Source organism: Pseudomonas sp. IT-347P, assembly GCF_949768005.1.
GTDB lineage: Bacteria > Pseudomonadota > Gammaproteobacteria > Pseudomonadales > Pseudomonadaceae > Aquipseudomonas.
In genome coordinates this window covers 344,943-402,613 of record NZ_CATKPQ010000022.1, presented here as the reverse complement: position 1 = coordinate 402,613, position 57,671 = coordinate 344,943, and the positions used below count along the sequence as shown (strand labels likewise).

Annotated in this window: 49 protein-coding genes and 1 riboswitch (2 of these 50 cut by a window edge); of the genes, 16 read left to right on the top strand and 33 right to left on the bottom strand. The window is 60.4% G+C overall.

The genetic code is table 11. The annotated features are described in order from the left end of the window. From ACM6IV_RS10490 to ACM6IV_RS10450, 9 genes are all read right to left on the bottom strand, one after another. Positions 1-1,098, bottom strand: the 5' portion of a protein-coding gene (locus ACM6IV_RS10490; protein ID WP_414869899.1) for a TonB-dependent siderophore receptor. The gene continues 1,317 nt to the left of window position 1, outside the view; 1,098 of the gene's 2,415 nt are visible here — the first part of the coding sequence; the start codon lies at positions 1,096-1,098; its stop codon lies beyond the left edge, outside the window. Between the two features lie 95 nt (positions 1,099-1,193). Continuing rightward, the gene (locus ACM6IV_RS10485; protein ID WP_414869898.1) at positions 1,194-2,171 is read right to left on the bottom strand and encodes a FecR domain-containing protein; all 978 of its coding nucleotides are present in this window, start codon (positions 2,169-2,171) and stop codon (positions 1,194-1,196) included. Then, entirely contained in the window at positions 2,172-2,687 is a 516-nt protein-coding gene (locus ACM6IV_RS10480) for a sigma-70 family RNA polymerase sigma factor (protein WP_414869897.1), read from the bottom strand. It abuts the gene before it with no gap. A gap of 85 nt (positions 2,688-2,772) precedes the next feature. Beyond that, positions 2,773-3,957, bottom strand: coding sequence for an aminotransferase class V-fold PLP-dependent enzyme (locus ACM6IV_RS10475; RefSeq protein ID WP_414869896.1), 1,185 nt, complete (start codon positions 3,955-3,957; stop codon positions 2,773-2,775). Between the two features lie 16 nt (positions 3,958-3,973). Next, positions 3,974-5,215, bottom strand: coding sequence for an MFS transporter (locus ACM6IV_RS10470; RefSeq protein WP_414869895.1), 1,242 nt, complete (start codon positions 5,213-5,215; stop codon positions 3,974-3,976). Between the two features lie 13 nt (positions 5,216-5,228). After that, a complete protein-coding gene (locus ACM6IV_RS10465) occupies positions 5,229-7,079 on the bottom strand; it encodes an IucA/IucC family protein (RefSeq protein ID WP_414869894.1) in 1,851 nt (616 codons plus the stop codon). 36 nt (positions 7,080-7,115) lie between these two features. Continuing rightward, complete coding sequence (locus tag ACM6IV_RS10460; protein WP_414869893.1) at positions 7,116-8,276, bottom strand: NAD/NADP octopine/nopaline dehydrogenase family protein; 1,161 nt, start codon at positions 8,274-8,276, stop codon at positions 7,116-7,118. Between the two features lie 28 nt (positions 8,277-8,304). Continuing rightward, entirely contained in the window at positions 8,305-9,348 is a 1,044-nt protein-coding gene (locus ACM6IV_RS10455; protein WP_414869892.1) for a PLP-dependent cysteine synthase family protein, read from the bottom strand. A gap of 13 nt (positions 9,349-9,361) precedes the next feature. Further along, positions 9,362-10,756 (bottom strand): Y4yA family PLP-dependent enzyme, encoded by a 1,395-nt coding sequence (locus ACM6IV_RS10450; RefSeq protein WP_414869891.1) that lies wholly within the window; start codon positions 10,754-10,756, stop codon positions 9,362-9,364. Between the two features lie 613 nt (positions 10,757-11,369). Between ACM6IV_RS10450 and ACM6IV_RS10445 the strand changes: the two genes are divergently transcribed. The 4 genes from ACM6IV_RS10445 (at position 11,370) to ACM6IV_RS10430 (ending at position 15,440) form a co-directional block, all read left to right on the top strand. Next, positions 11,370-12,260, top strand: coding sequence for an HpcH/HpaI aldolase/citrate lyase family protein (locus ACM6IV_RS10445; RefSeq protein ID WP_414869890.1), 891 nt, complete (start codon positions 11,370-11,372; stop codon positions 12,258-12,260). Between the two features lie 26 nt (positions 12,261-12,286). After that, positions 12,287-12,688 carry a ParB N-terminal domain-containing protein gene (locus ACM6IV_RS10440; RefSeq protein ID WP_414869889.1) on the top strand — a complete coding sequence of 134 codons (402 nt, stop codon included), beginning with the start codon at positions 12,287-12,289 and terminating at the stop codon, positions 12,686-12,688. Positions 12,689-12,799: 111 nt separating this feature from the next. Further along, positions 12,800-15,013: a TonB-dependent receptor gene (locus ACM6IV_RS10435; RefSeq protein WP_414869888.1), complete on the top strand. Its 2,214-nt coding sequence runs from the start codon at positions 12,800-12,802 to the stop codon at positions 15,011-15,013. Between the two features lie 46 nt (positions 15,014-15,059). Next, positions 15,060-15,440, top strand: coding sequence for a fe2+ zn2+ uptake regulation protein (locus ACM6IV_RS10430; RefSeq protein ID WP_414869887.1), 381 nt, complete (start codon positions 15,060-15,062; stop codon positions 15,438-15,440). 55 nt (positions 15,441-15,495) lie between these two features. Here the strand turns inward: ACM6IV_RS10430 and ACM6IV_RS10425 are convergent, their stop codons facing one another. After that, entirely contained in the window at positions 15,496-16,101 is a 606-nt protein-coding gene (locus ACM6IV_RS10425) for a LuxR C-terminal-related transcriptional regulator (RefSeq protein WP_414869886.1), read from the bottom strand. 114 nt (positions 16,102-16,215) lie between these two features. On the opposite strand from ACM6IV_RS10425, the gene ACM6IV_RS10420 reads away from it, so the two are divergent. Then, positions 16,216-17,844, top strand: coding sequence for a hybrid sensor histidine kinase/response regulator (locus ACM6IV_RS10420; RefSeq protein WP_414869885.1), 1,629 nt, complete (start codon positions 16,216-16,218; stop codon positions 17,842-17,844). Positions 17,845-17,946: 102 nt separating this feature from the next. Here ACM6IV_RS10420 and yecR read toward each other — a convergent pair whose 3' ends face one another. The 5 genes from yecR to ACM6IV_RS10395 form a co-directional block, all read right to left on the bottom strand. Continuing rightward, positions 17,947-18,255 carry a YecR family lipoprotein gene (gene yecR, locus ACM6IV_RS10415; protein ID WP_414869884.1) on the bottom strand — a complete coding sequence of 103 codons (309 nt, stop codon included), beginning with the start codon at positions 18,253-18,255 and terminating at the stop codon, positions 17,947-17,949. A gap of 33 nt (positions 18,256-18,288) precedes the next feature. After that, entirely contained in the window at positions 18,289-18,603 is a 315-nt protein-coding gene (locus ACM6IV_RS10410) for a hypothetical protein (RefSeq protein ID WP_414869883.1), read from the bottom strand. A gap of 193 nt (positions 18,604-18,796) precedes the next feature. Further along, complete coding sequence (locus tag ACM6IV_RS10405; RefSeq protein ID WP_414869882.1) at positions 18,797-19,171, bottom strand: hypothetical protein; 375 nt, start codon at positions 19,169-19,171, stop codon at positions 18,797-18,799. Between the two features lie 552 nt (positions 19,172-19,723). After that, positions 19,724-20,896 carry a cystathionine gamma-synthase gene (locus ACM6IV_RS10400; protein ID WP_414869881.1) on the bottom strand — a complete coding sequence of 391 codons (1,173 nt, stop codon included), beginning with the start codon at positions 20,894-20,896 and terminating at the stop codon, positions 19,724-19,726. After that, the gene (locus ACM6IV_RS10395) at positions 20,893-22,269 is read right to left on the bottom strand and encodes a pyridoxal-phosphate dependent enzyme (protein WP_414869880.1); all 1,377 of its coding nucleotides are present in this window, start codon (positions 22,267-22,269) and stop codon (positions 20,893-20,895) included. The genes ACM6IV_RS10400 and ACM6IV_RS10395 overlap by 4 nt, the downstream gene beginning before the upstream one ends. Before the next feature lie 423 nt (positions 22,270-22,692). Here ACM6IV_RS10395 and metE point away from each other — a divergent pair, with 423 nt between their 5' ends. Together metE and ACM6IV_RS10385 are read left to right on the top strand one after the other, a co-directional pair. Next, positions 22,693-24,981 carry a 5-methyltetrahydropteroyltriglutamate--homocysteine S-methyltransferase gene (gene metE / locus ACM6IV_RS10390; RefSeq protein WP_414870253.1) on the top strand — a complete coding sequence of 763 codons (2,289 nt, stop codon included), beginning with the start codon at positions 22,693-22,695 and terminating at the stop codon, positions 24,979-24,981. 216 nt (positions 24,982-25,197) lie between these two features. Then, on the top strand, positions 25,198-25,749 hold the full coding sequence (locus ACM6IV_RS10385; protein ID WP_414869879.1) for a GNAT family N-acetyltransferase: 552 nt from the start codon (positions 25,198-25,200) through the stop codon (positions 25,747-25,749). Here ACM6IV_RS10385 and ACM6IV_RS10380 read toward each other — a convergent pair. From ACM6IV_RS10380 to ACM6IV_RS10370, 3 genes are read right to left on the bottom strand one after another with little or no spacing between them, the layout of a single operon-like run. After that, positions 25,688-26,452, bottom strand: a complete 765-nt coding sequence (locus ACM6IV_RS10380; protein ID WP_414869878.1) for an ABC transporter ATP-binding protein — start codon at positions 26,450-26,452, stop codon at positions 25,688-25,690. The genes ACM6IV_RS10385 and ACM6IV_RS10380 overlap by 62 nt on opposite strands. Continuing rightward, on the bottom strand, positions 26,449-27,453 hold the full coding sequence (locus tag ACM6IV_RS10375) for a FecCD family ABC transporter permease (protein WP_414870252.1): 1,005 nt from the start codon (positions 27,451-27,453) through the stop codon (positions 26,449-26,451). The genes ACM6IV_RS10380 and ACM6IV_RS10375 overlap by 4 nt, the downstream gene beginning before the upstream one ends. Positions 27,454-27,461: 8 nt before the next feature. Continuing rightward, on the bottom strand, positions 27,462-28,475 hold the full coding sequence (locus ACM6IV_RS10370; RefSeq protein WP_414869877.1) for an ABC transporter substrate-binding protein: 1,014 nt from the start codon (positions 28,473-28,475) through the stop codon (positions 27,462-27,464). 143 nt (positions 28,476-28,618) lie between these two features. Next, positions 28,619-28,813: riboswitch (cobalamin riboswitch) on the bottom strand. Positions 28,814-29,048: 235 nt separating this feature from the next. Here ACM6IV_RS10370 and ACM6IV_RS10365 point away from each other — a divergent pair. Together ACM6IV_RS10365 and map are read left to right on the top strand one after the other, a co-directional pair. Further along, the gene (locus tag ACM6IV_RS10365) at positions 29,049-29,276 is read left to right on the top strand and encodes a ParD-like family protein (RefSeq protein ID WP_007918027.1); all 228 of its coding nucleotides are present in this window, start codon (positions 29,049-29,051) and stop codon (positions 29,274-29,276) included. Next, complete coding sequence (gene map / locus ACM6IV_RS10360) at positions 29,273-30,064, top strand: type I methionyl aminopeptidase (RefSeq protein WP_414869876.1); 792 nt, start codon at positions 29,273-29,275, stop codon at positions 30,062-30,064. Before ACM6IV_RS10365 ends, map begins: the two co-directional genes overlap by 4 nt. A 201-nt stretch (positions 30,065-30,265) precedes the next feature. Here map and ACM6IV_RS10355 read toward each other — a convergent pair whose 3' ends face one another. From ACM6IV_RS10355 to ribBA, 5 genes are all read right to left on the bottom strand, one after another. Next, entirely contained in the window at positions 30,266-31,420 is a 1,155-nt protein-coding gene (locus tag ACM6IV_RS10355) for an ABC transporter ATP-binding protein (RefSeq protein WP_414869875.1), read from the bottom strand. A 17-nt stretch (positions 31,421-31,437) separates the two neighbouring features. Next, the gene (locus ACM6IV_RS10350) at positions 31,438-32,247 is read right to left on the bottom strand and encodes an ABC transporter permease (RefSeq protein WP_414869874.1); all 810 of its coding nucleotides are present in this window, start codon (positions 32,245-32,247) and stop codon (positions 31,438-31,440) included. 6 nt (positions 32,248-32,253) lie between these two features. After that, on the bottom strand, positions 32,254-33,201 hold the full coding sequence (locus ACM6IV_RS10345; protein ID WP_174244503.1) for an ABC transporter permease: 948 nt from the start codon (positions 33,199-33,201) through the stop codon (positions 32,254-32,256). Next, entirely contained in the window at positions 33,198-34,223 is a 1,026-nt protein-coding gene (locus ACM6IV_RS10340) for an ABC transporter substrate-binding protein (protein ID WP_414869873.1), read from the bottom strand. Before ACM6IV_RS10340 ends, ACM6IV_RS10345 begins: the two co-directional genes overlap by 4 nt. Positions 34,224-34,705: 482 nt before the next feature. Next, positions 34,706-35,815 carry a bifunctional 3,4-dihydroxy-2-butanone-4-phosphate synthase/GTP cyclohydrolase II gene (ribBA, locus tag ACM6IV_RS10335; protein ID WP_016775017.1) on the bottom strand — a complete coding sequence of 370 codons (1,110 nt, stop codon included), beginning with the start codon at positions 35,813-35,815 and terminating at the stop codon, positions 34,706-34,708. A 68-nt stretch (positions 35,816-35,883) separates the two neighbouring features. Here ribBA and ACM6IV_RS10330 point away from each other — a divergent pair, with 68 nt between their 5' ends. After that, complete coding sequence (locus ACM6IV_RS10330) at positions 35,884-36,180, top strand: DUF1330 domain-containing protein (protein ID WP_414869872.1); 297 nt, start codon at positions 35,884-35,886, stop codon at positions 36,178-36,180. Positions 36,181-36,303: 123 nt separating this feature from the next. Here ACM6IV_RS10330 and ACM6IV_RS10325 read toward each other — a convergent pair whose 3' ends face one another. The 7 genes from ACM6IV_RS10325 to ACM6IV_RS10295 all read right to left on the bottom strand — a co-directional run bounded on the left by ACM6IV_RS10325 (position 36,304) and on the right by ACM6IV_RS10295 (position 41,637). Continuing rightward, positions 36,304-36,867, bottom strand: coding sequence for an NUDIX hydrolase (locus ACM6IV_RS10325; protein ID WP_414869871.1), 564 nt, complete (start codon positions 36,865-36,867; stop codon positions 36,304-36,306). Between the two features lies 1 nt (position 36,868). Beyond that, a complete protein-coding gene (locus tag ACM6IV_RS10320; protein ID WP_414869870.1) occupies positions 36,869-37,621 on the bottom strand; it encodes a GntR family transcriptional regulator in 753 nt (250 codons plus the stop codon). Between the two features lie 42 nt (positions 37,622-37,663). Continuing rightward, positions 37,664-38,068 (bottom strand): carboxymuconolactone decarboxylase family protein, encoded by a 405-nt coding sequence (locus tag ACM6IV_RS10315; protein WP_401042678.1) that lies wholly within the window; start codon positions 38,066-38,068, stop codon positions 37,664-37,666. Between the two features lie 137 nt (positions 38,069-38,205). After that, positions 38,206-38,691: a flavin reductase family protein gene (locus ACM6IV_RS10310; RefSeq protein ID WP_414869869.1), complete on the bottom strand. Its 486-nt coding sequence runs from the start codon at positions 38,689-38,691 to the stop codon at positions 38,206-38,208. A gap of 12 nt (positions 38,692-38,703) precedes the next feature. Continuing rightward, entirely contained in the window at positions 38,704-40,185 is a 1,482-nt protein-coding gene (locus tag ACM6IV_RS10305) for an aldehyde dehydrogenase (protein ID WP_414869868.1), read from the bottom strand. After that, on the bottom strand, positions 40,182-41,015 hold the full coding sequence (locus ACM6IV_RS10300; protein WP_414869867.1) for an alpha/beta fold hydrolase: 834 nt from the start codon (positions 41,013-41,015) through the stop codon (positions 40,182-40,184). The genes ACM6IV_RS10305 and ACM6IV_RS10300 overlap by 4 nt, the downstream gene beginning before the upstream one ends. A 31-nt stretch (positions 41,016-41,046) precedes the next feature. After that, complete coding sequence (locus tag ACM6IV_RS10295) at positions 41,047-41,637, bottom strand: amino acid synthesis family protein (protein WP_007917992.1); 591 nt, start codon at positions 41,635-41,637, stop codon at positions 41,047-41,049. Between the two features lie 449 nt (positions 41,638-42,086). Here ACM6IV_RS10295 and ACM6IV_RS10290 point away from each other — a divergent pair, with 449 nt between their 5' ends. Then, positions 42,087-43,130 (top strand): WD40/YVTN/BNR-like repeat-containing protein, encoded by a 1,044-nt coding sequence (locus tag ACM6IV_RS10290; RefSeq protein WP_414869866.1) that lies wholly within the window; start codon positions 42,087-42,089, stop codon positions 43,128-43,130. Further along, positions 43,127-45,511 carry an efflux RND transporter permease subunit gene (locus ACM6IV_RS10285; RefSeq protein ID WP_414869865.1) on the top strand — a complete coding sequence of 795 codons (2,385 nt, stop codon included), beginning with the start codon at positions 43,127-43,129 and terminating at the stop codon, positions 45,509-45,511. Before ACM6IV_RS10290 ends, ACM6IV_RS10285 begins: the two co-directional genes overlap by 4 nt. A gap of 63 nt (positions 45,512-45,574) precedes the next feature. Here ACM6IV_RS10285 and ACM6IV_RS10280 read toward each other — a convergent pair whose 3' ends face one another. The 3 genes from ACM6IV_RS10280 to ACM6IV_RS10270 form a co-directional block, all read right to left on the bottom strand. Further along, positions 45,575-50,269: a dermonecrotic toxin domain-containing protein gene (locus tag ACM6IV_RS10280; protein ID WP_414869864.1), complete on the bottom strand. Its 4,695-nt coding sequence runs from the start codon at positions 50,267-50,269 to the stop codon at positions 45,575-45,577. Positions 50,270-50,389: 120 nt separating this feature from the next. Continuing rightward, positions 50,390-51,109: a FadR/GntR family transcriptional regulator gene (locus ACM6IV_RS10275; RefSeq protein ID WP_093437799.1), complete on the bottom strand. Its 720-nt coding sequence runs from the start codon at positions 51,107-51,109 to the stop codon at positions 50,390-50,392. 187 nt (positions 51,110-51,296) lie between these two features. After that, the gene (locus ACM6IV_RS10270; RefSeq protein WP_108226767.1) at positions 51,297-53,033 is read right to left on the bottom strand and encodes an IlvD/Edd family dehydratase; all 1,737 of its coding nucleotides are present in this window, start codon (positions 53,031-53,033) and stop codon (positions 51,297-51,299) included. A 193-nt stretch (positions 53,034-53,226) separates the two neighbouring features. On the opposite strand from ACM6IV_RS10270, the gene ACM6IV_RS10265 reads away from it, so the two are divergent. From ACM6IV_RS10265 to ACM6IV_RS10250, 4 genes are all read left to right on the top strand, one after another. Further along, entirely contained in the window at positions 53,227-54,549 is a 1,323-nt protein-coding gene (locus ACM6IV_RS10265; RefSeq protein ID WP_414869863.1) for an MFS transporter, read from the top strand. Positions 54,550-54,703: 154 nt separating this feature from the next. Continuing rightward, complete coding sequence (gene araD1, locus ACM6IV_RS10260) at positions 54,704-55,696, top strand: AraD1 family protein (protein ID WP_414869862.1); 993 nt, start codon at positions 54,704-54,706, stop codon at positions 55,694-55,696. A 9-nt stretch (positions 55,697-55,705) separates the two neighbouring features. Further along, on the top strand, positions 55,706-57,286 hold the full coding sequence (locus ACM6IV_RS10255; RefSeq protein ID WP_414869861.1) for an aldehyde dehydrogenase (NADP(+)): 1,581 nt from the start codon (positions 55,706-55,708) through the stop codon (positions 57,284-57,286). Between the two features lie 167 nt (positions 57,287-57,453). After that, on the top strand, positions 57,454-57,671 hold the 5' portion of the coding sequence (locus tag ACM6IV_RS10250) for a DUF5629 family protein (RefSeq protein WP_414869860.1). Its footprint extends 94 nt past the window's final position; only the first 218 of its 312 coding nucleotides appear in the window; its start codon is at positions 57,454-57,456; its stop codon lies off the right edge, out of view.

Below are 57,671 nucleotides of genomic sequence, written 5' to 3'. Positions count from 1 at the left end.
AAACGGCCGTGAAGCGGCGTCGAAGCTTTCTTTCTGGCTGAGCCAGTCGAAGGTCGTGCGCAGGCGTTCGCCTTGATAGTCGAGGGAGATCGCGCCGATATCGACCTGCCGCGATTGATCGTCAATCGCGGTATCACCCAGTTGTGTGCTGCCGTTGAGGCGCACACCGAAGCGGCGTTCGTCGCCGAAGCGTCGACTGACGTCGAGGTGTCCACCGAGCTGTGAATCCATGGCGTAACTGGCGGTGAAACGAGTCAAGTCTTCTTCAAGGGCGCGTTTGGGCACCACATTGATCACACCGCCGACCGCGCTGTTCGGGGACATGCCATAGAGCAGGGCGCCGGGGCCCTTGACCAGTTCGATGCGCTCCGCGTACTCGGTAAACACCCGATAATTGGGGGCGACACCGTACACGCCATCGAAGGCCAGCTCACCGAGATTGCCTTCGCCAACGGGGAAGCCGCGGATGAAAAATGAATCGACAATCCCACCGGTCTGGCCGGTAGCGCGCACCGATGAATCACGTTCCAGTACATCGCCGACGGTAACCGCCTGTTGGTCCTTGATCAGTGTCGAGGTGTAAGTGCTGACACTGAATGGCGCGTCCATCACATCGGTATTGCCAAGCATGCCCAGGCGTCCGCCGTTGGCGACCTGACCACCGGCATACACCTGTGGCAAGGCATCGGTGCGTTTGTCGGTGCCGATGATTGCGGTTTCATCCAGCGTTATCCGGCGCTGCGCCAGGGTGTAGCTGCCATCGCTGCGCAACACCATGTCGAGACCACTGCCGGCCAGCAAGCGATTGACCGCCTGCTGGCTCGAGTATCTGCCGTTCAGCGCCGGACTGTTCAGGCCCTCGGTCAGCGACGGCTCGAACGACAGGGCAATGCCCGCCTCCACGGCAAAACTCGACAGCCTCGCACCCAGTGGTCCGGCAGGAATGTTGTAGGCACGCACCGCCACCGTGTCCAGCTGCACAGGCACCACGGCCAGGGCAGACGGGCAAACGGCACCGATCAGGACAAGGCTTAGCAACGCACTGCGAACAGCTGGTTTGAACTGACGATCCGGGCGCAGGAGGCGTGCAGCGAGCATGGATGAATGAGCCTATGAACAGGACGGAAAGATGCTTCTCCCCATTAGCCAGCCGAGACCGGAAAAAGTATCACCCCGGGGTGATTATTTTTTCCTCAGGCCGGGGAGAGCATGACCCAGTAGCCATTGAGGTGGCCGCTGACGAGAATCGGGTAGGTTTGCGCCAGCATGTTCAAGGCACGCTGGCTGTCGCTGATCGGGTAGGCGCCGGAAATGCGCAGATCGGCGATGGCCGGATCAAGGCGTATGAAACCGCGGCGATAGCGCGTGAGTTCGTCGACGAAGTCGGCCAGGCGCATCTTGTCGGCCATCAGCATGCCTTGGGTCCAGGCGCCGGTATAGCGCTCGGCAGCGCTGAGCTGGCCAAAGGTGTCGGAGGAGAAGTCCGTGCGTTGACCGGCGTTTACGATCAGCGCAGCGCTCTGGCGATTGTCCGCCAGTTCGACTTTTACCGCGCCTTGCAGCACCGCGAGGTGCGTGCGCGGCTGACGTTCGCGCACGGTGAAGCGCGTGCCGAGCGCCTGCATGCGGCCCTGTCGGGTGCTGACCATGAACGGTCGGGCCAGCGGCGCAATGTCCACTGCGGTCTGAACCAGGATTTCCCCTTCGCGCAGGTGGATGAGACGTTGATTGGCGTCGAACCGCACGTCGATGGCGGTGTCGGTGTTCAGAGTGATTGTCGAGCCGTCGGCCAGGGTCAGTTCGCGTTGCTGGCCGATGGCCGTGCGGTAGTCGGCCGACCATTGCCGGGACTCTGCCAGCTTCCAGCTGCCCCAGCCGGCCGGCAGGATTGCCAGCATCATCGCCAGTTTGCCCAGTGCCGCGCGCCGCTCCGGGCTGCTCGGGCGATCGAGTGCCGACATCGCCAGCGACGGTGGCAGGCCGCCGAGCTTGGTTTGCAATAACTGCGCGCGGCCCCAGGCGCGTGCGCGCTCGGGGGTGCTGGCTTTCCAGCATTCCCATTCGCCGCGTTCACTGTCGCTGAGTTCGCCTTCGCTCATGCGGATCAACCAGTCGGCGGCTTCTTCCAGGGACTGGTGATCGGGGCTCGGCTCCTGCCGGCGATTGAGCATTCATTCCACCAGCAACAGACACTGCACGAAGGCCTGCTTCATGTAGCGTTTGACGGTGATCAACGAGACGCCCAACTGCGCGGCGATGTCGTCGTATTTAAGGCCACTGATCTGCGACAGCAAGAAGGCGCGTTTGACCAGTGGCGGCAGGGCGTCGAGCATCGCATCGATTTCGTGCAGGGTTTCCAGCACCATGAAACGCAATTCCGGCGAAGGCACTTCCGGTGCGGGTACATGGGCGAGGGCATCCAGGTAGGCGCGCTCCAGCGCTTTGCGCTGATACCAATTGACCAGAATGCCTTTGGCCACGCAGCTCAGATAGGCACGCGGCTGTTCAATGACGGTGACTTGCGATGCGAGGATGCGGGTGAAGGTGTCCTGCGCAAGATCCGCCGCATCCATGGCGTTCCCCAGTTTTTTTCTCAGCGTCGCATACAGCCAGCCATGGTGGCCGCTGTACAGGGCTTCGATCGCGCGCAGATGATTGGCATGATTCGCGGGAAGGGTTTCGCTCATGGCTGCAGATTTTCATGCAATTGAGAAGTATTCCCAATGCTAGTTTACAAACCCTGTGCGACGCAAGCGCCGATTGGCGTGCGCTTCAGATGCGTGGCAAACCGCGCAAGGCAGCCATCATCGTGTCGATTTCCGCTTCGGTATTGTAGGCGTGTACCGAGGCGCGACTGACCTCCTGCAAGTTCCTGGATTGCATGTCGAGCAGGGTCGAACGGAACGTCGAGGTGCTGACGTTGATGGGTTTTTCCTGGCCGGCCAGCCACTGTTGAATCTGCGCGGCGCTGTGGTGTTGATGAGTGAACGTGACGATGCCGGATTTCTGTCGCCCCAGATCCTGTGGCGTGACGCCGGGAATGTCGGCCAATCGTTGTCGCAGGTAATCGGCCAGGTGCTGAATCCGTCGCCACATCGGTTCGATGCCTTGCGCCAGCGCATATTCCACCGCTGCGCCGAAGCCCAGTTTGGCGGCGACGTTGCATTCCCAGTTTTCGAAGCGTCGGGCATCGGCGCGGATGGCAAAGGCGTCGGCGCTCTGCAAAGACGCGGCATGCAAGTCGAGAAACGCCGGCTCGAGGGTCTGGCACAAAGATCGCTCGACATACAGGAATCCCATCCCGCGCGGGCCGCGCAGGTATTTGCGGCTGGTGGCGGCGAGCAGGTGACAGCCGATTTTCTGCACGTCGATCGGCATCTGCCCGACACCCTGGCAGGCGTCGAGCAGAAACAGCACGCCGGCCGCGCGGGCGAGGGCGCCAATCTGTTCGATGGGCTGTACCGGGCCGCCGTTGGTGGCAATGACCGGCAGCGAGATCAGCGCGACCCGATCATCGTCGAGCATGTCCTTTAATGCCGACAGTGAAATCTGACCATGCTCATCGTTGGGGATGAGCCGAATCTCGATGCCCCGGCGCTGCTTCAATTGCAGATAGGGAATGTAGTTGCCGGCGTACTCGGTGGTCGACGTCAACAGCACATCGCCCGATTGCAACGGCAACGAATAGAACGCCATGTCCCAGGCGCGAGTCGCATTCTCGATCACCGCGATTTCATCTGGCCGGGCGTTGATCAAGTGGCCGATGGCGCCATAAACGTTTTCCACTTCGGCCGATTGCCGACCGGCGGCCTCATAGCCGCCAAGGCTCGCTTCGAGTTGAATATGGCGGGTCATGGCGTCGATCACCGGTGCAGGCATCAGCGCAGCGCCGGCGTTGTTGAAGTGGATCAGTTGCGCGACGGCGGGTGTGTCGGCGCGCAGTTGTTCAATATTCAAAAGCCGGACTCCTTGATCAGTCCCCCGGTGGGGCGGGACTTGGTTGCATCGCTGCAGGCCAGTAGCGCAGGGAGATGATCGGAATCAGCGCGACGACGTAGGCCAGACAGACGAACAGATAGGTGTACTGCAAACCATAGACCTGACTGAGCAGACCGCCGGCCGAAATCCCCGCAATCGAAGCGAACTGCGCAGTACCCTGGGCAATCCCCAGCACATGGCCTTGCTGCGAGCTGTCCGCGGTTTTCGAGATCAGCGCCATCAGCACCGGAGTCGTTGCCCCCAGCAGTACGCCCCAAATGAAGTAGGCGATCACGAACACCACCGGGTTGTGAGTGATGCCCGCCACAGCGGTAAGGACGATGCAGCCGATCACCACGTAGGTCATGCGCTGCAGGGTGTCCTGCTGACCCCGATGTTCGAAATAGCGCGACCACGCGGTCGCCGACAAAATAAACCCCAGCGCCAGCAGGCCGTAGCACAGACCGACCACCGAATTGCTGACGTCGAACACTGAGCTGACGTACAGCGAGAACGAGGTCTGCGGCAGCATCCGCGCCAGCAGCAGAATCCCCATCACACCAAGCAGCGATAGCAACGGCGAACCTTGCCAGAGGCTGCCTGAAGGCGTCGGCGCAGTCTTGTCGGCGACCACGGCTTTTTTCACCGGCGGCACGTCCGGCAGGGTCACGGCGGCGATCACGGTACACACCGCGCACAACGCCGAGGCGATGATGTTGATCCAGAAGAACGTCGCATAATCGAGAATCAACCCGCCGACCACCGCACCCAGCAGCGAGCCGACATTGGTCGATATTTGCAGAATGGCAAACAGCCGCGCCCGTCGCGATGGTGCTTCAATGCTGACGCCATACGCCTGTGCCGGGGCGATATAGCCGGCAAACGCGCCTTGCAGAAAACGCAGGATCAGAATGACCCAGATGTCTGTAAACAGGGCCAACCCGAGCTGGGTCAATGACAGGCCGGCCAGGGCGCGGATCATCATCAGTTTGTGGCCGTAGCGATCGCCGATACGGCCCCAGAAGGCGCTGGTCAGAATAATGCCCAGCATCGGCCCGACGTACACGGCGATGCTGGCGAAGCTGAACAGCGACTCGGAAGTCGTCAGCCCACGCAGGTGGACAGGCCAGAACGGCCCGCTCATTTCCATCGCGCCCATCGATACCAACTGGATCGCAAATAGAAGATAAATCAGGATTCTTACTCTCGAACCCTGGATGGCACCTGCATGGGACATGAGTCAGCCTCGGTTAAACGCTAGCGAGCGGATTGGTCAGCGTGTGTTGCAAACGATAGTTGCTGTACTGCATCAAATGCATGCGCAACAGCGAGCGCGTCGGCCATGGATCTTCGACGAACGCCTTATGCTCGACTTCCCACAGGTCTGGCGCGACACAATCGCGCACAGCCGCGAAGGCGAGGTCGGTTTCCTCGCGCAGAACCTGCCATAGCCGGGTATCGTTGAAAGCGTATTCCCTGGTCAGCCACAGGGCGATTTCATGCAGGTGCGTGAGGAACGCAGCGTCGAGTACAAACATGCGCACCGGCTCGATATCGCCCGAGAACACCGTCGGCAGAATACCCGGCTGCACATGCGGTTGCAGGCTGTAACCACGACCCTCCAGCAGCGGCGCGTAAGTACGCCCATCGCCGAAATCGCGGATCAGCAGACTACGTGCTTTGCCGTCAGGGGAAAACAGCACCATGGTGTTTTGCTGGTGGGCTTCGAGGCCGATGCCGTACATCAAGTAGATCGCCACCACCGGGTGAGTGACCACTTTGGCGTATTCGCGGAACCAGCGCTCGACCTGCACGGCAGTGGCGCGCACGCCGTCACGCTCGATCAGGTCGGTGAACAGCGGACGACCGCTGCCCGGCAAGCGGGTGAACAATGTTGCCACGGTAATCGGCAGGCAATCATCCTTGCGCTCAAACGCTGGCGCACTGCTGCGATAGACCACGGACAAATGACGGCCCGGATGATCATCCTGGGTGACCGCGTTCTTGTAACGCACGCCGATTTCTTCCGCAAAGATTTCCAGGCGCTGATCGAAGCCGTTTTCCGCCTCAAGAATCTGGCTGATGACCGTGCTGATGCGCGGCCCCATGTGAATCGACTTGGCTTGCAGGCTGCGCAGTTCGCTGGTCATCCACACCGCGATCGGCAGCTTGATCAGCGGTGCGCTGGCGTCAAGCACCGGCATCATCGTGCGATACGACATGGTCGGCAGGGTTGGAAGATCAGGACCGTCGGTGATCAGAATGCCGTCAGCGATTTCCGCCGCGAAGGTTTTCAACACGTAGGCCTGCAGATGCCAGCCGTGGATCGGCAAGGGGAACCATTGGTTTTCGTCCAGGCCCTTGCTGTTCAGCGCGGCTTTCCATTGCTCCCACTGCGCCGGGAAGTTCTCCGCGAACCAGGCGCGGTAATCGATCACCTGCGGCATGCTTTCGCTTTTCGCGTGGTCGGCGCGCAAGGCAGCGATGCGCAGCGGCACTTGTGCATTGAACTCCGGCGACAATTGTTCGACCTCTTCATCGGTCAGGCCCGGGCGTGCTTTCCAGGTCGGGTAATACGGATGGCCTTCCAGTGATCCCCACTGGTCGAGAAGAATGGCGGCGTCCTTGGTGCTGGCGTGCTGGCGCAGGTAGTCGGTGAAGCTGTCGAGCCCGGCCTCTCTGGTGGCCTGCGCCAGTCGGGCATTCCATTGCTGGCGATGCTGACGGGCGTGGGCGTCGTTGGTCAGGCTGTTTTCCATATCGGCCTTGAGCCCGGCAACGCCTTCGTCAGTGGGGGCGAAATCGAAGCTGTCGCGCAGCACATCCAGCATGTCCTGGTGGCTGCTGATCACCTGGCGCACGCCTTCGTCGGTCACCAGCACCACGTCGCCGTCGTTGACCACGGTGTCGGCCGGGCCCCTGGCGATGTCGGAGAACGCCAGGTGGGCGCGACCGCCCTTGAGCGGATAAGTGGCCTGGTGACCCTCGACGGCGAAGCTCAGGGCCGAACGGTCGAGAATGTTTTCCGCAAACAGACAGCGCACCAGACGGCGCATGGCGTTTTTGCGGGAGTAGGCGATCAGTGTCTTGAAGTCATCCATATCAGCGGTCTGCTCGTCGAAAATTGAATAGAAAGATCAAGCGGCGGCGCTTGACGTGTGCGGCCATTGGCGCGGGAAATAGTCGAGCGCCGAATCACGCAGGCCTCCCATGTAGGCCACGCTCCAGTGCAGGACTTCTTCGATGTAAGGCACCTTGAGGTCGAAGCGTCTGGCCATTTCCACCAGCAACACCAGGCCGTAGGCGACGTCTTCGTTAAAGGCGCGGCTCTCGCGCTCGATCACATAACCGGCGCGGTTGTCGGCGGCCGGCACCATCGGTGCAAGGATGTCGTTGTAAGCCTGATTGGTGCGCAGGATCGAGAGCATGCTGCGCTGATCGCGGATCTGCTCGCCGTAGGCTTCGACGATCTCCTGTTTCAGTGATTTGACCGAAGACAGGTCGATGCCCAGGCGTTGACTGATCACGGCGCACAATTGCTGGCTTTCCTGATCCATGCGTTCGAGGAAGTACGCGCCCAGTTCAGGGCACTCGGTCCACCAGCACATGCGTTGTGGAAAGAGCTTGCGATGCCACTGGCCGTAGGGACCGATCAGGCCGTAGATCACCGAACTGTGCATGATCGGATTGCCCGGGGTCAGGGTGATTTCCAGGTAGTGGTCGAGCATCGTCACGCACGGGCCATACAGCCTGGTGAGTATTTTTTCCAACTGTCGGCGTGCGGTCTGCGGCTCTCTGGCGTGGGTCGCTACATACAATTGACGCTTGCCACCGCCCATTTTGATCGAGCGTCCCGGGGTCAGATCAAACGCCGTATGCGGCACATCCTTCATGCCCCAGATCACCACATTCGGGCGGTCGGGCAGGGTGGCTTCGGCCAGCCAGTCAAACCCGCAGAAACCTGGAATGGCGCCGATGAACACCGGTTTACTGGCATTGAGATGCGGCGCGATGTCTTTCAGGATTTGCGGACGGGCGTGGGCCGGCACGGTGATGATGACGATGTCGGCATCTTCCACTGCGGCTTTGGCATCACGGGTGACCCGGTCCAGTCGAGCGCTCAGGGTCGAGCCGTCGGGCAGCAGCGCCTGCATCGGCGTGTCGCGCAGGTGATGTTCGATGACCTCCTGATTGTGGGTGTGCAGCGAAACCTGAACATTGGGCAGTTGCTTGAACAGGATGGCGTTGAGATGGCCGGTCCTGCCGCCACCACAGATGGCGACTTTCAACAGATTCATCGAGAGGCGTTCCTGTGTGAAGGGGGAGTCATGCGACGCTCAGTTGCAGCGGCGCGGAAACGGAGTCGAGCCATTGGGCCTTGCCCAGCCAGGCGTCCAGTTGCGGGGCGATGCTTGCATCGATCAGGTCGCGCTCTTGCAGCCATTGATCGTCGAACACGGTGTGCAGGTACTTCTCACCGCCATCGGCAATCGGTACTACGACATTGCCGCTCAACACGCCTTTGTGAATCAGCTCCAGCGCCTTGAAAATCGCACCGCCGGTCGAGCCTCCCACCAGCAAGGCAAAGTTACGGGCGATGTAGCGGGCGGTTTCGAACGCTTGCGAGTCGGTGACTTGTACGCCCAGATCGATGCAGCTGTAGTCGAGCACCAGACCCACGGTGTCGCCGGCCGGCGTACCCGTGCCGGATTGGTAGTACGGATAGCCGGGATGGCCGAAGACAATCGAGCCGGCGGGTTCCACCGCGACGGTGACGGTGTCCGGGTTGTGCACTTTCAGACCGCGGGCGATGCCGGTCATCGAGCCGCCGGTGCCGACGCATCCGACATAGGCGCCGACAGTACCGGCCGTCTGCACAATGGTTTCGCGGACGAAGTCACTGTAGCCACCGGCATTGGCGGCGTTGTCGGACTGGTTCATGAACACGGCGCCGGGAATCTGGCTGGCCAGTTCGGCGGCCATCTGTTGGCGCTCGACCACTGCCACTTCATCTTCGCGATAGGTGCCTTTGACGAAGCGAATGTCGGCCCCAAGGGCTTTCATCACGGCGATCTTGTCTTGCGCGGCGTGATGATCGACCACCGCGATGAAATGCAGACCGAACTCGACCGCCGCCATGGCCAGGCCAATGCCGGTGTTGCCCGACGACGATTCGACGACGACGCCACCGGGTTTCAGGCGTCCGGACTTGAGCGCGGCCAGCACCATGTTGCGTGCCATACGGTCTTTGATACTGCCGCCGGGATTGTTCTTTTCAATTTTCAGTAACAAACGGGCGTCGGTATCCGGAACATCAATACCGAGCATCGGTGTATTACCGATAAGATCCGAGACTTTGTTCAATATCATTTGATTGTGCCCTTTAGTAGTCAGGTGAAAACGCATAGTTACCTTCCGTACAACAGGTCGCCGTCAACCGCCGGGGCAGGGGATGGCGATGAAACTCGTTTTCCAGCAAGTCCATTTGGTAGCCGGCAGTGTTGACGTAAATTAATAAGTCACCGCTACGGGGTTCGTGTGCAAAGTTGATCAGGCGATGGGTAATGACATCATCGTCAAGGCAACTATGGCCAGCGATATAGGCGTGGGTCTGCTTGAGTGGACAGGGTTCTGCGCTGATCAGGATTGGATCAAGCAGATATTCAGAGGCGAACCAGGTTTCGCAGGCGCTGAAACTGCTGCCTTCGACAAAGACCACGGTTTTATTGTCAGCCAGCTTTTTTGCGCGGGTGACACGAAATATTGAAATGGCCGCTTGATCTACCAGGCTTCGGCCCGGTTCCAGTGCCAGGGTTATATGCTGCCGAATCAAATAGTTGGCAATTGAAAGTCCCGGTGAATATTCGGCCTCAAGAAATAACGTCAACCACTGTGGCGCTGTCAATTCGCTGCCGTAAGGGTAATAAGCCGCCGGAACTTTATGGTTGGAATAATCGCTGGGATTATTGTCGTTCAACAAAAAATGGGCATAGGTCTGTGGCTCGATGTAACGAATCGGCAAACCACCGCCAATATCAATCATCTGCGGATTCAAACCGATTTCCCTGGCGGCTTCGACGAATCCGGTGACCTCACGGAACGCTTGCACGCGGGATTCGAATCCGTATCCACCGAGATGGAAATGAAAACCTTCGAAGTGAAAAAGGTCGGCGTGTTGCGTCAGCCGTTGCAGGCACTCGAGCACGTCTTGCGAGCCCATTCCGAAGCGGCTGTTTACACTGTTTTTTGCCCTGTAACGCAGCAAGACTCTGGCTTTTACGGCCTCTGGCTGTGTTTCGATCACGCCTTTGAGATGATCGAACTCTTCCGCTGAATCCACGCAAATCAGCGATCCGGCGCGGATCAGGGCTTGGTGAAATACCGCCGTTTTGGCCGGTCCCGTGGCACAGATTTTCGTGCCAGGCGTACCAGCCCGCAACGCAGCCTGCAACTCGTGAATGCTCGATACATCGACGCCAATACCCGAAGTCGCCGCGGCACTGAGCATGCTTTGCGACTTGTTGGCCTTGGCGCCGTAGAAGATGGCATGGGGCACACGGTGCTGCTTCAACACCGTCAGCAGTGCCTGCGTATTCAATTCAAACGCATGGGGCCAGACCACATTCAACGGCGAACCATGTTGTTCCACCAGTCCCGCAAGTGTGTCGGGGAAGTTGTTGATGAGCGTAGAAATAATCGGGTCGACCAGCGGTTTTAAAAGTTGCGAATGATGAACTTTATGTTGCCGTTCAAAGGCTGATGTATTAATTGCAGGCATAGTTGACCCCTGACGCCGGAAATAACTTCGCCATTGATGTTTCGATACCGATTGGTTATCGATTTTTTTGGTTTTTTTTACTCGTCAGTCACGACGTTTTAAATGCGGCGGAGGTGGATGCCAACCGTAATTCAATGATGGATCTGAAGCGCATGACGTAATAAACGGTTCACAAAACAATGACATGGGAACCCCGTTCCATAAGGTTTGCACGGTCGTTTTAATTGGCCATAAGTTGTTGGCCAATACCCTGTAACTACCTGTGGCTGATGTTTAACTGACATCACTCAAAGGTATTTCCCGAAGTGCTGATGACTGGCTTTGAAGCGAGGATAGTTCCTCTTGACGGCGTGAACAATATTGCGAACAGGAACGATTATCAAGTAAGGTTTTCAAATATTTTTGAATAAAGACCTGCTTCAGGTGAATCCATGAACGTGTATTTACACGCTCAAGGACTCATTCGTCCTGAAATAAAAAAGTCTCTTAATTCCTTGATCAACAAGGCGTTAAGAGCGGTTGCAAGAAGCCCGGCAACAGCAGGCCAATCGGCCGTTGACGGGGCCTGAAAATGTTCAGAAACCACGACTGGTTCACGCCAAGGAGCAACGCCATGCAATCCGATCGACTCAGCCGTAAAGCCCCCCTCGCGATCAGCTACCTGTTCGTGCCGGGCAACCGTCCCGAGCGCTTTTCCAAAGCCTGCGAAGCAGGGCCTGACGCAATCATTCTCGACCTCGAAGACGCCGTTCATCCAGACAGCAAAGCCGTCGCCCGCGCCGCCATCCAGACATGGCAGGAAAGTACGCCGAACGTCGCCTGCGAGCGCTACATCCGCCTGAACAGCGTCAGCAGCACGCTGTTTTCCCAAGACCTTGGCTGGCTCAGCGACTTGCGCCATCCCGAGCGTTGCAATGGGATTTTCCTGCCCAAGGCCGAATGCCCCGAAGCTCTGACGCCGGTGGTCGAACGCTTGCTGGCGTGGCAACCGCAGCTGACGATTGTTGCCATCATCGAGACGGCCAAAGGCTTGCAACACGTCGAGTCGATCGCGGCGATTCCGGGCCTGGCGCGGTTGGCGTTCGGCTCACTGGATTTCTCGCTCGATATCAACTGCAGCCAGGTGCCGGAGGCGTTTCTGTTCGCCCGCAACCGCATCGTTCTGGCTTCACGTACGGCGGACTTGCCGTCGCCGATTGATGGCGTGACGCCGGCAATCAGCGATCTGGCGGTGGTGGCCAGGGATTCCCATTACGCCCGCTCGCTGGGGTTCGGCGCCAAGCTGTGTATCCACCCCGGCCAGCTGACCACGGTGCAGCGCGCATTCCTGCCGGACTCGCGGCAACTGGCGTGGGCCGACCGCGTGATGCGGGCAGTCGCCACGGGCAGCCACGCTGTGCAAGTGGATGGCGAGATGGTCGACTTGCCGCTGATCGAACATGCCCAGCGCCTGCTCGACGTGGCCCGTCAGTATGCGCCCGCCGTCCGCGCCGATGCCTGCTGAAATCCCCGGCGAATCAGGAGATCACCATGGACCATGGTTATCAGATTGCACTGCGACCACTGTGCGACGTGTTGCAGTCGGAGCAGGTCGACCCGGCCAACGTGGCACTGCTGTGCGAGTCGATTGCGCGCGCCGGGCATTGGCTGGAGCCGATCATCGTCGAGCGTTCGCGCGGCATCGTGATGGATGGCAATCACCGGCTCACTGCAGCGTTGCAACTGGGATTGAAACGGGTGCCATGCATCCAGCTCGATTACACCGATCCACGGGTCTGTGTACGGCATTGGCAAACCGGTCAGGCGTTCGAGGTGGCGCGGATTTTCACCACCATCGAGCGCGGTGAGATATTTCCGTACAAGACCACCCGGCACGCGTTTGACCCCGCGCTGCCGGTGGTTGCCATCCCGCTGGAACGTCTCTACGCCTGACCCTGTTTGAGCCCGTGCAAAAAAAACTCGACGGAGGGTGATACTTTTTCGCCAATCGGCTGGCAATAGGAGTGATTACCATTTTCTCTCGATGAAAAGGATCCTCACGTCATGCCTGTTGTCAGTCGTCCTTGCGGTGAGCGGGTGCTAGCACTCGCCGTACGTACCGCCATGCTGAATTTCGTTCTGGTCGCAGGAAGCGCCAATGCCTGGGCCACCAGCGCCGGGCAACCTGGCGTCGCCGCCGACCAGGCGGATGCCGCGCCGGACGCGCTGACCCTCGACACCACCAACATCAACGCCCGTTACAACGCCGCGACCGCGCTGCCGGAAACCCTCGCCGGTGGCCAGGTTGCGCGCGGTGCCCGGCTGGGCATGATGGGCAACAAAGACCTGATGGACACTCCATTCAGCGTTACCAGTTACACCGCCAAGACCCTCGCCGATCTGCAAACCGTGACCGTCGCCGATGCGCTGGAGCGCGACCCATCGGTGCGCTCGACGGGCCAGACGGGCGGAATTGTCGACTCGTTTTTCATCCGTGGCTTTCCGATCGGCGAAGGCAATCTCGGTGAGCTGGCGTTCGACGGTGTCTATGGCGTTGCGCCGAACTATCGCGTGTTCACCGACTACGCCGAGCGGGTCGAGGTGCTCAAAGGCCCCGGTGCGCTGATGTACGGTCTCTCGCCCAATAGCGGCGTCGGCGGTGTGATCAACATCGTGCCGAAGCGGCCGCTGGATGAAGACCTGACTCGCTTTACCGGCACCTATGCCTCTGACTCCCAGGTCGGCGGGCATCTGGATCTGAGCCGCCGCTTCGGTTCGGAAAACCAGTTTGGCGTGCGTTTCAATGGCAATCTGCAGGGGGGCGACACCGCGATTGATGATCAACATCGCGATCTCGGCGTCGGCGCCATCGCTCTGGATTATCGCGGCGAGCGTTTGCGTTTGAACCTCGATTACATCAGCCAGAAAGAAAGCTGGGAGGGCGCTTCGCGACCCTTCACCATCGCCCCGGGTGTCGATGTACCGTCCGCGCCGAACGGTCGCACCAACCTGTCGCAGGACTGGGGCTGGTCGGACACCAAAGAACAGTCGGCCTTGCTCGGAGGCGAATATGACCTGACGGATAACGTCACCGTGTTCGCCCATGCCGGCGGTGGCAAGTCCGACGTCAAGCGCCTGTCCGACCAGGTGCCGAGAATCCTCAACGACGCGGGCGACACCAGCAACATTCCCGGTTACTACAAATTCAACGTCGATCGCTCGACTGCGGATGTCGGCCTGCGTGGCGTATTTGCCACCGGGCCGATCACTCACACCACCACGGTCATGGCGACCCGGTATCAGGATGAGCTGTCGCGCGGCATCAATAACGGCACGGCCATCCTGTCGAACATTTACCACCCGGTCGACAGGCCGCAGCAGTACATCGATTCGCCAAAAGTGTTGCGCGTTTCCGAGTCGGAGCTGTCCGGCGTGGCGTTGACCGACACGCTGTCGATGCTGGATGAGCGTTTTCAGTTGACCCTCGGTGTGCGTCGCCAGGACATTGAATCGCGTAACTACAACGCGGCCGGTGCGGTCAGTTCGAAATACAAGGACAACGCCACGACGCCGCTGGTCGGTGTCGTGATCAAGCCCTGGGAAGACGTTTCGCTCTACTACAATTATGTCGAAGGCTTGAGCAAGGGCGACATCGCCCCGGGCACGGCGGCCAACGCTGGCGAGACCTTCGCCCCGTACGAGTCGAAGCAGCATGAAGTCGGCGTCAAATACGAACACGGCACGTTCATGACCACACTGGCGTTATTCCAGATCGAGAAACCCAGCGGTGAAGTCGGGGCTGACAACGTGTTCTCGGTGCAGGCCGAGCAACGCAACCGGGGTATCGAATTGAGCCTGTTCGGCGAGGTCGCCCCCGGCACACGTCTGATGGGCGGTGTGACGGTCCTCGACGGTGAGCTGACCGATTCGGCGACCCGCGCCAACCGTGGCAACAAACCGATCGGCGTGCCGGACGTGCAAGCCAATCTCTGGGCTGAATGGGATACGCCATGGCTCGAAGGTTTTACCCTGACGGGAGGTGCGATCTACACCGACAGCCAGTATGTCAATCAGGCCAATACTCAGGAGCTGGATGCGTGGACCCGATTCGACGCCGGTGCACGTTACGCGACCAAAATCGAAGGCCGGCCAACGACGTTCCGCGCCACGGTGCAGAACGTGTTTGATCGTGAGTACTGGTCAGGCGTCGCGTCTTACGGCGCGTTCTCCCCGGGTTATCCGCGGACATTGCAGCTGTCGGCCACGGTCGATTTCTGACACGAGGGGCAACCCGCGTGAACATTTCGAAAAAGGAGTATTCGCCATGTTTAACCACCCGGACGCAGGGGCTGCAAACGCCCGTTCAGCCTATCGTACAGCGACCCACCCGTTGGCCGTCGAATTCGAACGCAGTGCCAATGAGGCTGTTCGCGAATTACTGCGACACTTCGGCCTGCGCAGCAGCCTGATCCGTTTCAAAGTGATCAACGCATTGGTGGCGGCCGGTCGCGATGGGCATGCGCTGGGGGTCAATGGGGTGCACAGGTTTGTCGAGTCTTCAGCACCCGAGCTGTCGTTCGTCAGCGTGCGTGAAGTGCTCAAGCGTCTGAGTGGTGTGGGCTTGATAGTCCTCGAAAGCAGTAAGACCTATCGGTTTTCCAGCGAAGCCTGGACAACTCTGCAACAGCACACCGACGACCTGTAGGCGCCGCCAGATGGAGGCCTTGAGGACACGATCAAAGATCGCGGCCTGCGCCAGCTCACAGGATTCCTGCATATTTCACGGCGGCGGCCGCCCGTGAGGGCACGTTCAGTGTGCGTAATAAAGAAGACACGTGAATGCGCACCGTGAACGGTGAAATATCCAGTTCACGGGCGATTTCCTTGTTGGTCTTGCCTTGGGCGATCAAACGCAGCACCTCTTGCTGACGGGGTGTGAGCGGGGTGCCGGTTTCCAGTGGCAACAGCCCTGACGGCGCGAACTTCACCAGCACTTCACCTTCACGAATCGCCAGAATCGCCTGACCGATTTCGTCCGGGGCGATGTTCTTGCCGATAAAACCGTCAATGCCGACAGCCATGACTTCGCTGATCAACGCCTCATCATCGACCATCGACACCACGATCAGCGTGGTCCGTGGCAAGCGCTGGCGCAGCGCGGCGAGCTGGCTGACGCAGGTCAGTCCGGGAAACCGCAGGTCAAGCATCAGGGTGTCGGGCTCTTCACCCGAGAGCAGCAGCGTCAGCACCGCGTCGAGATCGCCGGCTTCGTCGATGACGGCTGCGGGGAGTAGACGCTGCACCGTGCGCAGCATTGCCTCGCGAAACAGCGGGTGATCGTCGGCTATGATAATTCGGCATGTCATGGCATGACCCTCCCTGGGTCAGGCGTTACTCAAGGCTTGCACCTTAACACCGGGCGCAAATGTTGCCTGTAGGCTGCTTCTGAATCTGACGAAAACCGCACAAGGACGTTTCCCGTGAAGTTCGAGAAAAACACCGAACTGGACCAGGCCAATCTGCGCATCATCATCGCTGCGATTGCCGTGGTTTACATGCTCGTCCTCGGCTTTTTGCCGGGGCAGCGTTTCGATACCTATTTGCCGGTGGTCACTTACATCGGCCTGTTTCTGCTGGCCTCGATTGTGCTGCGCCAGGCGATCGTGCGCTGGCCCGGGCATTACCCGGCGCGGCGGATCTTCGCCATGATCCACGACTACACCGGCACCTGCTTTGGGCTGGTGGTCGGTGGTGAGGCGGCGTTGCCGCTGTACGCGGTGATCGTCTGGGTCAATCTGGGCAACGGTATGCGCTATGGCTCGCGCTATCTGGCGATTGCCACGGCGCTGGCGCTGTTGTCGTTGCTGTGTGTCTATCGGCTGACACCGGTGTGGCAGGCGCAACCGTTCATGGTGTTGATGCTGATGATCACCAGCACGGTGATTCCGTTTTATGCGCATCTGTTGCTGGAGCGCACGCGCAAGGCCTCTGAGGAGGCGGTCGCGGCGAATCTGGAAAAGTCGCGCTTTCTCGCCCAGGCCAGTCACGATCTGCGCCAGCCGATTCACTCCATCGGTCTGTTTACCGCGTGCCTGCGTGAGTCGCGCCTGGGTGATGAGGAGCGGCGGCTGGTCGACAACATCGACCGTTCGTTGCTCAACGTCTCGCAGCTGTTCCGCTCGATTCTCGATCTGTACACCCTCGACAACGGGCGCGTCCTGCCCACACTGCAAACCTTCCATTTAGGTCAGTGGCTGGCGGATCTGATTCGTCAGAACGCCGAAGCGGCACGGTGGGCGGGCGTGGAACTGCGCCTGCGTCCCTGTGACTATTGGGTGTGCAGCGATCCGGCATTGCTGGCGACAATGGTGCAGAACGTGCTTTCCAACTGCTTCAAATACGGTGCTCATCGGCCGGTTTTGATCGGCGTGCGTCGGCGCGGGGCTGGGCTGGCCATGGTGATTTGTGACCGCGGCAACGGTATCGCCGAAGAGCATCTGGCCAAGGTCTTCGAGGAGTTTTATCGGGTGCGGCAAGTCCGTGACAAAGACGTCGAAGGCGTCGGGCTGGGGCTGTCGATCGTCAAGCGTCTGGGGGAGTTGATCGGTGTCAGCGTTGCTCTGCGTTCGCAGCCAGGGCGTGGAACGGCGGTGACCTTGAGCGGATTGCCGATTGCCGCGCCGCCCTCGTTAACGGTCACCCGCGATGAGGCGCGGCAGGTCGGTTTGCTGACCGGGCTGAAAGTGTGTCTGGTGGAGGACGACCGCAATGTGCTGCTGGCGACCTCAGCGTTGCTGGAGCGCTGGGGCTGTGTGGTACAGGCGGAATTGACCGCTCTGGACCTGGTTACCGACTGCGACATCATCGTCGCCGACTATGACCTCGGCACCCACGCGACCGGGATCGAATGCATCGATGATGTGCGCCGGCAGAGAGGTTGGGCAGTGCCGGCGATGATCATCACCGGGCATGACGTCGAAAGAATCCAGGCGGCCTTGCACGACCGCCAGATTGCCATTCTGTCGAAACCGGTGCGCCCGGCCGAACTGCGCGCGACTTTACGGACGCTGCGCGACCGCCAACCGGAACCCGCCGAAAGTGCCTTGTAGGCGTCCATGGGGCTGTAGGCGCAGCGGCACGCTGCGATCTTTGATGTTGCTGTGAAAGATCGCAGCCTGGTTGCACTCGACAGCTCCTAAAAGGTCAAGCGTCTAGCGTTTGCACAGGTAATCCTGGGTGATGGTGGTCTGCAGGCAGTTGTACTGGCCCATGGTGCGGCAGACGTTTTTTTCGGAGCCGGTGACCTCGGCGTTTTTGTAGCCCCAGGTCTTGCAGCGTTGTACGGCGACGGTGAGGCCTTGCTCGGCGCTGGTCTGGCCGCTTTCGAACTGGCCCAGTTCATAGGAGACCTGGACGATGCCGTCGTTTTTGCTGCCGCCGGTGGCTTCCCATTGTTTTGGCGTGGCGCAGCCAGTGAGGAAAAGGGCGCTGAGGGTGAGTGTTGCGATCAAGATTTTCATGAGCAAACGGAGTCCTTTACCGAGGCTGGGAAGTTATTGCAGTGGGATTGGCGAAGCGCCTTTTGGCAGGCACGACAGCGGCGGCGACATGATGCCCATGCTCGCCACGGCGATGATTACGCCGCTGGGCAATTCACAGTTGTATTCCCCGGCCGGGGTGTACGCGGTGTAGTAGGTGAGGGTGCTGTCGTTGCGGATGTTGTCGATTTTCGACACCGGTTTACCGATCACCGTTTGCGCGCGTTCTTTCATGCTCGCTTCAGTGGGTTTGACGGTCTGGCAGCCAGCCACGCCGAGCAGCACGGCACCGAATACGGCGATTTTGCTGAGGTTTGCATGCAGTTTCATGGTGTGTCTTCCTTGGTGTTGTTCTGATTTCCAGGCACAACGATCCCGCACGCTGCGAACGGGCAACGTTGGGGAGCATCTGGGGGTGCGGGGGAATATAACGCCAGGCGACAGGGCGGTCGATTAGCACAAATGTGCTAGTGAGGCGCTCAGCGGACGGCTCGCTGGAACCGCCCGTTGGGCCGAGGGGCGTTTATTGAGGGCTGTTGAACTGGTCGGAATAACTGCCTGTCATCAACGCCGAGGCGACGCGATCAGAGCCAACGCCGACGCGCGAATAGGCAAACCGGTTGATGCCGGTACGATCGGCACCGTCAGAAGCGACCGCGCCCGCACCGACATGATCGGCACCATCAGAAGCGACCGCGCCCGCACCGACATGATCGGCACCATCAGAAGCGACCGCGCCCGCACCGACATGATCGGCACCATCAGAAGCGACCGCGCCCGCGCCGACATGATCGGCACCATCGGACGCCAACGCCTGCGGCTGCGCCGCCCAGACATTAGGCACCACCACGGTCGCCACGACCGCCAGAAGCACGCCTGACACTAGCTTGTGTTTCATAGTTTTCTCCATGACCCGGCAGCCACAAAGCGATAAGGCGTCGTTCGCCACGTGTTCGCTGGTGCTACGACTCATTGGCCTGGGTCGTCCTGGTGGGCAAAAGGCACGGGCACGCCGTCTGGCGCGCGGGTGTCGACAGAATAATGATCGAACCGATTGAGTATAGATCGCGATTGCCAGCCGGGGTGGCGGGGGGATCGACGGGCGTTAGACGCTTCTCTTCCTGAGCGATTCGGGCAAAGCTCGAATCAGTCTAAAAACACTGATCCGCGTCGCCGAGCCTTTGCTAGGCTCAAAGATGTAGGCGAAGACGCAGACTGATGCGCAATCGGATAGCAAGGGGGCGTGGGGCGCGCTCCGAAAGGTACACGGTTAGAAAGATCTCCGCGCTGAGATCCAGCCCTTATGCCGTGTGAAGCAGCCGAGGCACTAACTTTCAATTTGACCCGGTACTGTGGGAAGCCCGATAAACCTTGTAAGCCAGAGACCAGCACTGGCCGCCTACTCGAACATCAAAGCCCGCTTCGTGCGGGCTTTGTCGTTCTTGCCAGGTCAGATCGATTGCAGCGCCTGCGCCAGATCGGCGCGCAGGTCTTCGACGTCTTCGACGCCCACCGACAGACGCACCAGACCATCGCCAATCCCCAGTTTTGCCCGGGTATCAGGCGGAATGGTGGCATGGGTCATGATCGCCGGATGCTCGATCAGGCTTTCCACACCGCCGAGACTTTCCGCCAGCGCGAAGATCTTCACGTTCTCCAGGAAGCGCCGCGCGCCAGCCAGATCACTGTTCAGATCCACGGAAATCATCCCGCCAAAACCGCGCATCTGGCGCTTGGCCAATTCATGCTGCGGATGCGAAGTCAGCCCTGGATAGTAGACACGTTTGACCTGCGGCTGCTGTTCCAGCCACTGCGCCAGATCCAGTGCGTTGCTGCAATGACGCTCCATGCGCAGTGCCAGGGTTTTTACCCCGCGCAAGGTCAGGAACGCATCGAACGGCCCGGCAATTGCACCGACCGCGTTCTGCAAGAAGCCCAGCTTCTCGGCCAGTTCTTCGTTCTGGCCGACCACGGCGATGCCGCCGATCACGTCGGAGTGACCGTTCAGGTACTTGGTGGTCGAGTGCAGCACAATGTCGAAACCCAACTCCAGCGGCCGCTGGATATACGGGCTGGCAAAGGTGTTGTCGGCCACGCAGATGATCCCGCGAGCGCGGCAGATTCGCGCAATGGCGGCCAGATCCGACAGGCTCAGCAGCGGGTTGGTCGGCGTCTCGACCATGACCATGCGCGTGTCGTCCTGCAACGACGCTTCGAATGCCGACAGATCGGCCAGATCAACGAAGCTGAAACGATGCCCGGCGCTGCGCTGACGTACCTTGTCGAACAGGCGGAAGGTGCCTCCGTACAAGTCATTGCCGGAAACGACGTGCGAGCCGGCATCGAGCAATTCCAGCACGGTGGAAATCGTCGCCAGCCCGGAAGCGAAGGCAAATGCGCGGGTGCCACCCTCGAGGTCCGCCACGCAGCGTTCAAGGGCAAAACGTGTCGGGTTGTGCGAGCGCCCGTAATCGAAACCCTTGTGCACGCCGGGGCTGTCTTGCAGGTAGGTGGAGTTGGCGTAGATTGGCGGCATCAGCGCGCCGGTGGTCGGGTCCGGCTCCTGCCCGGCGTGAATCACCCGGGTCGCGAAGCCTTGGGATTGATCGTCGTGCTGACTCATGCGAGGGATCTCCGTAATTGGTTGAGCATGTCGGTGCGGGTGATCAGGCCATGGAAGCCAGATGCATCGGCGATGATGGCGACCAGGCCGCGACCGAGCACCGCTTCCAGCTCGGCCAGACTGGCGCCGGGGGCGAGGGTTTGCAGTTTGTCGGTCATCACGCTGGACACCGATTGGCTAAAACGGGCGGCATCTTCGTGCACCGCCAGCAGGATGTCCGACTCGTCGATCACACCGACCAGTTGCTTGCCTTCCACCAGTACCGGCAGTTGCGAGACATCCGCCAGGCGCATGCGCTGGAACGCAGTGAGCAGGGTGTCGTCGGGGCCGACGCTGATCACTCGGCCATCCTCGAAACGCCGGGCGATCAAGTCGCGCAAATCGCCGTAGCCCTTGCGTTGCAACAGGCCTTGATCGGTCATCCACTGGTCGTTGTAGACCTTCGACAGGTAGCGCGTGCCGGTGTCGCAGACAAAACTGACCACGCGTTTCGGCTCGGTCTGTTCGCGGCAATAACGCAGTGCGGCAGCGAGCAGGGTGCCGGTCGACGAGCCGCCGAGAATGCCTTCGGCCTTGAGCAACTGGCGGGCGTGATCGAAGCTTTCTTCATCGCTGATGGAGTAGGCGTGGCGCACGCTGGACAGGTCGGTGATCGACGGAATGAAGTCCTCGCCGATGCCTTCCACCGCCCATGAACCGGGCTTGGGCAGGGAGCCGTCGCGGCTGTATTGCGCCATCACCGAACCGACCGGGTCGGCGAGGACCATTTCCAGATCCGGCTGCACGCGTTTGAAGAAGCGGCTCAAACCGGTCAGCGTGCCGGCGGAACCGACACCGACGACGATGGCATCCAGGTCATGTTCGGTCTGCGCCCAGATCTCCGGCGCGGTGCTGCACTCGTGGGCCAGCGGGTTGGCCGGGTTGTTGAACTGGTCGGCGAAAAATGCGCCGGGAATGTCTTTCGCCAAACGCGCGGCGACGTCCTGGTAATACTCGGGATGGCCCTTGCCGACGTCGGAACGGGTGATGTGCACCTCGGCGCCCATGGCCTTCAAGTGCAGGACTTTCTCGGTGGACATTTTATCCGGCACCACCAGCACCACGCGATAGCCTTTGGCGCGACCCACCAGTGCCAGGCCCAGACCGGTGTTGCCGGCGGTGGCTTCGACAATGGTGCCTCCAGGTTGCAGGCGTCCGTCGCGTTCAGCCGCATCGATCATTGCCAGACCGATGCGATCCTTGATCGAGCCGCCGGGGTTTTGCGATTCGAGTTTGAGAAACAGCGTGCACGGCCCGGTATCAAAGCGGGTGACTTGCACAAGCGGAGTATTGCCGATCAGCCCAAGCACGGCAGGGCGTGATTCCTTTGACATTTCTTCACCTCTAGGTGGTGTTGATCGCGTTCCAATCGCGGGGAAAAGACTCGCGTGCAACATAGGCTCAGACATCGGCTGTCGCAACCTTTAGTCGGTCGTGAATACAGCCATTTCGATCTAACGATAGATCGAAATAAGAGGCCTGCACGGCACGGTTTACCTGGGTTTACATGGAGGCGCCATTGAGTGTCCAAAGGGCGTCTTCACGGCCATCAAAAACTTGATTCGTGAAGAATTTTCTTGCAGCGCAAACGGCTTTGTATTTTGGCTGACCCAAGGACGGGAGAAATTTCAGGAGGAGATAAAGTGATCAGATGATCATGAGCAGTACTTGTGATGATCAAGATTAAAATGAGTTTGTCTCACCAGGCACTGCTGCCGACAATGGCCGCCATCAACAGGATATTGGAGTTGTTTGTTATGGCACTGGCCCATTCCCTTGGATTTCCGCGCATCGGTCGCGACCGCGAACTGAAGAAAGCGCAAGAGGCGTTCTGGAAAGGAGAACTGAACGAGGCAGGCCTGCGTGACGTCGGTCGCGAGCTGCGCAAGGCCCATTGGGACGTGCAGAAAAACGCCGGCATCGAACTGCTGCCGGTCGGCGATTTCGCCTGGTACGACCAGGTTCTGACCCATTCGCTGATGTTCGGCGTGATCCCGGAACGCTTCCGTCCGCACGACGGCAAAGCCAGTCTGCACACCCTGTTCGGCATGGCCCGTGGCGTCAGCGACAGCTGCTGCGGCGGTGCGCACGCTCAGGAAATGACCAAGTGGTTCGACACCAATTACCACTATCTGGTCCCGGAATTCAGTGCGGATCAACGGTTTCAGCTGGGTTGGGAGCAGTTGTTCGAAGAGGTCGAAGAAGCCCGCGCGCTGGGCCACAACGTCAAACCGGTGATCATCGGTCCGCTGACGTATCTGTGGCTGGGCAAGGCCAAAGGCGCGGAATTCGACAAGCTGGAATTGCTCGATCGTTTGCTGCCGCTGTACGGCCAGATCTTCGCGCGTCTCGCCGCCCAAGGCGTGGAGTGGGTGCAGATCGACGAGCCGATTCTGGTGCTCGACCTGCCGCAGGAATGGAAGAACGCTTTCGAGCGTGCCTACAACCAGATCCAGCGTGATCCGCTGAAGAAACTCCTCGCGACTTACTTCGGTGGTCTGGAAGAAAACCTCGGTCTGGCGGCGAACTTGCCGGTGGATGGTTTGCACATTGATCTGGTACGCGCACCGGAACAATACCCGACCATTCTCGATCGTCTGCCGGCCTACAAAGTGTTGTCCCTGGGTGTGGTCAACGGGCGCAACGTCTGGCGTTGCGATCTGGAAAATGCCTTGGCGACGTTGCGCCATGCCCATGAGCGTCTGGGTGAGCGTCTGTGGGTTGCGCCGTCCTGCTCGCTGCTGCATAGCCCGGTGGATCTCGGCCGTGAGGACAAACTCGACGCCGAACTGAAAAGCTGGCTGGCCTTTGCCGTACAGAAGTGCGAAGAAGTGGCTGTTCTGGCCCAGGCGGTGAATGAACCCGAAGCGCCGAAAGTGCTGCGTGCATTGACCGAAAGCCGCTCGGTGCAGGCGTCCCGCGCTGCTTCTGCGCGCATTCACAAACCTGCGGTGCAAGCGCGGGTTGCGGCGATTACGGCCCGGGACAGCCAGCGTCAGTCGCTGTTTGCCCAGCGTATCGCCAAGCAACGCGCTGGCCTGGATCTGCCGCTCTTCCCGACCACGACGATCGGTTCGTTCCCGCAAACCGCGTCGATCCGCCTCGCCCGTCAGTCGTTCAAACAGGGCAAGCTGACCGAAGCCGAATACACCGAAGCCATGCACAGCGAGATCCGCCACGCGGTGGAAATCCAGGAGCGTCTGGGCCTGGATGTGCTGGTGCACGGTGAAGCCGAGCGCAACGACATGGTCGAGTATTTCGCCGAGCAACTGGACGGCTATGTGTTCACCCGCTTTGGCTGGGTGCAGAGCTACGGCTCACGCTGCGTGAAACCGGCAGTGATCTTTGGCGACCTGAGCCGCCCGAAAGCCATGACCGTCGAGTGGATTCGCTACGCCCAAGGCCTGACCGACAAGGTCATGAAAGGCATGCTGACCGGGCCGGTGACCATGCTGATGTGGTCGTTCCCCCGTGAAGACGTCAGCCGTGAAACGCAGGCCCGGCAACTGGCGCTGGCGATTCGTGACGAAGTGGTCGATCTGGAAGCTGCCGGCATCAAAATCGTGCAGATTGACGAAGCGGCATTCCGCGAAGGTCTGCCGTTGCGTCAAGCGCAGTGGCAGGATTATCTGGACTGGGCGACCGAAGTGTTCCGCCTGTGCGCCTCGGGTGTACGCGATGAAACCCAGATCCACACGCACATGTGCTACAGCGAGTTCAACGATGTGATCGAGTCCATCTCGGCCATGGATGCCGACGTGATCACCATCGAAACTTCACGCTCGGACATGGAATTGCTGGAAGCTTTCGAAGCCTTCGCCTATCCGAACGAAATCGGCCCGGGCGTCTATGACATCCACTCGCCACGGGTGCCGGATGCCTCGGAAATGGCCAATCTGTTGCGCAAGGCGGCCAAGCGGATTCCGGCAGAGCGGCTATGGGTCAACCCGGATTGCGGTTTGAAAACCCGGGGCTGGCCAGAGACCGAAGCGGCGCTGGTGCACATGGTCACTGCCGCCCGCCAGCTGCGTAAAGAGCTTGGCTGACACCTTAACCACCTGAATAAACACAACCCCTTGTAGGAGTGAGCCTGCTCGCGATAGCGGTGTGTCGGTCAACTCATCGGTGACTGACACACCGCTATCGCGAGCAGGCTCACTGCTACAGGGGTTGTGTATGAAGTTCAGAATCGGGGATTTCCTTGGCATCGCCGGGAGGCTGTTGTTACTGTGCCCAGCCGCAGTTCAGGTGTTTGCCGCTACATGAGTGATCAACCCGTTATCCAGGCCGTGTCCGAAGCAGACATTCCTGACGTTCTTGATTTTGTTCTAAAGGCCCGCGCCGAGCTGTTCCCCAAGCTCAGCGCGACTGGAATGCCCGATGATCTGGCGCGTTTTGCCGAGGTTTATCTGCGTGGGGAAGGGCGCTTTCTGATCGCTCGTCACGAAGGGCAGATTGTCGCCTCGATCGGCTATCTCCCTTACGACCGACGCTTTCCCAACCTGGATTATCCCGACCGCAACGTGGTGGAAATCGTGCGCCTGTTCGTCGTGCCTTCACAACGGCGTTCCGGGTTGGCCGCGGCGTTGTACCGATCACTCAAAGACCTGGCACTCGCCGACGGGGTCGAGGTGATCTACTTGCACACCCATCCGTTTCTGCCGGGGGCCATCGAGTTCTGGCAGCGGCAGGGTTTCGAGATAATTGCTGTCGACGCTGACCCGGTCTGGCAGACGACGCACATGCACAGCGTCATGAGTGGAATCGAAGAATCTGCGCTCCATCAAACGGGTCCGTCAGGTAATGCGCCCTGACCCCGAACGTCTCCTGTAAGCGCTGTGGTGTCAGCACCTCCAGCGGCTCGCCCAGTGCCACCAGTCTCCCGCGTTCCAGCACCGCCAGACGATCACATTTCAATGCCTGATTAAGATCATGCAGTGCGATCAATGTGGTCACCGGCAACGCCTGCACCACGTTGAGAATGGTCAGTTGATGCTGAATGTCGAGGTGGTTGGCCGGCTCGTCCAGCAACAGGATCTGCGGTCGCTGCGCCAATGCCCGGGCGATGTGTACCCGCTGCCGCTCACCGCCCGACAGGCTGCGCCACAGGCGCGTGCGCAGGTGCATGGCGTCAACGTCGGTGAGCGCCTGCTGGACAATGGCGTCGTCTGCCTGCGACCACGGTTGCAGCGCCGACAGCCAAGGCGTTCGCCCCAGCGCCACGGCATCAAACACGCGAATGCCGTCGTCGGTGTCGGCCTGTTGTTCGACCACCGCGAGTTTTTGCGCAATATTGCGTCGGGCCATTTTGCCCAGGCGCTGACCGTCGAGCAGCACCTCGCCAGCGCTCGGTTCGCGCAGCCCGGCCAGCAGTTTGAGCAGGGTGGATTTGCCCGAGCCGTTCGGTCCGACAATACCCAAAGTTTCGCCGCGCTGAACGTCGAGGCTGACACCGTTGAGCAACTCGGCGCCGCGCACCTTGAAGCTCAGTTCGGAACAACTCAAAACACGGCTCATCGTGCGGACCTGCGGCCAACCAGAATCAACGCAAACACCGGTGCGCCGACCAGTGCGGTAATCACCCCGACCGGAATCACCTGACCCTTGATCAGCGTGCGCGACAGCACATCAGCAGCAATCAGAAACACCGCACCGCCCAGCGCACTGGCCGGCAGTAACCGCGCATGACCGGTTCCAAGCAACAGACGCGCGGCGTGGGGAATGACCAGACCGACAAAACCGATCGAACCGACAATCGACACCATCACCGCCGTCACCAGCGCCGCGCAGCCAATCAATAGAATCTGCACACGTCGCACCGGAATGCCGAGCGACGCCGCCGAATCCGCACCAAAGGTAAACGCATCCAGCGCCCGCCGATGCCACAGGCACACAACCAATCCCGACACGGCCACCGGCACCGCCAGCCACACCGACGGCCAGCGCACGCCGCCGAGATTACCCAGCAGCCAGAACATGATCCCGCGCGCCTGTTCGGAGCTGGCCGAGCGGGTGATCAGAAACGCCGTCAGTGCATTGAACAATTGCGAGCCGGCGATCCCCGCGAGAATGATCTGCCCGGTGCCGCTGGCCGAGCCGCTGACCCGTGCCAGCACAATCACCAGCACGAACGCCGTTACCGCGCCGGCGAAGGCACCGACTGACAATGAGATCATCCCGGCGCCAACGCCCAGCAGCGCCACCATTACCGCCCCGGTCGAAGCCCCGGCAGAAATCCCCAGCAGATACGGATCGGCCAGTGGATTACGCAGCAGCGACTGCAAAATCACCCCGCAGGTCGCCAACCCGGCACCGCAGGCCGCCGCGACCAGTGCGCGGGTCAGTCGGTAGTTCCAGACAATGCCTTCATCGATAGGGTCGAGCACATGTCCGGCGCCCCATAGTTTGTTGGCCAGCACTTGCACCACCACGCCCGGCTCAATCGAGGTTTCACCGATGGCCACGCCGGCAATCACAGCCAACAACAGGGTCGCCAGGGCCAGTAGCGTACGGATCAGGCTGGCACTCATTGCGACAGGTCATAGCCGTTGATGGCCGTGGCCAATTGTTCGATGCCGTCGAACATGCGCAGGCTGGCCTGCAGGGCCATGGCGTCGAGAATGATGATGCGGTTGTGCTTCACCGCGTCCATGTTGCGCGTCACCGGGTCGCTGCGCAGGAAGGCGAGTTTCTTTTCATAGTCGTCGGCAGGGAAGCGTCGACGATCCATACGCGCGATGACCAGAAAGGTCGGATTGGCCTTGGCGATGGTTTCCCAACCGACCGTTGGCCACTCTTCATCGGACGCCACCACGTTGCGCACACCGAGGGTGCTGAGCATGAAATCGGGAACGCCTTTGTGCCCGGCCACGAACGGCTCGATGTCCATCTGAGCGCTGGAGAACCACACCAGCGCGCTAGCGTCCTTGAGCTGTTTGCCGTGGGCAGTGGCGATCGATCTGGCGAGGCTGGCCTTGAGTTGATCGTTGAGCTGCTGGCCACGCTCCTGCACGTCGAAGATCTGCGCCAGTTGGCTCACGCTCTTGTAAATCGTGTCGATGCGAAACGGTGCCAGCCGCGTGCCGTCGGCGCCGACCAGGTTGTCCTTGGCTTCGCAATCGGAGGGCAGCAGGTAGGTTGGAATCTTCAGCTCGTGAAACTGCTCGCGAGTGCCCACCGCACCTTGCGGGCCGACCATCCATTCCAGTTCCACGGCGACCAGTTCCGGGCGCTTGCCAATCACCGATTCGAAACTCGGTTCGTTATCGGCCAGGCGCTCGATCTGCTCGTTTTGTGCCTTGTATTGGTCCAGCACATTGTTGAACCACAGTGAAGTGCCGACGACCTTGTTGCCCAGGCCCATGGCGTAAAGCATTTCCGTGCCGGCCTGGCCGATGGTCACCGTACGCGTCGGCGCGTGCTGGAAGGTCAGGCTGCTGCCGCAGTTTTCGATCGTCAGCGGATAGACAGTCGGTGCCGCCTGCGCCAGGGCGCAAAGGCTCAGGCCGGTGATAAGGGTGGCAACGCGGGGCAGCAGCATGGGGCAGTCTCCAAGGGAACCGTACGGGGAGCGGGAGAGTACGGTCTGGAAACACACCATCGAACGCGGTCAGGGCAACCGCGCAAGGCCGGGCAGCAAACAAAGACGCGAACGGCACGATGTCCTTCCCGGACACCCCGCCGGTTAGTCGTCATTGTGCCGGCAGGTCTCCTGACTGATGCGTCATCGCCTGGCTCCGGCCTTCCCGGGGTTCACCCAGTGGCAGTCTTGGAGCAGGCTCAGCACCTACAGTTGCGGGGGCAGTTCCGATCAGTGCTGTGCAAGCACCTCGGATTCCCTATTAATCCCGTTTGGAAACCGGCGGCGGCATGGTAGTCGATCACGCCGCTGAAGGGGAGACGTATCTGTCCTGGCGAGGGTGTGGTTGTCATGACACTGTCATTATCCGGCGCCTATGCTGAGGCCAATTACATCGCGTGTTCTTAAAGTTTTGCTGCCAATTTTGGCAGCTTTTTTTTGCCTGCGATTTGCCCGCCGACACGATCGTATTTGCAATTTCGACTGGGGGTTGGCTAGTATACGATCCATATACACATCGTATCGGATCCATATATGGGCATCGTAAAGATTTCAGAGGACATGCACGAGAATCTGCGCATCTCCAGCAATGCGCTCAGCCGCTCGATCAACGCACAGGCCGAGCACTGGATGCGTATCGGCATGCTCGCCGAGCTACACCCCAACCTCGACCACAGCGCCATTTGCCGCTTGCTGATCCGCGCCGAACAGAACGGCGGGCTGGATCTGCAACAACTGACTCAGGAAGCCGTCAGCGCATGAGAAACCCGATCAAGCTAAACACCCCGGCCGAGATCGCGCAATCGCGCGCGGCCGGCAAACTCGCCGCTGAAGTGCTAGCGATGCTGGTGCCGCACGTCAAGGCCGGCGTGACCACCGATGAACTCGATCGGCTGTGCAACGACTACATCGTCAATGTGCAGAAAGCGATACCGGCCAACGTGGGTTATCACGGTTTTCCGAAAACCGTCTGCGCCTCGGTCAACGACGTGGTGTGCCACGGGATTCCGTCGGGGACGCCGCTGCAGGATGGCGACATCGTCAACCTCGACATCGCCGTGATCAAGGACGGCTGGTTCGGCGACACCAGCCGCATGTACGTGGTGGGTGAGGCGACGGCTGAAGCGCAGCACCTGATCAAGACCACTTATGACGCCATGTGCGCGGGTATTCGCGTGGTGAAACCGGGTGCCACGTTGGGCGACATCGGCCATGCGATCCAGAGCCTGGCGGAGAAGGAAGGCTTCAGTGTGGTGCGCGAGTATTGCGGGCACGGCATCGGCAAGGTTTATCACGACGAGCCGCAGATCCTGCATTACGGCTTTCCCGATCAGGGCATGAAGCTCAAGGCCGGGATGATCTTCACCGTTGAACCGATGCTCAACGCCGGCAAGCGTCATGTGAAGAACATGCCGGATGGCTGGACAGTGCTGACCAAGGATGGCTCGTTGTCGGCGCAGTGGGAGCATATGGTCGCGGTGACGGAGACTGGGTTTGAAGTCCTCACCGCGTGGCCGGATGAGATTGAAGGCTACCGCGCTATTGTCTGATACCGCGTCGACTGTTTCCCTCACCCTAGCCCTCTCCCAGAGGGAGAGGGGACTGACCGAGTTGTTTTGGCGTTATACATCGACTTGAAAGTCCTGAGTCGATCTCAGGTCCTGAAAAGCCCCCGATCTGCTCCCTTTCCCCCTCGCCCCCTTGGGGGAGAGGGCTGGGGTGAGGGGGTAAATCCGACAGACAACACGCTATCAGTGAGCGCCCGCAGCTTTGTTCAGGTCGCTCTCTGTCCATTCGGTATACACGCAAGCATCAGCAGTCGCCCAGCGCACTTGCACCGGATCGCCAGCCTTGAGCGGCATACCGGCGGCGGACAAAGCCTTCACCGTCATCGAAGTACCGCCGGAAGTGATCACGCTGCAGGTCTGGCTCTCACCAAGAAACAACACCTCCACGACTTTTGCTGAGACCTCATTCCAACCCGACGGCAGCGGTTCGCTGACCGCCTGCGCCACGCTCAACGCCAGTGCCTTTTCCGGACGCACCATCAGCAACACATCCTGATCCGTATGCAGCCCGGCCGTCAGACGCATCGACAGCGACTGCCCTTCAAACGAAGCGACAGCATTGCCCTGCGCCTTGAGCTTGAGGAAGTTCGAGTTGCCCAGAAACGAAGCAACAAACGCATTCGGCGGATTCTGATACAGGTCATAACCGCTGCCCAGACCCACAATCTTGCCATGACTGAAAATGGCGATGCGCTGAGACAAACGCATGGCTTCTTCCTGGTCGTGGGTCACGTAAACAATAGTGATGCCCAAGCGACGATGCAGTTGGCGCAGTTCATCCTGCAAATCTTCGCGCAGCTTTTTGTCCAACGCACCGAGAGGTTCGTCCATCAACAGAATGCGTGGTTCGTAAACCAAGGCACGGGCGATGGCGACGCGTTGTTGCTGACCACCGGACAGTTGCGAAGGGCGGCGATGAGCGAATTGCTCAAGCTGCACCAGTTTCAGCATGGCATCGACACGCTTGTCGCGCTCGGCCGCAGCGAGTTTGCGAATCGCCAACGGAAACGCGATGTTGTCGCGCACCGACAGATGCGGGAACAACGAATAACGCTGGAACACCATGCCGATGTCGCGCTTGTGCGGCGGCACATTCACCAGCGATTGCCCATTGACGAGGATCTCGCCGCTGCTCGGTGTTTCGAACCCGGCGAGCATCGACAGCGTCGTACTCTTGCCCGAGCCGCTGGAGCCGAGGAAGGTCAGGAACTCGCCGTCCTTGATGTCCAGCGAGATGTTGTCGACGGCGGCAAAGTCGCCGTAGTGCTTGTTCAGGTTGCGCAGGCTGACCAGCGGTTTGTCGTTCTGCTGGAAGGCGTCTTTGATCACGGCACTCATGTCGTACTCCTGGGCGCTCAGGCGCTGATTTCGTTGCGCCGACGCAGCGCGGCGGCGATCACCATGACCAACACAGACAAGCCGATCAGCAGCGTCGAAGCGACGGCGATCACTGGCGTCAGGTCCTGGCGCAGGGTGGTCCACATTTTCACGGGAAGGGTTTGCAGGGTCGGGCTGGCCATCATCACGCTGAGCACCACTTCGTCCCACGAAACGAGGAAGGCGAAGAGGGCGCCGGCGACCATGCCCGGACGAATCGCCGGGAACGTCACCTTGAACACCGCTTGCAGGCGTGACGCGCCGCAGATCACCGCCGCGTCTTCAATCGACTGATCGAACAGCTTCAGCGAGTTGATAATCGAGATGATGGTAAACGGCAACGCGACAATCACATGGCTGACCACGAAGGCGAACATCGTCCCGGTGTAACCGAGCTTGAGAAACAGCGCGTACACCGCCACGGCGATGATCACCAATGGCACGATCATCGGCAGGGTGAACAGGCCGTAGAGCATTTCCCGGCCGGGAAAGCGCCCGCGCACCAGCGCAAACGCGGTCGGCAAACCCAGGGCCACGGCGCAAATTGTGGTCAGCACGGCGACCTTGAGGCTGGCGGCCGCAGCGTTCATCCAGTCCGGGTTGGAGAAGAACTGGCCGTACCATTTCAGCGTCCAGCCCGGAGGCGGAAACACCAGCCACTGAGAGGAACCGAACGACAGCAGCACGATAAACACGATCGGCAACACCAGGAACAGACCGATCAGCCCGGTGGTGGCGTAGAGGCCGAAGCGCATCCGGCGGCTCATCGCATTGGGAGTCAGGAGCATGTCGGCTTACCTCGCGTTGCTGGCGCCAACCGGGGATTCCGGCTGAAGCTTCAGGTAGAAGTAGAACAGCACCAAAGTGATTGCGATCAGCAACGCGGCGCCGGCACTGGCCAGGCCCCAGTTGAGGAACGATTGCACCTGTTGAATGATGAACTCCGGCAGCATCATGTTCTGCGCGCCGCCGAGCAACGCCGGGGTCACGTAGTAACCGAGCGACATGACGAACACCATCAAGCCACCGGAGGCCAGACCCGGCCGGCACAGCGGCAGGAACACCCGGAAGAAGTTGGTCCACGGACTGGCGCCGCAGATCGAACCGGCCTGCAGGATCATCGGGTCGATGGCCTGCATGGTCGCCTGCAACGGCAGCACGATGAACGGGATCATGATGTAGCTCATGCCGATCACCACGCCGGTGAGGTTGTGCACCATCTCCAGCGGCTGATCGATGATGCCCATCGCCATCAGAGCCTTGTTGATCACGCCGGAGGCTTGCAGCAACACCAGCCACGAATAGGTGCGGGCGAGCAGGCTGGTCCACATCGACAGCAGTACGATGTTGAGAATCCAGCGACCCCAGCCACGCGGCACCAGGGTGATCGCCCAGGCCAGCGGAAAGCCCAGCAGCAGGCTGAACAGTGTCACCAGCCCGGCCACCGAAAAGGTGTTGAGCAGCACCCGCGCGTACGCCGAGTTGGCGAACAGTTGTTCATAGTTGCCAAGGCCTGGGGTCGGTTCGAGCACGCCGCGCAACAGCAGGCCAATCAACGGCGCGAGAAAGAACAGGCCGATGAACAACAGCGCCGGGGCGAGGTTGCCGGCGCCGCGCCAGCGTTGTCGGAGGGACGGGGCTTGCTGCATCGCAACCGCCTGGGTTCCGTGGGCCGAACCGGCAGCGCTTGCGGCGCTCCCGGTGGCAGTGGAGGGACGGGACGCGGTGGCTGCCATTTTCATTTGACCAGCCATTCGTTCCACCGTGTCGCGATGGCCGGGCCGTTTTTGGCCCAGTACGCGAAATCAAGAGTGATCTGATCCTTAGCGTAGGCAGTCGGCAGGTTGGGGGCCAGCGTCGAATCCAGACGCTCCACACTGTCGAGGTTGACCGGGGCGTAGGCGGTCAGATTGGAGAAGTCAGCCTGGCCTTTGGCGCTGCTGGCGGCGGCCAGAAACTTCATCGCCGCGTCCTTGTTTTTCGAGCCTTTTGGAATCACCAGAATGTCGGCCATGACCAGGTTCTGTTTCCAGCTCACGCCGACCGGTGCACCGTCTTCCTGCAGGGCGTGGATACGACCGTTCCAGAACTGGCCCATGCTCGCTTCACCGGACGCCAGCAGTTGCTGCGACTGCGCGCCGCCGCCCCACCAGACGATGTCTTTCTTGATGGTGTCGAGTTTCTTGAAGGCGCGATCGAGGTCGAGAGGGTAGAGCTTGTCGGCCGCTACGCCGTCGGCCAGCAGCGCCAGTTCGAGCACGCCGGGACTTGGCCATTTGTACAGGGCGCGTTTGCCGGGGTAGGTTTTGGTGTCGAACAGGGCGCTCCAGTCCTGCGGCTTGTTGGCGCCGAGTTTGCCCTCGTTGTAGCCGAGGACGAAGGAGAAGAAGAACGAGCCGACACCGTGATCGCTGACGAAACGCGGGTCGATCTTGTCGCGCTGGATGACCTTGAAATCGAGGGGTTCGAGCAGGCCTTCAGCGGCGGCGCGCAGGGCGAAATCGGCTTCGACATCGACTACGTCCCACTGCACGTTGCCGCTTTCGACCATGGCTTTGAGTTTGCCGTAGTCGGTCGGGCCGTCCTGCACGACGGTGATGCCGCTGGCCTTGCTGAATGGATCGGCCCAGGCCTGTTTCTGCGCATCCTGGGTGCTTCCGCCCCAACTGACGAAGTTCACGCTTTCGGCAGCCATTGCAGCCTGGCCGGTGACGCTGAGCAGTCCCGCAAAAAAGATTGCGGTTGCAGCTTTGTTCAACACCATGTTCACGCCCTCATTGTTGTGTTTTTGAGCGGGCTTGCGTTGTTGCCCGCCTGTCGGGAGCAGTAGCTGGACGTTCGTTGAAGTGTCCGGTCTATGGAATATCATATTATGGTATTCCAAGCTTTGTGCAAGCACTTTGCCTTACCGGTTATCTGGAGGCTGATGTTTTTTCACTTGAGAGATGTGTAGAAATTCTAGATCCAGCCCCTCATCGGAACGCCGCCCGCTCAGCCCTCTCCCAATGGGAGAGGGGGAAAGGGAGCAGATCTTCATACCGTCCAAAACCGAGCTTGACTCGGCATTGGAAAGGGAGCCGATCTTTGTGCTGTTCAAAAACGAGCTCGATTTGGAATCGGAAAGGGAGCCGGTTCTCCATGCAGTTCAAACCTGAGTTCGACTCGGTATTTCAGGTCGGCGTATAGCGACTAAACACCTCGGTAGGCTCCCTCTCCCTCCGGGAGAGGGCTGGGGTGAGGGCAGCTTTATTCAGTGAACGGAATACTCTCGACCACTTCCAGGTCATACCCGGTCAACCCGGCGTACTTGAGCGGCGGGCCGAGATGCCGCAACTTACCCACCCCAAGGTTCTGCAGAATCTGCGCCCCGGTCCCGACCTCGGAATAAATCCGCGATTGCGAGCGACTGAACTGCCTCGGCGGCTGGGTCAGTTGCGGCACGCGCTCGAGCAACGCCTGCGAAGACTCGTGATTGGCCAGCACCACAACAACGCCATGACCCTCAGCCGCGACCCGTTGCAACGCCGCCCACAAGGTCCAGTTCGTCGGCCCGCTGTACTCGGCGCCGACCAGATCCCGCAGCGGATCGATCACATGCACTCGCACCAGCGTCGGCTCTTCACGACGCAGATCGCCCATGACCATCGCCATGTGCACGCCGCCCTCGATACGATCCTCAAAGGTGATCAAGCGGAACGTACCGTGCACCGTCGGCAGTTCCCGTTCGCCGATGCGCTCGATGGTGTGCTCGGTGCTCAGGCGATAGTGGATCAGGTCGGCGATGGTGCCGATCTTGATCCCGTGTTTGCGCGCGAACTGCTCCAGATCCGGACGACGGGCCATGGTGCCGTCGTCGTTCATTACTTCGACGATCACCGAGGCCGGGGTGAAACCCGCCAGGCGTGCCAGGTCGCAACCGGCTTCGGTATGGCCGGCGCGAGTCAGCACCCCACCTTCCTTGGCGCGCAGCGGGAAGATATGGCCCGGCTGCACCAGATCTTCAGCGCGAGCATTCGGTGCGACAGCGGCAGCAACCGTGCAAGCGCGATCTGCTGCAGAAATGCCGGTGGTCACGCCAACCGCCGCTTCAATCGATACGGTAAACGCGGTGCTGAACACGCTGCCGTTGGCCGGCACCATTTGCTCCAGGCCCAAACGCTGGCAATGTTCGTCGGTCAGTGTCAGGCAGATCAGCCCGCGCGCCTCACGGGCCATGAAGCTGATTGCCTCGGGCGTGCAACGGTCGGCAGCCAGCAGCAGGTCGCCTTCGTTTTCGCGGTCTTCGTCATCGACCAGCAGGACCATTTTGCCGAGGCGATAATCTTCGATGATTTCTTCGATGCTGTTGAAGGCCATGCTGGACTCTCAGGGTTCGTTGGAAATATATTGGTATACCATAATACAAAATCAACAAAGAGGTCACTATGAAGGCGTACTGGATTGCTCACGTGGATATAGCCGATGCCGATCATTACAGCCAATACACCCAGCGCGCGCCGGCGGCGTTTGCCGCGTTTGGCGCGAAGTTTCTGGCGAGGGGTGGGCGCAGCGAGGCGCTGGAAGGGCGCAAGACGCCGCAGCGCAGTGTGGTGATCGAGTTCGAGAGCTACGAACAGGCTGTGGCGTGCTACCACTCGGCGGCGTATCAGGAAGCGAAAAGCTATCGCGAAGAATGGGCGAGGGCGGAGATCATTATCGTTGAAGGTATGCCACTAACCTAGGCAACACCACGACCTCCTGTGGGAGCGAGCTTGCTCGCGAAAGCGGTCGATCATTCAATATCTGTATCGACTGACACGACGCCTTCGCGAGCAAGCTCGCTCCCACAGGGGGATAGGTCGTGATCAGCGGATAAAGTGAATCTTGCCGCTGTCGTCATTGCCCATGTAAATCCCATACACCCCGGCCTGGCGCTCCTCGATATAGCGCTCGAGAATCTGCCGGATCGCCGGGTAATAGATCTGCTCCCACGGAATGTCTTCAGGCGCGAAGAACTTGTAATCCATGGTCTCCGGCCCGTACTGCCCGGTGATCTCCAGCGCGATGGCGCGGAAGATGATGTACACCTCGCTGATCTTCGGCACGCTGAAAATCGAATACGGCGAGACGATTTCCGCGCGCACGCCGCTTTCTTCCCAGACTTCGCGGACGGCCGCTTGCTCGGTGGTCTCGCCGCTTTCCATGAAACCGGCCGGTAGCGTCCAGGTGCCAGGGCGCGGGGGGATTGCGCGTTGGCACAGCAGGTATTTGCCGTCCTGCTCGATGATGCAGCCGGCAATGATCTTCGGATTGACGTAGTGGATGTAGCCGCAACCACGGCACATCAGGCGCTCGTGCGTATCGCCCGCCGGTATCTGCTGACCGAGGTCAGGGCCACCGCATTTCGGGCAATAGCTCGGGCTGAACATATCAGTGACCTATACGCGGTTCTTTCAGCGCGATGGGCAGGGTGATGTTCGGCGTAGCACCGGTCTCTTCCTGTTTGCGCTTGAGGTAGTCGAGCGCCACCGCAGCCGCGGCGCGAACGTGATCGACACAGGCCTGATGCGCCACCAGTGGATCGCCGCTCTTGATCGCCTCGACCATTTTTTCCATCTCGTGATTACTCGCGCCGCGCCGGTTTTCCTGGGACACCGAGGTCGCACGCAGGTAGCTGATGCGTGCCTGCAACTGGCGCAACTGAGTCGCCGCGACATGGTTGCCCGAGCCTTCGAGCAGCACGTCGTAGAAGCCCTGCACCGAGTCGATCACCTGTTGCAGTTCGCCGTCCTTGAGCGCCTTGCGGTTCTCGTCGAGGGCTTTTTCCAGGGCTTTGATGTCCTTGGCCTTGGCGCGCAGGGTGAACAGTTGGACGATCAGGCCCTCGAGTACGCAGCGCAGCTCATAGATGTCGACGGCATCGGCGAGGGTGATGATCGCCACGCGCGGGCCTTTGGCATCGGCGAATTCCACCAGCCCTTCGGATTCGAGGTGACGCAAGGCTTCGCGCACCGAAGTACGGCTCACGCCCAAGCGATCACACAGATCGCGTTCGACCAGACGATCCCCTGGCATGAGCTGGAAATTCATGATCGCGCTACGCAGTTTATCCAGCACGATTTCGCGCAGGGTAACGGGGTTGCGATTGACCTTGAAGCTGTCGTCGAGTGGCTGGCGTTTCATGGGGTCCGCTCTTTAAGTTGGCTGTCCATGCCAGACGGGCATCTAAACAGCCGAGGGGTTGACTGGGGCCTCGGCGTCGGCTTCGGCAAAGGCTTCACGGGCCAGCCGGAAACTGTCCACGGCCGCCGGAACGCCGCAATAAATGCCGACCTGAAGCAGAATTTCGCGTATTTGCTCACGACTCAGGCCGTTACGCAAGGCGCCGCGCACATGCAGCTTGAGTTCATGCGGGCGGTTGAGCGCCGAGATCATCGCCAGGTTGATCATGCTGCGCTCCTTGAGCGACAGACCTTCGCGACCCCAGACATGGCCCCAGCAGTATTCGGTGACCATTTCCTGCAGCGGGCGTGTGAAGTCGTCGGCGTTTTCTATCGAGCGCTGCACGTAAGCTTCGCCGAGCACCTGAGTGCGGATTTTCAGGCCCTTTTCGTACTTTTCGTTATTCATCATGCCTCCAGTCACCACAAAACCCTTGTGGGAGCGGGCTTGCTCGCGAATGCGGTAGATCATTCAATAAAAGATGTCGACTGCCACGACGCCTTCGCGAGCAAGCCCGCTCCCACATTGGGATCTATGTGAATCCGTCAGGCCAAAGTCGGCAACGGCCCGAGCTTGCCCTTGTGGTAAATCATCGGCGTCACCGGTTGCTCGGGCAGGATCAGGTTCTTCACCGCGCCCACAATGATCGCGTGATCACCACCGTCATACTCACGCCACAACTCGCACTCGATGATCGCCGTGGCCTTGGCCAGAATCGGGTTACCCAGTTCGCTCAAATGCCACTCGATGTCCTTGGCCTTGTCCTTGCCTTTACCGGCAAACGCATAGGCCTCGGCGGTCTGGTCGGCGGACAGCAAATGGATCGCAAATTTTTTGCTGTCGCGCAGCACCGGATAAGTGTCGGAAGCGTAGTTGGGGCAGAACAGCACCAGTGCCGGGTCAATCGACAGCGCGCTGAAGGCGCTGGCGGTGATCCCGACGATGCCGCCATCCGGGTCGAGGGTGGTGACCACCGTGACGCCGGACGGGAAGGAGCTCATGACGTCTTTGTAAATGCCGGGTTCGATCATTTCGCAGGACTCCTAGCGCATCACAAACGGATCAGGCATTGGCGCCTGGGAGAGGTTGATCCACACCGTTTTCAGTTCGGTGTAGGCCAGCACCGAATCGATGCCGCTTTCGCGTCCATAGCCACTGTTCTTGAAACCGCCTATCGGCGCCATCGCTGACACCGCGCGGTAAATGTTGACCCAGATAATCCCCGAGCGCACATCGCGCGCCAGGCGATGGGCGCGGCCCAGGTCGCGGGTCCAGATGCCGGCGGCGAGGCCGAACTGCGAGTCGTTGGCGATGGCCAGCGCTTCGGCTTCATCTTTGAAACGGATCACCGACGCCACCGGGCCGAACACTTCTTCCTGCATGATCTTCATCGAGTTGCGGTCGCATTCGAACAGCGTCGGCTCGTAGAACCAGCCTTCGCCGAGATTCGCCGGGCGCTTGCCGCCGGTGCGCAAACGTGCGCCTTCCGCGATGGCATCGGCGACCAGACCTTCGACCACCGCCAGTTGCTGCGCAGTGGCCATCGGGCCCATCTCGCTATTGTCTTCCTGCGGGTTGCCGATGCGGATGCGCTGGGCGCGTTCGACCAGACGATTGACGAACTCGTCGTAGATTTCGTCCTGCACCAGCAGGCGCGAACCGGACACGCAGCTCTGCCCGGAGGCGGCGTAGATCCCGGCAATCGCGCCGTTGATTGCGCTGTCCAGATCGGCGTCGGCGAAGATGATGTTCGGCGACTTGCCGCCCAGCTCCAGTGACAACTTGGCGAAGTTCTCGGCGCTGCTGCGCACCACATGCCGCGCCGTCGCCGCGCCGCCGGTGAAGGCGATCTTGCGGATCAGCGGATGGCGGGTGAGGGCGGCGCCGGTGCTCGGGCCGTAACCGGTGACGACGTTGACCACACCCGGCGGAATCCCCGCTTCGAGAGCCAAGCGCGCCAGTTCAAGAATGGTCGCCGAAGCGTGCTCGGACGGCTTGATCACAATCGTGTTGCCAGCGGCGAGGGCCGGGGCGAGTTTGATCGCGGTCAGGTACAGCGGGCTGTTCCACGGAATGATCGCGGCGACCACGCCCATGGCTTCGTGCACGGTGTAAGCGAAGAGGTCCGGCTTATCCAGCGGCAGGGTGCCGCCTTCAAGTTTGTCGGCAAGGCCAGCGGTGTAGTGGAAAAACTCTGGCAGATAGCTGACTTGGCCACGGGTTTCGCGGATCAGTTTGCCGTTGTCGCGGCTTTCCAGCTGCGCCAGTTGTTCCTTGTTTTCCGCGATCAGATCACCGAGACGGCGCAGCAGTTTGCCGCGCGCGGTGGCGGTCAGACCGCGCCACGCCGGGCTGTCGAAAGCAGTCTGTGCCGATTGCACGGCGCGTTCGACGTCCGCTTCATCGGCGTCAGGCAGTTGCGCCCAGGCTTGAGCGGTGGCCGGGTTGAGGCTTTCGAAAGTCTTGCCGGAGAGGGCGTCGACCCATTCTCCGCCGATGCACATCTGGAAGCGTGCGAGTGTCATGCAACGATCCCCTTTATATGGTTTTGTCGGGAGTGTGCGTATTGGAGAAAATCCAGCAGCGTCTGATTGACCAGACGCGGCGACTCTACGGGCATCATATGCCGTTGCTCGGCCAACACGGCAACCTTCGCACCGGGGATGCGCCGGGCCAGTTGCTCGGCCATTTCCGGGGTCGAACCCGGGTCGAGTTCACCGGTGGCGATCAGCGTCGGCGCCCGAATGCTGCCCAGGTCGTCGGCGCGGTACATGTCTTGGGTGGCGAACAACTCATAAGTGGTCAGATAGCCTTGCGGATCATTGCCGGCCAGGGTCTGACGGATCGCCGCGATCTGCGCCGGATTGGCCGCCTGATACTCACGGCTGAACCAACGCGACAGCGCCGCTTCGGCATTGGCGTCCGGGCCATGCTCGGCCGCTTGCGCAGTGCGCGCGATGACGCCGGCACGCTGTTCTTCGCTGCGGTTGAAAACGCTGTTCAACACCACCAGGCTCTGCAGGCGCTCCGGGTAATGCAGGGCAAAGGCCCGCGCGACCAGACCGCCCATGGAGAAACCGATCACCGCTGCCTGCGGCAGATTCAAGTGATCGAGCAACTCCAGCAACTGATCGGCATAACCGAGCAGGGCAGTGCCGCTGGCCGGTCGCGGGCTGGCGCCATGGCCGAGCATGTCGTAGGCGATCACCCGATATTGGCTGGACAGGCCGACAATCTGCCCGCCCCACATTTCTTTGTTCAGGCCCACGCCGTGGATCAAAACCACGGGCTGGCCTTGGCCGGTCGCCAGGTAACTGGTGCCAGCCGGGGTGAGTTCAGCGGTGAGCCGAATCATGGAGCGCTCCTGCAGTGCCTTTTTATTGTGATTACTGGGCTTTTTCGGCGGCCAGTTCTTCCAGATCGATGTAGCGGTTACCGATGCGCGGGTGCAGGCGACCACCGTCGGCGCAACCCAGCACGACGACGATTTCGTCGGCGCGCGGCGCGTCTTCGATCTGCATTTCCAGAGTGATGTAGTGCGAACGCTGACCTTCGTCGTCCTTGTGCATCATCGGGATCTGAATCGAAGTGCCTGGGCCGCCGCGCTTATTGGTGAAGCTCAGGTAGCTCTTGGCGTTGACCGCTTCGCGGTAGTGGTTGCCGAAGCGCAGGGTGTGGATCACGGCGGAGGCGTGTTCGATCTCGCCATCGGCGCCGACCACGGCCGCTTTGCCGTAGGCCTCGATTTTTTCCGCACCGCCGATGATGCCCACCAGACGTTCAACCATCAGCGCACCGAGATCGGAGCAGTTGGCGCGGATCTGCGGCTTGAGGTCTTCGACGAAACCGTTGCCTACCCAAGGGTTTTTCATCACCACAGCGAGGCCGACCATGGTCACTGGTTTGTCAGTGGCCTTGCCGCCTTCGATGAAGGTTTCTTCGACATAGCTGACGATCTTGCGAATTTCGAAACTCATGAGCTGCTCCGTTGAGGGATTGAGAGTGTCTGTGCGTCTGATGGTATACCATAATACCGATCATGCAAGTCCCCCGATAACTTTTGCCGCATCACCCCGGCGAATGGTCATGTATTCAAATCCCGTAGCCACCACCAACCCCTGTGGGAGCGAGCTTGCTCGCGAAGAAGCCCTTCCAGTCGACATCTTCATTGCCTGACCCACCGCTTTCGCGAGCAAGCTCGCTCCCACAAGGGAATTCATCTGTTACAGAGAGCGGCTTTCGGTTAACAAAAGATAACGTGGCGCCGATTGTCAGACGTTTCGAAAGCCCGATAGGATGAGCCAGCTTCCGAAGTGGCTCTGGATTGCGGGTTTCAGGACTATGCTTCTGACCAGGCATCAGCGGAGCACACTTGCGGCGCCCTTGAAGGCCCAATGGCCCAACAATAATAAATAGGGGAAGGTCTATGAGTCGTTGCCGCCCGCCGGCGTTACGCAACACCGCGTTGCTGGCCACAGCACTCTCTCTGCTGGGCTTTGCCACGTTATCGGCACCGGTGATGGCCGCCGAGGCGCCCGCCGACGTGGTCTATGCCACCGAATCCGCCAAAGCCGCAAAAAGCCTGATGCTCGATGTCGTCCACGCCGGCGCGCGCCTGGTCGCGGTCGGGGATCGCGGGCACATTCTCTATTCCGATGACCAGGGCAAAACCTGGACTCAAGCCAAAGTACCGACCCGGCAACTGCTGACGGCTGTGTACTTTGTCGACGACAAGCACGGCTGGGCGGTCGGGCATGACGCGCAAATCCTCGCCAGCGCGGACGGCGGTCTGACCTGGAGCAAACAATTCGAAGACCTCAAACGTGAATCGCCGCTGCTCGACGTCTGGTTCAAGGACGTCAACAGCGGCCTCGCCGTGGGCGCGTACGGCGCGCTGCTGGAAACCACCGACGGCGGCAAGAACTGGCAAGACGTCAGCGACCGCCTCGACAACGAAGACCAGTTCCACCTCAACGCCATCGCGGCGGTGAAGGATGCCGGGCTGTTCATTGTTGGCGAATCGGGCAGCATGTTCCGCTCCGCCGACGACGGCCAGACCTGGGAAAAACTCGAAGGGCCGTACGAGGGTTCGCTGTTCGGCGTGATCGGCACGGCGCAACCACAGACCCTGCTGGCCTACGGCCTGCGCGGCAATCTCTACCGCTCCACCGATTTCGGCAGCACCTGGGAGCAGGTCGAGCTGAAAGCCGCGCGCGGTGCATTGGAGTTCGGCCTGTCTGGCGCAACCCTGCTCGAAGACGGCTCGATCATCATCGTCGGCAACGGTGGATCGGTGATCAGCAGCAGCGACAACGGCGAGACCTTCAGCGTGTTCAACCGTCCGGATCGCATTTCGCTGTCGTCGGTAACCGCCGCCGGCAACGGCAACCTGATTCTGACCGGGCAGGGTGGCTTGCACATCACCCAGCCAAACGGGGCCGAGACCAATAACAAGAAGGCGGGGCTATGACTTCCTTGATCACTCCTCAGCAGGACAAGGCGACGTTCCTTGAACGCCTGATTTTCAACAACCGCCCGGCCGTGATCCTGATCTGTCTGGTAGTGAGCATTTTCCTGTTCTGGCAGGCCACGCTGATCCGGCCGTCGACCAGTTTCGAGAAAATGATCCCGCTCCAGCATCCGTTCATCGAGAAGATGATGGAGCACCGCAACGATCTGGCGAACCTGGGCAACACCGTGCGCATTTCGGTGGAAGCCAAGGACGGCGACATCTTTTCGAAGGAGTACATGGAGACCCTGCGCCAGATCAATGACGAGGTGTTTTACATCTCCGGCGTTGACCGCTCCGGTCTGAAGTCGCTGTGGAGTCCGAGCGTGCGCTGGACCGAAGTGACCGAAGAGGGTTTCGCCGGCGGTGAAGTGATCCCGCAGAGCTACAACGGCTCGCAGGACAGCCTCGACCTGCTGCGCAACAACGTACTCAAGTCCGGTCAGGTCGGGCGTCTGGTGGCCAACGACTTCAAGTCGAGCATCGTCGACATTCCGCTGCTGGAGTCCTACCCGGATCCGCAGGACCAGGGCAAGTTGCTGGCGCTGGACTATCGCCAGTTCTCCCATGAACTCGAAGACAAGATCCGCAACAAGTTCGAAGCGCAGAACCCCAACGTCAAGATTCACATCGTCGGTTTCGCCAAGAAAGTGGGTGATCTGATCGACGGTCTGGTGATGGTGGTGCTGTTCTTTGGCATCGCGTTTGTCATCACCCTGATTTTGTTGTTGTGGTTCACCAACTGCGTGCGCAGCACCATTGCGGTGTTGAGCACGACGCTGGTGGCGGTAGTCTGGCAGCTCGGTTTGATGCACTTCTTCGGCTTCGGGCTCGATCCGTATTCGATGCTCGTGCCGTTTCTGATTTTCGCCATCGGTATTTCCCACGGCGTGCAGAAGATCAACGGCATCGCCCTGCAATCCAGCGAGGCCGACAACGCCCTGACCGCAGCGCGGCGCACCTTCCGGCAATTGTTCCTGCCGGGGATGATCGCGATTCTGGCGGATGCGGTGGGCTTCATCACGCTGCTGATCATCGACATCGGCGTGATCCGTGAACTGGCGATCGGCGCGTCGATCGGCGTGGCGGTGATCGTGTTCACCAACCTGATCCTGCTGCCGGTGGCGATTTCCTATGTCGGCATCAGCAAGCGCGCGATTGCCAAGAGCAAGAAAGACGCGAACCGCGAACATCCGTTCTGGCGCCTGCTGTCGAACTTCGCGAATCCGAAAGTCGCACGCATTTCGGTGGTGCTGGCACTGATCGCCTTCGGCGGCGGCCTCTGGTACAGCCAGAACCTGAAAATCGGCGACCTCGACCAGGGCGCGCCGGAGTTGCGTCCGGACTCGCGCTACAACAAGGACAACAACTTCATCATCAGCAATTACTCCACCAGCTCCGACGTGCTGGTGGTGATGGTCAAGACCAAGGCTGAGGGCTGCTCGCGTTATGAAGCCATGGCGCCAATCGATCAGTTGATGTGGAAGATGCAGAACACCGAGGGCGTGCAGTCGGCGATTTCCCTGGTGACCGTGTCCAAGCAGATGATCAAGGGCATGAACGAGGGCAACCTGAAATGGGAAACCCTGTCGCGCAACCCGGACGTGCTGAACAATTCGATTGCCCGCGCCGACGGCCTGTACAACAACAGTTGCTCGCTGGCGCCGGTGCTGGTGTTCCTCAACGATCACAAGGCCGAAACCCTGGATCGGGCGGTGCATGCGGTGCAGGAATTTGCCCAGGAGAACAACAAGGACGGTCTGGAATTCATCCTCGCCGCCGGTAATGCCGGGATCGAAGCGGCCACCAACGAAGTCATCAAGCAGGCTGAGCTGACCATCCTGATTCTGGTGTACATCTGCGTGGCGGTGATGTGCATGATCACCTTCCGCTCGTGGGCGGCTACCCTGTGCATCGTCCTGCCGCTGGTGCTGACCTCGGTACTTGGCAATGCACTGATGGCGTTCATGGGCATCGGCGTGAAAGTCGCGACCTTGCCGGTGGTGGCGCTGGGTGTGGGCATTGGCGTCGACTACGGCATCTACATCTACAGCCGTCTGGAAAGTTTCCTGCGTGCGGGGCTGCCGTTGCAGGAAGCCTATTACCAGACACTGAAATCCACCGGTAAAGCCGTGCTGTTCACCGGCCTGTGCCTGGCGATCGGCGTGTGCACGTGGATCTTCTCGGCGATCAAGTTCCAGGCCGACATGGGCCTGATGCTGACCTTCATGCTGCTGTGGAACATGTTTGGCGCGCTGTGGCTGTTGCCGGCGCTGGCCAAGTTCCTGATCAAACCCGAGAAATTGGCGGGGCAGAAGGGCAATTCGCTGTTTGCGCACTGATCTGAACGCTTGAAACGATAAAGCCGCAATCTCAGGATTGCGGCTTTTTTGTTGCTGCCGGAATCAGCGGGGTTCCAATGGCAGGAACACCGTCTCCGCCAGCTCCGGGCTGATGTCGCCGCGATGAATATCGATTTTCTGCTGTGGGTCCTTGGCTTGCGCCATGGCCAGCTCATAGGTCATGTATTGCTGTTCACGAGTCTTGAGATGAGCACGCCGGTAATCGGCCTTTGCATCTGTTTCATTCGTGTAATGAAAATGGGCGTACCACAGTGGCTCATTTCGTTGGTCAAGCAACACGTATTCCTGCAGGAAATCCTTGCGCCCGGTTTTCAGCTGGATTCGGCCGTCAACGCGGCGGGCATAAATGACGCGCCGGTCGAGCAAGTACTCCACCCCCTCACTGGTGGGTGGTTTGCTCAGCGTCATGCGCGTACGCAGCTCGCTCGCCTTGGTCACCAGGGCATCGGCCTTGGCCCTTAACTGGCTGATCAGAAGCTGATCCTGCTCGCGATTGGCTGGCGCATTGTCATGGCTCTGCAGATTCTCGGCAAACGCCGTCAGTTTTCCGGCCTCGCGTTGCAACTGCTCCTCGATTTCCCTGGGCGAACTCGCCCGCTGCACATAACCCTCGATTTTCTGCACTTGCAGGTCGACCTTGCCCAACGCCTTGCGGGCATCACCCTTGAGTTTTGAATAAGGCGCTACACGTGGCTGAGGTGGCGGCTGCTCGGTTTCGGCCTCGACGACTTCCCAGACATTCGGCGCCTGTTCGTGGAAAGACAGCAGGGTACTCTCGTCCATCGGGTTTTTGATGTCGACGATGTCGGCGCCCTGATTGGCCACTCGTGGGCGCAGGTCACCGATCAGCGTGCCTTTGGTTTGGGTCTTGATGACTTTCTTGCGGCTCGCGCGTGGCACGGCGGGTCTGGCCGGGGCCTGGGCGTTATCGCTTGACGGCCCGGGTACTGGCTCTTGCTCGGGCAATTGCTGCAATTCGTCCGCCAGCCGCTGCTCGGCGTCGACTCGCAAATCGCCGATGATCTCGCGAAGCCGATTGAAGGGGGCGGCTTCCAGCTCGTCGCCATGGAAAATGCCAATACTTTCCAGAGCATCCTGCGCCTTGCCGTAGCGATCGACGAGGTTGTCGAACACGGCGATACGGTCAGCGCTGTCATAGACTTCCGCGCCTTGCAGATCAGCATGGGAACGGGAAAGCAGCACAACCGGGTCGATGGCATCGTCCAGCCCCAGCATCGATTGCACGGCCCAGGCCTTCACACTGATCGGTCGCAGGATCTGCAATTGAAACGCCTTGAGCCGTAATGCCGTCAACTCGCGGCCCGCCCGCCCAGCCGTTAAACGCTCCCAGGCCTCGGGCCCCAGGCGAGGTATATTTTTCAGCTCGAGCAAGCGGCTGTCGGCTTCCTCGTAAAGCTTGATCATGTTCTCGTTGATGCGCGACGTTTCGCGCAGGAAGTCCAGATACTGTTCGCGCCTGGCCTCGCCCCCGACCAGCAGCGAGTCAGCGACCTCGCGTGGCCCACGGTTGAATTCGGGATAACGGCGCAGCAGGGCTTGCCGGTCCAGGTCCGCCATGATGATGCGTTTACGCACGTTATTGAGGCTGTTCTCCAGCAGAGGCGCGATTGCCGTATAGGCCGGATCGGTTTTTTTCAGAACGGCTTTTTCTTTTAGTTCGGCGATCTGCGTCAGGTACTGGTCGGTCTGTTGACTCAGTTTGCTGTCGAAGATCTGCCTGAACCTTGCCCGTGCGGGTTCGGTGGCGGTCGGAAGGTCGCGCTGCTGAATCATCAGGCGTTCAGCAATATCCACGCCGCGTTGCACGGCGGCTTGCTGCTCGACGAAGATGGTGTAGTTCCGGTCCAGCACTTCGATGCGACGCTGCGTCTGCTCTCGCTGGTTTTTGATTCTGGGCTTCGGTCCACCCCCAACCAGTTTTGCGCCGCGCTCAAGGGTCCACTGACCCTTGCCATTGCTTTTCAAGCGCAGGCCTGGATGCTCCGAGGAAGCCAGATACACTTCGCCGAAACCGGGGACGGTGCGCACGCGCACCAGCAGCCCACCGATGCTGGCGTGCCATTGATTGTCAATTTGATACAAGCCCTTGAAGGCGCCGGTTGCAACAGGATCGGGCAACTGGGCCGGCCACGGTACGTGCGCTTGCATCAACGTATCCAACAGTCGGGTCGCCGCCGGTTCCCGCGCGGTGGACAATTTGAAATCCACTGTGGTCCTGCCATTGCCCGGAGGGGCCGCGGGCAGCGCAGGGGATTGCTGACGGATAACCGGTTCAAATAGGCTCGGGTACGAATCAGAAGGGTGACGCATTGGCTCAAGCACGGCCGGAACCAGCCGATCCGCGCTGTCGGGCAGCGGCGTCGTGACGGATCCCTTGGCCACATGCAGCAGCACCAGGCCGATGTTCAACAGCAAGTCGGTCCACGCCTGATTGCGCGTAGCGGCATCGGCGCTGTCCAGTGCCGGCAGATCGTTGATCAGGCTGTGGGTGAGCTGCACCATCCAGCCCACCACCATGGCCGGGCCGTCCAGCGGCAAAAGCAGGGTATTGAAAATAAGCCACCCGCCTTCGAGGATGAGCGCCCAACGGCTTTCTGCGTTGGATACCGATTGTTGATCCGCGGTTTGAATCAGTGCCCGAGCGTTGCTGGCGAACAGACTGGCCAGCACTCGGTCTTCCTCGACAGCCTTCAACCAGTCCGCTGCGGCGACGTCACCGGCCAGCATCGCAGGGGCCGGTTTTTCAAAGGGTGTGAAATCGTCGCCGAGATGGAAGTGGACGATGTGCGGTTCATTGAATCCGTTGTTGGCATAGATCGGCCTGGCGCGATCGGTCATCCACGTCAACACACTGCTCTGCAATGGACCGTCCACGGCAATCGCTTTGAACAGATCATGGCGGCTGGCAAATTGCTGCAGCGCCGGTGCGTACATCGGGCGATACAGGATGCAGGGGCCCTCGGCGTTGAGGTCTTTGGGTTCGATGATGAACATATTGGTCACCTGATCCCAGTCCGCATGGGCCTTGCGTTGAAACGCCAGAGGCCGAATGACAATTGCCAGGCCGTCGACGACGCGCTGGGCGGCCGTGTGCTGCATCAATGCGTTGACATATCGATAGCCCAACCGGTCGAAGCCGTGCTCGGCGCGAATGGCATGTTCCAGTGCCTGCAACGGCAACTGGATGGCCAGTTCCCGGGAAAACAGACATTCACGTTCGCGTGTTTCGGTACTGTTCCCCAACAGCAGGTCTTCGAGCAGCGCCGGGTAATGTTTGCCGACATCGACGCGGCTCACCAGATCCAGCAGATAGGTCTCTGTGGTCCAGTCCTGAATCAGTTGATTGCCCGTGTGGCGAATGGTCATGCGTCCCTTGGGTTTGCCGGCAAGGTTCTTGATGGCCAGCTCCGTGAGCGACATTTTCACCTTGTCGAGGTAGCCGCTGCCCAGATCCCCGACCGGCACATGGAACGTCAACTCCAGGTCATCAGCGTTATAGCCGGGCGCTTGCGGTTGATCTTCGAGCATCTGCTTGTGCAGCGCTTTTCGCGCAAAGGTGGGCAGATCATCGATGCCGTCGTTGAAGGTGCGTCCTTGGGTTTGCTGGCGCAGAGTTGCCAGCGCCAGAACGTGCTGCCGGTAGGCCATGCGATCGCTGGCGTCAGCGGTTTGCAACCAGTCCGGCAGACTGGCCGCGATCGGTTGAAGGTTGCCGGGTTGTGGCGGCGTATCGCTGAACAGGCCGGCGACATTGGTAATCGCGTCGAGGCGCTGTTGCAGTGTGTCCAGGGGCTGGTTCGCCGGCAGTGGCAGTGCGGCAATGTTTTCCAATTGCTGATTGAGCACCAGAGCCGCCTGGATATCGAAAATGTTGCCATCGGGCTCGAAGCGCTTCCAGCTGATGGTGTCCGTCGTAAAGTGCTGCTGGAAACGCTCGGCCCAGGCCAGACCGAACTCGCCCAGCGAGGCATAGACTTCGACGCTGCCGGTCACGCTGCACAGCAGGTGAGTGTCAGCACAGCTGACCAGCAAATCGGGCGTCTGGATCGTCGCAGAGACTGTGCCTTTGCTCAGCGTGGTCTCAAGCGTACAGGCCTGGATCATCCCTCTCGGTCCTGGTTTTTGCGAGCGCACGCGGCGATCAGGATGCTCAGCCAGTTCCATCAGCACTTCGGCCTGCGCGGCGTTCAGCCCAACGCGCCGGACCGCCGCTGTTCTCAGTGCGCCGGTGAGCAGATCGCCGAGCCACTGCCAGCGGCTCACCCCTGCGCCGATGTCCTCGTTCCAGTACGACGTCACGGCCTCTTGCAAGCCGATGTACAGGATCGTCGGCAGCTCGAGAATGACGTCGGCGATGACTTGCATGTCGGGCAACCGTGTCGTGGTTTTGCCGATGCTCATCTGCTTGGGCAGCTTGTTGGTCAGAAAACAGTTGCGGCCGTATTGGTCGGCGAGATCGAGCTTCACGCCCGTGGCAATGTAGGCCAGCACTTCGTCGAGTAATAACGACAGGCTCCACGCGCCATCCGGAATGGGCCGGGCCAGTCGGGTCCGGTCAGGATCGAAGTCAAGCTCGGGATATTTTTCGAGCAGGCCGTCCTTGAGTAAACGGGCGGTTTGCGAGCGCAGTGCGGGGCGGTTGCTGAATTGCGCGCTGACGGCGCGCGCGACGATGGCGCTGGTGTCCGCAGTGGCGGGTGTTGCTGAAGTTGACATGGTGCAATCCTTGGCACGTTGAGGATTGCACACGATAAAACCGGAACACTCGGCCGGTGCGGTATATGGATACCACCTACCCGAGTTCGGCGCAGCAGGTGAGGGCGTCGCGCTGGCTCCTCAGGAAAGCTCTGCCCCAAGCACCACACTCAATGCACTGCGCGCATCATCCAGCTGCACCAGCGTCGCATGGCGGGCGCCCAGGGCGTCGCGGTTTTCGATGGCGGTAAGAATTGCTTTGTGCCGCGGCAACGCCAATTCATGCAGATTCGGCCGCTGATTCGAATGCTTCAACGCCTCGGCAATCGCCACTGACAACATGTTGCACAGGTTCGCCAGCAGATCATTGTGCGTCGCATCAGCGATCCGGCTATGAAAATCCAGATCCGGTTGCAACAACGCTTCCGGTGTCGGCGCCGCTTCCATGCGCTGGTAAGCCTCGCCAATCGCGGCAATATCCGCCTCCGTCGCATGTTGAGCGGCGAGGGCGGCGGCGGCCGGTTCGATAATGCTGCGCACACTGGTCAGCACATTGAAAAATTCATTTTGCGGGCTGCTTTGCATCAGCCAGTGCAGTACATCGGGATCGAGCATGTGCCACTCGCGGCGCGCCTTGACCACCGTGCCCACGCGTGGCTTGGAATACACCAGCCCCTTGGCCACCAATACCCGTGTGGCTTCACGCAATACTGGCCGGCTGACCGCATACTCCTCGCAGAGCAGGGCTTCGGCGGGCAGTTTGTCGTCGGGCAAAAAACGTCCGGAGACGATCTGCATGCCCAGTTCCTGGACGATGCGCGAATGCATGCTTTTACGGTCGGAGGGTTTGCGGTAATCCATGGGGAACGATGCGATCCTGAGCGATGGAGATGCCGCGCATCATAGCAGGCATACCACAATCTTGAGGGAGACACACAAGCCAAATGTGGGAGCGGGCTTGCTCGCGAAAGCGGGGTATCAGCCAAGCATTTCTCGACTGATACTTCGCTTTCGCGAGCAAGCCCGCTCCCACAGGGGATTTGTGTGATTAGTGAGAGTGGCGCGGCACTTCGGCGCCTCGGCAGCCGACCAGGAAGTCAAAGTCACAACCCTGATCCGCCTGCAGCACATGGTCGATGTACAACTGACGATAGCCACCCACCAGCAATTGCTGCGGCGGCTGCAGATCGGCCATCCGTGCAGCCAGTTCGGCATCCGGAATGTCCAGGTGCAGACGCCCGGTGGCGCAATCCAGTTCGATCCAGTCGCCTTCCTGCACCGTCGCCAAAGGCCCGCCAGCTGCGGCTTCCGGCGCCACGTGCAAGACCACCGTGCCGTACGCGGTGCCGCTCATCCGCGCGTCCGAGATGCGCACCATGTCCGTCACACCCTGGGCGAGCAGCTTGGCTGGCAAGCCCATGTTGCCGACTTCGGCCATGCCCGGATAACCCTTCGGCCCGCAGTTCTTCATCACCAGAATCGAATCTTTATCGACATCCAGTTCCGGATCATTGATCCGCGCCTTGTACATGTCGAAGTTCTCGAACACCACCGCACGGCCGCGATGCTGCATCAGTTCCGGGGTCGCGGCGGACGGCTTGAGCACTGCACCAAGCGGCGCCAGGTTGCCGCGCAGTACGCAGATGCCGCCATCGGCGCGAATCGGATTGTCGAGAGTGCGGATCACTTCGTCTTCGCCATAGATCGGCGCGTCCTTGGTGTTCTCGCCGATCGACTTGCCGTTGACGGTCAGTGCGTTCGGGTTAGGGATCAGATTGGCTTCGCCGAGGCGACGCAGCACCGCTGGCAAACCACCGGCGTAATAGAACTCTTCCATCAGGAAACGTCCCGATGGTTGCAGGTCGACGATGGTCGGCATGCCGCGCCCGATACGGGTCCAGTCGTCCAGATCCAGCTCGACGCCGATGCGCCCGGCGATGGCTTTCAAGTGAATCACCGCGTTAGTCGAACCGCCGATGGCGGCGTTGACCCGGATAGCGTTTTCGAAAGCTTCCTTGGTCAGAATCTTCGACAGTTTCAAGTCTTCGCGCACCATCTCCACCGCACGCATGCCGGACATGTGCGCCAGCACATAACGTCGCGCATCCACCGCCGGGATCGCCGCATTGTGCGGCAGCGAAGTGCCCAGTGCTTCGGCCATGCAGGCCATGGTCGACGCCGTGCCCATGGTGTTGCAGGTGCCTGCCGAACGCGACATGCCGCCCTCGGCCGCAAGGAAATCGTCAATGGTGATGGTGCCAGCCTTGACCTGTTCGCTGAGCTGCCAGACCACGGTGCCGGAACCGATGTCCTTGCCCTTGTGCTTGCCGTTGAGCATTGGCCCGCCGGTGACGACGATGGCCGGTACGTCGCAACTCGCCGCGCCCATCAGCAATGCCGGGGTGGTTTTGTCGCAACCGGTCAGCAGCACCACACCGTCAATCGGGTTGCCGCGAATCGCTTCTTCAACATCCATGCTCGCCAGGTTGCGGGTGAGCATGGCGGTGGGGCGCAGGTTCGATTCGCCGTTGGAGAACACCGGAAATTCCACCGGAAAGCCACCGGCCTCGATCACCCCGCGTTTGACGTGCTCCGCGATCTGGCGGAAGTGCGCGTTGCATGGGGTCAGTTCCGACCAGGTGTTGCAGATGCCGATGATCGGCTTGCCATGGAACTGGTGGTCGGCGATGCCCTGATTCTTCATCCAGCTGCGGTACATGAAGCCGTTCTTGTCGGCCGTGCCAAACCATTGGGCGGAGCGCAGGGTGGGTTTCTTATCAGACATGATCGATTCTCTTATTGTATGACTATAGTGTTCCAGCTACGGCTTAATCTAAGCGCAAAATCCTAGGTTTGGAAGTGTTGTTGGTGAATTAGTATTACTATATAGTCGTTTTCGACGGAGGGATGGCCCTGGCGGTTTTCTGTGAGAGGCGTCCCCCGAGGTTCTATAAAAACAACAATCGGAGACCGATCTCATGAGCCAGGAACTGCGGCTGATACGGCGCATTACGCTGAAACTGATTCCCTTCCTGATCCTGCTGTACCTGATCGCCTATGTGGATCGCTCCGCTGTCGGCTTCGCCAAGCTGCACATGGGCGCTGACATCGGCATCGGCGACGCCGCCTACGGCCTCGGTGCCGGGCTGTTCTTCATTGGCTACTTCCTGCTTGAAATCCCCAGCAACCTGATGCTCGAACGCTTTGGCGCGCGGCGCTGGTTTGCGCGGATCATGATCACCTGGGGCGCGATTACCATCGGCATGGCCTTCGTCCAGGGCCCGCACAGTTTCTACGTGATGCGCTTTCTGCTCGGCGCGGCCGAGGCGGGGTTCTTTCCCGGCGTTCTCTACTACATCACCCAGTGGTTCCCGGTGCGCCATCGCGGCAAGATCCTCGGCCTGTTCATCCTCTCCCAGCCCATCGCCATGATGATCACCGGCCCGGTGTCCGGCGGTTTGCTCGGCATGGACGGCGTACTCGGTCTGCACGGCTGGCAGTGGCTGTTTATCGTCATTGGCACCCCGGCGATCCTGCTGACCTGGCCGGTACTGCGCTGGTTGCCGGACGGCCCGCAGCAAGTGAAATGGATGGATCAGACGGAAAAGGACTGGCTGACCGGCGAACTGAAAAAAGATCTGCAGGAATACGGCCAGACCCGTCACGGCAACCCGCTGCATGCCCTGAAAGACAAACGCGTGCTGCTGCTGGCGCTGTTCTATCTGCCGGTGACGTTGAGCATTTATGGTCTCGGTCTATGGTTACCGACGCTGATCAAACAGTTTGGCGGCAGTGATCTGGTCACCGGTTTCGTGTCATCGGTGCCGTACATCTTCGGCATCATCGGTTTGCTGATCGTGCCGCGCAGTTCCGATCGCCTGAATGATCGTTATGGGCACTTGGCGGTGCTGTATGTGCTGGGTGCGATGGGCCTGTTTCTCAGTGCCTGGCTGTCGTTGCCGGTGGCGCAACTGGCGGCGTTGTGTCTGGTGGCGTTCGCGCTGTTTTCCTGCACGGCGGTGTTCTGGACTTTGCCGGGACGCTTCTTTGCTGGCGCGAGTGCGGCGGCGGGGATTGCCTTGATCAACTCGGTGGGGAACCTGGGCGGGTATATCGGACCATTCGTGATTGGCGCGTTGAAGGAGTACACCGGGAATCTGGCATCAGGGTTGTATTTCCTGTCGGGCGTGATGGTGTTCGGTTTGGTCCTGACGGGCGTGGTTTACCGCGTGCTGGAACGTAAACACGTTCTGCCCGTTGACCAGTTTGCCGCCAGCGCCCGTGGCGCCACCCGAACCTGAACTCTGGAAGCAATGCAAATCCCTTGTGGGAGCGAGCTTGCTCGCGAAGAGGCCATCACATTCAACATTGTGTGTGACTGACACACCGCTTTCGCGAGCAAGCTCGCTCCCACAGGGGATCTGCGGTGTTTTTTAGAGGGAATAGGAGAAAATCATGCATCTGGTTCAATTCGAATTAAGCAACGGCGAGCGACGCGTCGGCGTCGTCGACAACGGTCTGGTGCGCGAAGTGCAGGATGCGCGCAGCGTGCGCGATCTGGCGCTGGCTGCCATCGAGGCCGGCCACTCCCTTGAGCAGCAAGTGCATGCCCTCGGCCTCGGCAGCAGCCACGACTACGCCGAGCTCCTGGCGCAACTGCGCATTCTGCCGCCTCTCGACCATCCGGACCCGGCGCACATGCTGGTCAGCGGTACCGGCCTGACTCACCTGGGCAGCGCCTCGGCCCGCGACAAGATGCATCAGCAGGCCGGCGACGAAACGGCGATGACCGACACCATGCGCATTTTCAAATGGGGCGTGGAGGGCGGCAAACCGGCGGCGGGGCAGGCCGGTGTGCAACCGGAATGGTTCTACAAGGGTGACGGCAGCATCGTCGTGCGTCCGGGCCAACCTTTCCCGGTGCCACCGTTTGCCGAAGACGCCGGCGAAGAACCGGAGATGGCCGGCCTCTACGTGATCGGCCACGACGGCAAGCCTTATCGCCTCGGGTTCGCGGTGGGCAACGAGTTCTCCGACCACGTCATGGAACGCAAGAATTACCTGTACCTCGCGCACTCGAAATTGCGCAGTTGCAGTTATGGCCCGGAACTTCGCACCGGTGAACTGCCTCAACATCTGGCCGGCACCAGTCGAATTCTGCGTGACGGCGAAGTGCTCTGGCAGAACGAGTTTCTCAGTGGCGAGGCGAACATGTGCCACAGCCTCGCCAACCTCGAATACCACCACTTCAAATACCGTCAGTTCCTGCGTCCGGGCGATGTGCACATTCACTTCTTCGGCACCGCGACACTGTCGTTTGCCGAAGGCATTCGCACTCAACCGGGCGACCTGTTCGAAATCAGCCAGGCCGAATTCGGCGCACCGCTGGTCAACGGCATCGTGCCGATTGCCGCCTCTTTCGAGCCGGACAGCATCGGCACCCTTTAAGGAGATCCCATGACTCAGATTCTCGGTCACAACTACATCGGCGGTCAGCGCAGCGCGGCTGGCGACGTCAAACTGCACTCCGTCGATGCAACGACGGGCGAACAATTGCCGCACGATTTCATTCAGGCCACGGTTGAAGAAGTCGACGCCGCCGCCAAAGCCGCCGCTGCCGCGTACCCGGCCTATCGCAGCCTCAGCGCCGAGCGTCGCGCACAGTTTCTCGACGCGATTGCTGATGAACTGGATGCGCTCGGTGATGATTTCGTCGCCGTGGTGTGCCGCGAAACCGCGCTGCCGGCCGGGCGCATTCAGGGTGAGCGCGGTCGCACCAGCGGCCAGATGCGTCTGTTCGCCAAAGTCCTGCGCCGGGGTGATTTCTACGGTGCGCGGATTGATCTGCCGCTGCCGGATCGCCAACCATTGCCACGCCCGGACCTGCGCCAGTACCGCATCGGCCTCGGTCCCGTAGCCGTGTTTGGCGCAAGCAACTTCCCACTGGCATTTTCCACGGCTGGCGGCGACACCGCTTCGGCGCTGGCCGCCGGTTGCCCGGTGGTGTTCAAGGCGCACAGCGGTCACATGGCGACAGCAGAACTGGTGGCGGATGCGCTGATCCGCGCCGCAGAAAAAACCGCGATGCCGGCCGGCGTGTTCAACATGATCTACGGCGGTGGCGTCGGCGAGTGGCTGGTCAAGCACCCGGCGATTCAAGCGGTCGGCTTCACCGGTTCGCTCAAGGGCGGTCGTGCGCTGTGCGACATGGCCGCTGCGCGCCCGCAACCGATCCCGGTGTTCGCCGAGATGTCGAGTATCAACCCGGTGATCGTCCTGCCCCAGGCTCTCGCCGAACGTTCGGAAACCGTTGCTCGTGACCTGACCGCCTCGGTGGTGCAGGGTTGTGGCCAGTTCTGTACCAATCCCGGCCTGGTGATCGGGATTCGTTCGCCGCAATTCAGCGCCTTCGTGCAGCAAGTCGCCGGTCTGATCGGTGATCAACCGGCGCAAACCATGCTCAACGCCGGCACCCTCGGCAGCTACGGCAAAGGCTTGCAGAAGCTGTTGGCGCATCCCGGCATTGAACATCTGGCGGGCAATCCGCAGCAGGGCAATCAGGCGCAACCGCAATTGTTCAAGGCGGATGCCAGCCTGTTGATCGATGGCGATGAAGTGCTGCAGGAAGAAGTGTTCGGCCCGACCACGGTGATTGTCGAAGTGGCAGACAAGGCGCAACTCAGCGCCGCGTTACACGGCCTGCATGGGCAACTGACGGCGACGATCATTGGCGAGCTGGCGGACTTCGAGCGTTTCCCTGAGCTGACGCCGTTGCTGGAACAGAAGGTGGGGCGGATTCTGCTCAACGGTTATCCGACCGGTGTCGAGGTGTGCGATTCGATGGTGCACGGCGGCCCGTACCCGGCGACGTCCGATGCCCGTGGCACCTCGGTTGGCACCTTGGCCATCGACCGTTTCCTGCGCCCGGTGTGCTTCCAGAACTACCCGGACAGCTTGCTGCCGGAGCCGTTGAAAAACGCCAACCCGTTGCGCATTCAGCGCCTCGTCGATGGCAAGCCCTCGCGCGACGCCCTCTAAATTCACTCACCCCCTCTGTGGGAGCGGGCTTGCTCGCGAATGCGGTATGTCAGTCGACAAATAGGTTTCTGATTCACCGCATTCGCGAGCAAGCCCGCTCCCACAGGGGTTCTGCGTCGTCAATGAGCTATCATTGGCCCTTTCCCCCCTTAGAAAGACTGTTTGCCATGACTGCCCAAACCCTTCTCAACGCCCTCGAACACTGCGGCATGGTCGAAATCGACGGCCTGCACGCCTTCGAATTCGCCCTCGACGAAGAAGACAATCTGCACATCGAATGCATCGATGGCCGCGAGGCCAAGCATTGGGAATTCACCCCGGCGCAGGTCGCCGCGGCGACGTTTGACGAAGACCTGCAGAGCTGGCTGATTGTTGGTCATGCCAG

Excerpts from the sequence above, each read along its gene's own strand:
- ACM6IV_RS10485 (WP_414869898.1), bottom strand. The coding sequence starts at position 2,171 with ATGCTCAATCGCCGGCAGGAGCCGAGCCCCGATCACCAGTCCCTGGAA.
- ACM6IV_RS10480 (WP_414869897.1), bottom strand. The coding sequence starts at position 2,687 with ATGAGCGAAACCCTTCCCGCGAATCATGCCAATCATCTGCGCGCGATC.
- ACM6IV_RS10470 (WP_414869895.1), bottom strand. The coding sequence starts at position 5,215 with ATGTCCCATGCAGGTGCCATCCAGGGTTCGAGAGTAAGAATCCTGATT.
- ACM6IV_RS10465 (WP_414869894.1), bottom strand. The coding sequence starts at position 7,079 with ATGGATGACTTCAAGACACTGATCGCCTACTCCCGCAAAAACGCCATG.
- ACM6IV_RS10460 (WP_414869893.1), bottom strand. The coding sequence starts at position 8,276 with ATGAATCTGTTGAAAGTCGCCATCTGTGGTGGCGGCAGGACCGGCCAT.
- ACM6IV_RS10455 (WP_414869892.1), bottom strand. The coding sequence starts at position 9,348 with ATGATATTGAACAAAGTCTCGGATCTTATCGGTAATACACCGATGCTC.
- ACM6IV_RS10450 (WP_414869891.1), bottom strand. The coding sequence starts at position 10,756 with ATGCCTGCAATTAATACATCAGCCTTTGAACGGCAACATAAAGTTCAT.
- ACM6IV_RS10445 (WP_414869890.1), top strand. The coding sequence starts at position 11,370 with ATGCAATCCGATCGACTCAGCCGTAAAGCCCCCCTCGCGATCAGCTAC.
- ACM6IV_RS10440 (WP_414869889.1), top strand. The coding sequence starts at position 12,287 with ATGGACCATGGTTATCAGATTGCACTGCGACCACTGTGCGACGTGTTG.
- ACM6IV_RS10435 (WP_414869888.1), top strand. The coding sequence starts at position 12,800 with ATGCCTGTTGTCAGTCGTCCTTGCGGTGAGCGGGTGCTAGCACTCGCC.
- ACM6IV_RS10430 (WP_414869887.1), top strand. The coding sequence starts at position 15,060 with ATGTTTAACCACCCGGACGCAGGGGCTGCAAACGCCCGTTCAGCCTAT.
- ACM6IV_RS10425 (WP_414869886.1), bottom strand. The coding sequence starts at position 16,101 with ATGACATGCCGAATTATCATAGCCGACGATCACCCGCTGTTTCGCGAG.
- yecR (WP_414869884.1), bottom strand. The coding sequence starts at position 18,255 with ATGAAAATCTTGATCGCAACACTCACCCTCAGCGCCCTTTTCCTCACT.
- ACM6IV_RS10410 (WP_414869883.1), bottom strand. The coding sequence starts at position 18,603 with ATGAAACTGCATGCAAACCTCAGCAAAATCGCCGTATTCGGTGCCGTG.
- ACM6IV_RS10405 (WP_414869882.1), bottom strand. The coding sequence starts at position 19,171 with ATGAAACACAAGCTAGTGTCAGGCGTGCTTCTGGCGGTCGTGGCGACC.
- ACM6IV_RS10400 (WP_414869881.1), bottom strand. The coding sequence starts at position 20,896 with ATGAGTCAGCACGACGATCAATCCCAAGGCTTCGCGACCCGGGTGATT.
- ACM6IV_RS10395 (WP_414869880.1), bottom strand. The coding sequence starts at position 22,269 with ATGTCAAAGGAATCACGCCCTGCCGTGCTTGGGCTGATCGGCAATACT.
- metE (WP_414870253.1), top strand. The coding sequence starts at position 22,693 with ATGGCACTGGCCCATTCCCTTGGATTTCCGCGCATCGGTCGCGACCGC.
- ACM6IV_RS10385 (WP_414869879.1), top strand. The coding sequence starts at position 25,198 with ATGAGTGATCAACCCGTTATCCAGGCCGTGTCCGAAGCAGACATTCCT.
- ACM6IV_RS10380 (WP_414869878.1), bottom strand. The coding sequence starts at position 26,452 with ATGAGCCGTGTTTTGAGTTGTTCCGAACTGAGCTTCAAGGTGCGCGGC.
- ACM6IV_RS10370 (WP_414869877.1), bottom strand. The coding sequence starts at position 28,475 with ATGCTGCTGCCCCGCGTTGCCACCCTTATCACCGGCCTGAGCCTTTGC.
- ACM6IV_RS10365 (WP_007918027.1), top strand. The coding sequence starts at position 29,049 with ATGGGCATCGTAAAGATTTCAGAGGACATGCACGAGAATCTGCGCATC.
- map (WP_414869876.1), top strand. The coding sequence starts at position 29,273 with ATGAGAAACCCGATCAAGCTAAACACCCCGGCCGAGATCGCGCAATCG.
- ACM6IV_RS10355 (WP_414869875.1), bottom strand. The coding sequence starts at position 31,420 with ATGAGTGCCGTGATCAAAGACGCCTTCCAGCAGAACGACAAACCGCTG.
- ACM6IV_RS10350 (WP_414869874.1), bottom strand. The coding sequence starts at position 32,247 with ATGCTCCTGACTCCCAATGCGATGAGCCGCCGGATGCGCTTCGGCCTC.
- ACM6IV_RS10345 (WP_174244503.1), bottom strand. The coding sequence starts at position 33,201 with ATGAAAATGGCAGCCACCGCGTCCCGTCCCTCCACTGCCACCGGGAGC.
- ACM6IV_RS10340 (WP_414869873.1), bottom strand. The coding sequence starts at position 34,223 with ATGGTGTTGAACAAAGCTGCAACCGCAATCTTTTTTGCGGGACTGCTC.
- ribBA (WP_016775017.1), bottom strand. The coding sequence starts at position 35,815 with ATGGCCTTCAACAGCATCGAAGAAATCATCGAAGATTATCGCCTCGGC.
- ACM6IV_RS10330 (WP_414869872.1), top strand. The coding sequence starts at position 35,884 with ATGAAGGCGTACTGGATTGCTCACGTGGATATAGCCGATGCCGATCAT.
- ACM6IV_RS10325 (WP_414869871.1), bottom strand. The coding sequence starts at position 36,867 with ATGTTCAGCCCGAGCTATTGCCCGAAATGCGGTGGCCCTGACCTCGGT.
- ACM6IV_RS10320 (WP_414869870.1), bottom strand. The coding sequence starts at position 37,621 with ATGAAACGCCAGCCACTCGACGACAGCTTCAAGGTCAATCGCAACCCC.
- ACM6IV_RS10315 (WP_401042678.1), bottom strand. The coding sequence starts at position 38,068 with ATGAATAACGAAAAGTACGAAAAGGGCCTGAAAATCCGCACTCAGGTG.
- ACM6IV_RS10310 (WP_414869869.1), bottom strand. The coding sequence starts at position 38,691 with ATGATCGAACCCGGCATTTACAAAGACGTCATGAGCTCCTTCCCGTCC.
- ACM6IV_RS10305 (WP_414869868.1), bottom strand. The coding sequence starts at position 40,185 with ATGACACTCGCACGCTTCCAGATGTGCATCGGCGGAGAATGGGTCGAC.
- ACM6IV_RS10300 (WP_414869867.1), bottom strand. The coding sequence starts at position 41,015 with ATGATTCGGCTCACCGCTGAACTCACCCCGGCTGGCACCAGTTACCTG.
- ACM6IV_RS10295 (WP_007917992.1), bottom strand. The coding sequence starts at position 41,637 with ATGAGTTTCGAAATTCGCAAGATCGTCAGCTATGTCGAAGAAACCTTC.
- ACM6IV_RS10290 (WP_414869866.1), top strand. The coding sequence starts at position 42,087 with ATGAGTCGTTGCCGCCCGCCGGCGTTACGCAACACCGCGTTGCTGGCC.
- ACM6IV_RS10285 (WP_414869865.1), top strand. The coding sequence starts at position 43,127 with ATGACTTCCTTGATCACTCCTCAGCAGGACAAGGCGACGTTCCTTGAA.
- ACM6IV_RS10280 (WP_414869864.1), bottom strand. The coding sequence starts at position 50,269 with ATGTCAACTTCAGCAACACCCGCCACTGCGGACACCAGCGCCATCGTC.
- ACM6IV_RS10275 (WP_093437799.1), bottom strand. The coding sequence starts at position 51,109 with ATGGATTACCGCAAACCCTCCGACCGTAAAAGCATGCATTCGCGCATC.
- ACM6IV_RS10270 (WP_108226767.1), bottom strand. The coding sequence starts at position 53,033 with ATGTCTGATAAGAAACCCACCCTGCGCTCCGCCCAATGGTTTGGCACG.
- ACM6IV_RS10265 (WP_414869863.1), top strand. The coding sequence starts at position 53,227 with ATGAGCCAGGAACTGCGGCTGATACGGCGCATTACGCTGAAACTGATT.
- araD1 (WP_414869862.1), top strand. The coding sequence starts at position 54,704 with ATGCATCTGGTTCAATTCGAATTAAGCAACGGCGAGCGACGCGTCGGC.
- ACM6IV_RS10255 (WP_414869861.1), top strand. The coding sequence starts at position 55,706 with ATGACTCAGATTCTCGGTCACAACTACATCGGCGGTCAGCGCAGCGCG.